We start from the raw sequence: 55,185 nt of genomic DNA on the forward strand, positions 1-55,185 counted from the left end.
CGTTGCCCGCGTCCGGCCCGAATGCCGCCGGCTTCAAAGCCGGGCCGACCCGCTTGGCACGGGCCGGGACGCGCGTGTCTCTACTCTCGTTTCCACGCGGGGTGCGCGGCGTTGGCGTCTGGCCCTGCCCCGCTGCGCCCGCGATCGCTCGGTAAGCGTGGTCGCGGACCGTCCGGGTATACGGGCACGGGACGAGCATCGTCGTCCGCATACGCGTCGGCGCCGGGACGGTCCGTATATAAACCGCTTCCCCGCTTGTCAACCAAGACCCGCAGGCCAGGAGCCTTTCGCCCCCGGTCCCGAGTCGCGGTTCCGGTCTAACCTCTAAGCCTTGCCGTCCAGGATCCGCTTGATCTGGCCGGTGACCTCGTCGATGTCAGCCATGCCGTCGACCTGCTTCAGCTTCCCCTGTTCGTGGTAGTAGGGAAGGATCGGCGCGGTCTGATCCCGATAGGCTTGCATGCGCGAGCGGACGGTCTCTTCGTTGTCGTCCTCGCGCCGCTTGAATTCCGTGCTGCCGCAGTAGTCGCAGACGCCCTCGACCTTCGGTGCCTGGTAACGGTCGTGGTAGCCGGCCCCGCACTTGGCGCAGGAGTAGCGCCCGGTGATCCGGTCGACCAGCGATTCCTCCTCGACCTTCAGCTCGATCACGTGGTCGAGCGACGCGCCACGCTTGCGCAGCATCTGGTCGAGCGCCTCCGCTTGCGCGGTCGTACGCGGGAAGCCGTCCAGGATGAAGCCGTTCTGACAATCGGGCTGACTGATCCGATCCTCGATCATCCGGACCATCAAATCGTCCGGCATCAGCTCGCCCGCGTCCATCACCTTCTTGGCCTGCTGGCCCAGTTCGCTGCCAGAGGCAACAGCCGCGCGCAGCATATCGCCGGTGGCGAGCTGCGGGATGCCGTAATCCCGCTCCAGGCGCTTAGCCTGGGTGCCCTTGCCGGCGCCTGGCGGCCCCAGAAGGATGATGTTCATGAACGCCTCCCCTTAAGCTTCGATTTCCGGATCAGCCCCTCGTACTGGTGGGCCAGCAGATAGGACTGAACCTGTTGCACCGTGTCCATGGTGACCGACACCACGATCAGCAGGCTGGTTCCGCCGAAGTAGAAGGGCACATTGTACTGCGCCACAAGGATTTCCGGCAGCACCGCCACCAGCGCGAGATAGATCGCACCGACCGCAGTCAGGCGCATCAGGACATAGTGGATATAGTTCGACGTGTTCCGCCCCGGGCGGATGCCCGGAATGAAGCCGCCGTTCTTCTTCAGGTTCTCCGCCGTGTCGTCCGGGTTGAACACGATCGAGGTATAGAAGAACGCGAAGAAGACAATCAGGGAAACGTACAGCGCCAGATACAGCGGTTGCCCACGGCCTAGCAGCGCGGTCACGGTGGTCAGCCAATCCGGTCCCCCCTGGCCGGAAAAGCCAGCGACCGTCAACGGCATCAGCAGCAGCGAGGACGCGAAGATCAGCGGGATCACGCCGGAGCTGTTCAGCTTGATCGGCAGGTGCGAACTCTCGCCGCCGAACATCTTATTGCCGACCTGACGTTTGGGGTACTGCACGATCAGTCGACGCTGCGCGCGCTCGATGAACACGATGAAGGCGATCACCGCGACCGCCATCACCAGCACACCGATGATCACCCCGCTCGACAGCGCGCCCGTTCGGCCAAGTTCCATCGTACTGGCGAAGGCGCTCGGGAGGTTCGCCACGATGCCCGAGAAGATGATCAGCGAGATGCCGTTGCCCACGCCGCGCTGAGTGATCTGCTCGCCCAGCCACATCAGGAAGATCGTACCGCCGGTCAGCGTGATCACGGTGACAAAGCGGAAAAACAGCCCGGGATCGATCACCGCGGAGCCGCCGCCAGGGGCGTTCATCCCCTCCAGGCCGACGGCGATGCCATACGCCTGGACCGCCGCCAGGCCAACCGTGCCGTAGCGGGTGTACTGATTGATCTTCTTCCGGCCGGTCTCGCCTTCCTTCTTGAGCTGCTCGAGGCTCGGCGACACGGCCGTCAGCAGCTGCATGATAATGGCAGCCGAGATGTAGGGCATGATCGACAGGGCGAAGATCGTCATGCGGCTCAGCGAGCCACCGGTGAACATGTCGAACATGCCCAGCATGCCCTGCGACTGCTGCTGGAAGATCCGGTCCAGCGCGATCGGGTCGATCCCCGGCACCGGGATATACGTTCCCAGGCGGTAGACCACCAATGCGGCCAGGGTGAACCAGATCCGCTTCTTCAGCTCGGTCGCTTTGGCGAAACTGCGGAAATTGATGTTTTGAGCCAGTTGCTCGGCGGCGGATGCCATGGGTCCGGTGTCCTTAAGATCCTCACGTCGCGCACGGACGGCAGGCTTTGGGTCTTAGCAGACCCGGCCCCCGAACGGCAAAGGCCGCCGCGACCGGTCGAGTCGCGGCGGCCTGCCGCGTCGGTCGCGGCGCCTGGCCAGCCAGGGGCGGCACGCGGGGTGCGCGCCCATTTCCTGGCGTGCGCGCCGCGCCGTTAGCCTTGCTGCTTCTTACCGCGCTTGGTCTTCGCGGCCTCGCGCTGCGCGGCCTTCTCGGCCCCGACGATCGTCACCGAGCCGCCGACCTTTTCGACGGCCGCCTGCGCGGATTTCGACGCGCCAGCAACCTGCAGGTCCAGCTTCGCCTTCAACTCGCCACGCCCGAGCACGCGCACGCCGTCGTGGGTCTGCTTGAGCAAGCCGGCGTTGCGAATGGCTTCGGCGTCGACCGGCTTCGCGCTGTCCAGCTTGCCGGCATCGACGGCCTGCTGCAGCTTGTCGAGGTTCACCTCGGAATAGGTCTTCGCGAAGATGTTGTTGAAACCGCGCTTCGGCAAGCGGCGGTGCAGCGGCATCTGGCCGCCTTCGAAGGCGTGCAGGGACACGCCCGCGCGGGCCTTCTGGCCCTTGTGGCCCTTGCCCGACGTCTTGCCGAGGCCCGAACCGATACCGCGGCCCAGCCGCTTCTCGTAGTGGCGCGAACCGGGGTTGTCCCGGACTTCGTTGAGCTTCATCGCCTCGCCATCCTTGCGTTTCGCCACCGCCCTCGCCCGCTTGATTCGGCGGGCGCCTTCAAACTGTTGGCGGTGTGCTGTTGCTTTGACTCTGCGCCGGGGTCTTTCAGACTCCGGCGCTGCGGCGGTCATCTATAGAGGTCGCAAGCGCGCCTGGGGCACGCCACAGCCGGCGGTCAGCCTAGCTGCTGGCCTCCTCGACCTTCACCAGATGCGCGACCTTGGCAATCATGCCGCGCACCGCGGGTGTATCCTCAAGCTCGCGGGTGCGCCCGCGATGGGTCAGGCCCAGGCCCAGCAGCGTCTCGCGCTGGGCACGCTTGCGGTGGTTGCCGCCGCGCACCTGCGTGACCCGAACGGTCTTCTTCTTCGACGTCGCCATGGACGGTTACTCCCCGCTGGTATGCGCTTCGTCGCGGCGGCCGACGATGTCGGACACCTTCTTGCCACGGCGCTGGGCGACCTGGCGCGGGCTGTAGCTGCTGGTCAGGCCGTCGACGGTCGCCTTGATCATGTTGTGCGGGTTCTGCGTCCCGTTTGACTTGGCGACCACGTCCTGCACGCCGAGCGCCTCGAAGATCGCGCGCATCGGGCCGCCGGCGATGATCCCGGTGCCTGGAGGCGCCGCACGCAGCGTAACCCGGCCGGCGCCGAAGTGACCCTTGACGTCGTGGTGCAGCGTCCGGCCCTCGCGCAGCGGCACGCGGACCATGTTCCGCTTGGCCTGGTCGGTGCCCTTGCGGATCGCCTCGGGAACCTCGCGCGCCTTGCCGTTGCCGTAGCCGACCCGGCCCTTGCCGTCGCCGACGACGACCAGCGCGGCGAAGCCGAAGCGACGGCCACCGGCCACAACCTTGGCGACGCGGTTGATGTGTACGAGCTTTTCGATCAGCTCGCTGTCTTCGCCTCGGCGATCTTGCTGCCTGTTGTCGCGTGCCATCGAATTCCCAATCCCTAGAACGTAAGGCCGCCTTCACGCGCGGCGTCGGCGAGCGCCTGAACGCGCCCGTGATAGGCGTAGCCGCTGCGGTCGAACACGACCTTGTCGACGCCGGCCTTGCTGGCGCGCTGCGCGACCAGCTTGCCGACCTCGATCGCCGCGTTCTTGTCGTTGCGGCTGGACAGCTTGTCGCGCAATTCCGGGTCCATCGACGAAGCGAACGCAACCGTGTTGCCGGCGGCGTCGTCGATCACCTGCGCGTAGATGTACTTGTTCGAACGGAACACCGACAGGCGCGGCCGGTTGCCGCCCTTGCGCCGGATCGCCAGACGCTGACGGAACTTCCGCCGCTGGCGCAGTTTGCGTGCGTCGAGCATGGTTACTTCTTCTTGCCTTCCTTACGCAGGATCGTCTCGTCGACGTACTTGATACCCTTGCCCTTATACGGCTCGGGTGGACGCATCGCGCGGATCTCTGCGGCAAACTGGCCGACGCTCTGCTTGTTCGCGCCGGACACCTTGATCGAGGTCGGCTTCGGACATTCCACCGTCAGATCCGACGGGATCGGGTAGTGGATGTCGTGACTGAAGCCGAGCTGCAGGAACAGATTGCTGCCCTGGACCTGGGCGCGGAACCCCACGCCGTTGATCTCCAGTTCGCGGGAGAAGCCGGTCGTCACGCCGGTCACCATGTTGGCCACGATCGCGCGCGTCGTGCCCCACATGGCGCGGGCTTTCGGATTCTCCTCATCAACCGGGCGCACGGTGAACTGTCCGTCCTTCTGCTCGGTGCGCACAAGGTCGTTCACCGGCGCGGACAGCTCGCCCTTCTGACCCTTCACGCGGATCTCCGTTTCGCGCACGTCGATCTCGACGCCGCTGGGGATCGCTACCGGGTTCTTGCCTACGCGGGACATTTCGACGCCTCTCGTTCTAGAACACGCGGCAGAGCACTTCGCCGCCGACGTTCGCCTGGCGGGCCTCGGCGTCCGAGAGCACGCCCTGCGGCGTCGACAGGATGGTGATGCCGAGACCGTTGTAGACGCGCGGCAGCTCCTTGATCTTGGAGTAGACGCGCCGCCCGGGTCGGCTGATCCGGCTGATCTCCTGGATCACCGGCTCGCCTTCGTTGTACTTCAACTCGATCTCGACCTCGCGCACACCGGGGCGCACATCGCGCACCCCGTAGCCGCGGATGAAGCCCTCGCGCTGCAGCACCTCAAGCACGTTTTGGTGCAGCCGCGAGCCGGGCGCCGAGATCGTCCGCTTGTTGGCCATCTGGCCATTGCGGATCCGTGTCAGCAGGTCCCCGAGGGGATCGCTCAGTGCCATTGCCGGCGCTCCCTTGCTTACCAGCTGGACTTGACCATGCCCGGAATCTCCCCGGACAGGGCCAGCTCACGCAGCGCGATACGCGACACCCGGAACTTGCGGTAGTACCCGCGGGCCCGGCCGGTGATCTCGCAGCGGTTGTTGACGCGCGTGCGCGAAGAGTTGCGGGGCAGCTTCGCCAGATCCAGGTGGGCCTGGAACCGCTCCTCCGGCGACAGCGACATGTCGCGCCCGCGCTGCTTCAGCTCGGCGCGCTTCGCGGCGTACTTATCCGCCATCTGCCGCCGGCGCTTGTTGGTCTCGAAGTCGCTCTTCTTAGCCATCTCGTCTTGCTCTCCTTGCCGCCGCTCAGGACTGGAACGGCATGTCGAAGGCCTTGAGGAGCGCACGGGCTTCCTCGTCGGTCGTCGCCGTGGTGCAAATCGCGATGTCCAGCCCCCGGATCATGTCGACATCGTCGTAGTTGATCTCAGGGAAGACGATCTGCTCCTTCAGGCCCATCGAGAAGTTCCCGCGGCCGTCGAAGGACTTCGGCGGCACGCCGCGGAAGTCGCGCACGCGCGGCAGCGCAATCGTGACCAGCCGGTCCAGGAACTCGTACATCCGGTCGCGACGCAGCGTGACCTTGCAGCCAAGCGGCATGTTCTCACGCACGCGGAAGCCGGCGATCGACTTCTTCGCGCGGGTCACCACCGCCTTCTGGCCGGCCAGCTTGCCCAGATCGTTGACCGCGTTCTGGACCCGCTTGGTGTCCTGGGTCGCCTCACCGACGCCCATATTGATCACGATCTTCTGCAGGCGCGGGACCTGCATCGGGTTGGTGTACGCAAACTGCTCGTGAAGCTGCTTGCGCACCTCGGTGTCGTAGTGCTCTTTCAGTCGGGCCGCCATGGCTCGTGTCTCCAGTGCTCGGGCGTTCTTAGCGGTCGATGGTCTCGCCGGAGCGCCGCGCCACGCGCACCTTGCGGCCGTCGTCGAGCGTGCGGAAGCCGACGCGGGTCGGCTTGCCGTCCTTGGGGTCGGACACCGCGATATTGGAGACGTGGATCGACGCCTCCTTCTCTTCGATGCCGCCCTGGGACTGCATGCTCTGGCGCTGGTGGCGCTTGACCACGTTCACGCCCTGCACGACTGCGCGCTGCTCGCGCGGGTCCAAACGCAGGACCTCGCCGCTCTTGCCCTTGTCTTTGCCGCTCAGGACGACAACCGTGTCGCCCTTCTTGATCTTGTTCGCCATCACAGCACCTCGGGGGCGAGCGAGATGATCTTCATGAACTTGCGCGCACGCAGCTCGCGGGTCACCGGGCCAAAGATACGCGTGCCGATCGGCTCGTTCTGCCGGTTCAGCAACACGGCGGCGTTCCGGTCGAAGCGGATGCCGGTGCCGTCCTGCCGGTGAATCTCCTTCGCGGTGCGCACGACGACGGCCTTGTGGACATCGCCCTTCTTCACGCGGCCGCGGGGGATCGCTTCCTTCACCGAGACCACGATCACGTCGCCAACACTGGCGAACTTGCGCTTCGACCCGCCCAGCACCTTGATGCACTGGACCCGGCGCGCGCCGGAGTTGTCGGCGACGTCCAGCTGGGTTTGCATCTGGATCATCGGTTTCTACCCTTCTGTTCTATCCGGCCGGCAGGCAGCTAGCCCGCGGCCTGCTCGTCGCCGACCACTTCCCAGCGCTTCGTCTTGGAATGCGGGGCGCATTCCCGGATCCGGACGAAGTCGCCGACCTTCGCGGCGTTCGCCTCATCGTGGGCGGAGTACCGCTTGGAGCGCTTGATAAACTTCTTGTACAGCGGGTGCTTGACCCGGCGCTCGACGCTGACCTGAACGGTCTTCTCGCCCTTGTCCGAGACCACGTACCCCTGCAGGATTCGCCGCGGCATAGCTTACGTCTCCTTGCCCGGGAGGTTCTTGTTCTTCTCGGTGAGCAGGGTCTTGATGCGCGCGATATCGCGGCGCACTTCCTTGACCCGCCCGGTGTTTTCGAGCTGCCCGCTTGCCTTCTGGAAGCGCAGGTTAAACTGCTCCTTACGCAGCTGGAGCAGCTGTTCCTTCAGCTGATCGGCGGTCTTGGCGCGCCCTTCTTCGGCCTTCATCGCGTCTTAGCCCTCCAAGCGCGTCACGAATTTGGTCTCCACCGGCAGCTTGGCCGACGCCAGGCGGAACGCCTCCTCGGCGACCTCCTGCGGCACGCCGTCCAGCTCGAAGATCACGCGGCCCGGGCGAACGCGGGCGCACCACCACTCAACGGTGCCCTTGCCCTTGCCCATACGGACCTCAGCCGGCTTGTCGGTGATCGGGACATCCGGGAAGATCCGGATCCACAGCTTACCGACGCGGCGCATGTGGCGGGTAATCGACCGGCGGGCCGCCTCGATCTGCCGCGCGGAGATGCGCGCGCTCGAGGTCGCCTTGAGGCCGTACCGGCCGAAGTTCAGCTGCGTGCCGCCCTTGGCGACACCGCGGAGCTTCGATTTGCCTTTCTGAACCTTGCGGTACTTGGTTCGATTCGGCTGTAGCATCTTGGCCGATCCTCAAACGTCTAGCGTGGTTTCCCCTGGACCGCCGGTCCCTCGGGCCCGGCGGTCGGTTCGGAGACCTAGCGCCGGCCGGTCGGCCGGAAGCGGCCTCACGGGCCCACTGGTTACTGGTTGCGCCCGGTGGTTTCCTGGCGCTTGTCCTGTGCGTGCGGGTCGTGGGCCAGGATCTCGCCCTTGAACACCCAGACCTTCACGCCGCATGTGCCATAGGCCGTCTTCGCCGTGGCGTCGCCGTAGTCGATGTCCGCGCGCAGCGTGTGCAGCGGCACCCGACCCTCGTGGTACCACTCGGTCCGGGCGATCTCGCTGCCGCCCAGACGGCCGGAGCAGGTGATGCGGATGCCCTGGGCCCCCAGGCGCATGGCCGACTGCACCGACCGCTTCATGGCGCGGCGGAAGGCCACCCGGCGCTCCAGCTGATTGGCGATGTTCTCCGCCACCAGCTTGGCCTCGATCTCCGGCTTGCGGACCTCGAGGATGTTCAGGTGGACCTCGCTCTCGGTCATCTTCTGCAGGTCCTGGCGCAGGCGCTCGATATCCGCGCCCTTCTTGCCGATCACCACGCCCGGACGGGCGGTGTGGATCGTGATCCGCGCCTTCTTCGCCGGCCGCTCGATGATGATCCGCGAGACACCGGCCTGGTGCAGATGCTTCTTCAGGTAGCGACGCAGCCGCAGGTCCTCGTGCAGCAGATCGCCGTACTGCTGGCGCGCGGCGAACCAACGCGAGTCCCAGGTCCGGTTGATACCGAGCCGCAGGCCGGTCGGATTGATTTTGTTACCCATCTCAGGCGCTCTCCTCGCGCTCGCGGACCACCACGGTCAGGCGGCTGAACGGCTTGTCGATCCGGCCGACGCTGCCCCGGGCCCGCGGCCGGAAGCGTTTCATCACCAACGACTTGCCCACCGACGCCTCGGAGACGTACAGCCGATCGACGTCGAGCTGGTGGTTGTTCTCCGCGTTGGCGATCGCCGACTGGAGGACCTTGCGAACGTCTTCCGCCACCTTGCGCTTGCAGAAGCTGAGCTCCGCCAACGCCGTCTCGGCGCCACGCCCCCGGATCAGACCGCACACCTCGTTGAGCTTGCGCGGGCTTGTCCGGATTGAGCGCGCCATCGCGTACGCCTCGTTCTCAGCGACGGGGCGGGCGCTTTTTGCCTTACCCATCGCGCTATCTCCTCTTCGCCTTCTTGTCGGCGGCGTGGCCGGTGAACGTGCGGGTCGGGGCGAACTCGCCGAGCTTGTGGCCAACCATATGCTCGGTGACCAGTACCGGCAGGAACTTCTTGCCGTTGTAGACACCGAAGGTCAGGCCGACGAACTGCGGCATGATGGTCGAACGCCGCGACCAGGTCTTGATGATCTCTTTACGGCCCTTCTCGCGGGCGTTCTCTGCCTTCTCCAGCAGAAACCCGTCGACGAACGGACCTTTCCAAACCGAGCGCGCCAAGATCGGTCCTCCGTTAGCTGCGCTGCTTATTCCGACGGCGGACGATCAGCCGGTCGGTCTTCTTGTTCTTCCGGGTCTTCGCACCCTTCGTGGGCTTGCCCCACGGGTTCACCGGATGGCGGCCACCGCTGGTGCGGCCCTCGCCACCGCCGTGTGGGTGGTCGATCGGGTTCATGGCCACGCCGCGGACGCTCGGGCGCTTGCCCAGCCAACGGTTGCGGCCGGCCTTGCCCTTGTTGATGTTGGCGTGGTCCTGATTGGACACCGCGCCGATCGTGGCCATGCACTCACCGCGCACCATCCGGACCTCACCGGAGCCCATGCGCAGCAGGGCGTACCCCTGATCACGCCCGACCAGCTGAACGTACGAGCCGGCGGCGCGGGCGATCTGGCCCCCCTTGCCGGCCTTCATCTCGACGTTGTGGATGATCGAGCCGATCGGCACCGATTTCAGCGGCATCGCGTTGCCGGGCTTCACGTCGGTCTTCTCATCCGCAATCACCCGGTCGCCTGCCTTCAGACGCTGCGGCGCCAGGATGTAGGCCTGATCGCCGTCCTCGTAGGTGAGCAGCGCGATGTAGGCCGTGCGGTTCGGATCGTACTCGATGCGCTCGACCGTCGCCGGCACACCGAACTTCTCGCGGCGCTTGAAGTCGACGATCCGGTACGTGCGCTTCGCCCCGCCGCCGCGACGGCGCGCGGTGATACGGCCCTGGTTGTTACGGCCGCCGGACTTGGACAAACCGTCGGTCAGCTTCTTGACGGGCTGGCCGCGATACAGGTCCTTGCGGTCGACCGTGACCAGCTGGCGCTGCGTCGGGGTGCGCGGATTATAGGTCTTCAGCGCCATCTTTTAAATCCCCGTCGTCACGTCGATGGAGTGACCCTCGGCGAGGGACACGTAGGCCTTCTTGGAATCCGACCGACGGCCCCGGATGCCACGGAAGCGCTTCACCTTGCCCTTCTGGCGCAGGGTGTTCACGTCCGTGACCTTGACCGAGAACAAGCTCTCCACCGCCGCCTTGATCTCCGGCTTGGTGGCATCCAGCGGCACCTCGAAGGTGACCTGGTTGTGTTCCTGGTTCAGGGTCGACTTCTCGGTGATCACCGGACGCTTCACCAGGGTGTACATCCGCTCCTGGCTCGGCTTCGGCCGGGTCTTGCCTTTGATCGCCTGGGCTTCGCGCCTCATGTCAGTCGCGCCTCCAGCGCCTGGACGGCTTCCTTGGTCAGCACGAGCGTATCGTGCCGCAGGATGTCGTGGACATTCGCACCGACCTGCGGCAGCACGTCGATTCCGACGATGTTGCGCGCGGCCAGCGAGAAGTTCTGATCGAGCTGCGCGCCGCCGATCACCAGGGCGTTCGCAACCCCCATCGAATCGAGCTTCTTCTGCAGCTCCTTTGTGCGCGGGCTTTCCGCCGTGGCCTGCTCCAGCACCACCAGCTTGCCCTCGGCGGCCTTCGCCGACAGCGCGGTCTTCAGTCCCAGACGACGCACCTTCTTCGGCAGGTCGTGGGCGAAGTCGCGCGGACGCGGGCCGTGTGCGACACCGCCGCCGCGGAAGATGTTGGCGTTGCGCGAGCCGTGACGGGCGCGGCCGGTGCCCTTCTGCCGGTAGATCTTGGTCTTCGAGGTCGTGACCTCGCCCCGGGTCTGGGTCGACGCGCTACCGACGCGGCGCTTGGCCAGCTGCCAGTTGACCACGCGCGCCAGGATGTCCTTGCGCACCGGCTGGGCGAACACGCTGTCGCTCAGCTCGATCTCGCCGGCCTGCTTATTGTCCAGCGTGGTGACCGGGCACTTCATGGCTATTCGTCCTTCTTCTCTTCACCACCGGCCTCGGCGCCGCTCTCGTCGCCGACCGTGGCGCCCTGATCGCCCTCGAGCTCCTCGGCCGTCTCGGCGAGCGGATCCTGCTCGGCGCTGACCTCGGACTCGGCCGTGCCGCGCAGCCCAGCCGGGAACGGCACGTTCTCGGGCAGCGTGCGCTTGATCGCATCGGCCACCCGCACCCAGGAGCCATCGGCGCCGGGGATGTTGCCGCGTACCAGGATCAGGTTGCGCTCACCATCGACGGAGACGACCTGCAGGCTCTGCGTGGTGACCTTCCGCTGGCCCATGTGGCCGTGCATCTTCTTGCCCTTGAAGACCTTACCCGGGTCCTGCATCTGACCCGTCGAGCCCTGCGAGCGGTGCACAGCCGACACGCCGTGGGTGGCGCGCAGACCGGCGAAGTTATGGCGCTTCATGACGCCGGCGAAACCACGACCGATCGTGATGCCCGAGGCATCCACGTACTGGCCGGGCACGAAGTGCGTCGCGGACAGCTCCTGACCGGGCTGGAGCAGCGCATCCTCGCTGACCCGGAATTCGCCCAGCTTCTGCTTCGGCGGCACCTTGGCCTTACCGAAGTGACCGCGCTGCGCCTTGCTTACATTCTTGGCCTTGGCCTTGCCCGCACCCAGCTGCACGGCGGTGTAGCCGTCCTTGTCCTGGGTCCGGACCGCGGTGACCTGGCAATTGTCCACCTGCAGCACCGTCACCGGCACGTGCCGGCCGGCTTCGGTGAACACGCGGGTCATGCCGACCTTCTTGGCGAGTACGCCGGTACGCATCACGGCTTACCCCTTCAGCTTGATCTCGACGTCGACGCCCGCGGCCAGGTCCAGCTTCATCAGCGCGTCCACTGTCTGCGGCGTCGGGTCGACGATGTCCAAGAGACGCTTGTGCGTCCGCACCTCGAACTGCTCGCGGCTCTTCTTATCGATGTGCGGGCCGCGCAGCACCGTGTACTTGTCGATGTGCGTCGGCAGCGGGATCGGGCCCCGCACCCGCGCGCCGGTCCGCTTGGCCGTGTTCACGATCTCCGAGGTCGACTGGTCGAGGACCCGGTGCTCGAAGGCCTTCAAGCGGATACGGATATTCTGGCTTTCCATCGTCGCCACCTTGTCTGGGCCGGCCGGCCCGCTCCTGCTGTCCGGGTGTACCGGAGTGGAGCGGACCCGGCCGATCCGCGTCTATCGTGTTATTCGATGATCTTGGACACGACGCCGGCGCCGACGGTGCGGCCGCCTTCGCGGATGGCGAAGCGCAGGCCCTCGTCCATGGCGATCGGGTGGATCAGCTCCACGTCCATCGTCACGTTGTCGCCCGGCATCACCATCTCCGTGCCTTCCGGCAGCGTCACCACGCCCGTCACGTCCGTCGTCCGGAAGTAGAACTGCGGACGGTAGTTCGTGAAGAACGGCGTGTGACGACCGCCCTCATCCTTGTTCAGAATGTAGGCTTCCGCCGTGAACTTCGTGTGCGGCGTGATCGTCCCCGGCTTCGCCAGAACCTGACCGCGCTCCACGTCGTCACGCGCAACACCGCGCAGCAGCGCACCGATGTTGTCACCCGCCTGGCCGCTGTCCAGCAGCTTGCGGAACATCTCCACGCCCGTCACAACCGTCTTGCGCGTCTTCTTGATCCCGACGATCTCAACCTCTTCGCCGGTCTTGATCACGCCCTGCTCCACGCGGCCCGTCACCACCGTGCCGCGACCCGAAATCGAGAACACGTCCTCGATCGGCATCAGGAACGGACGGTCCGCCGCGCGCTCCGGCTGCGGAATGTAGTTATCGATCGCGTCGACCAGCTCCATGATGCTGTCCGCACCCAGCTTCTGGTCGGTGCCCTCGATCGCCGCCAGCGCGGACCCCTTGATCACCGGAATGTCGTCGCCCGGGAAATCGTAGTTGTTCAGCAGCTCGCGAACTTCCAGCTCGACCAGCTCCAGCAGCTCCTCGTCGTCCACCTGATCGCACTTGTTCAGGTACACCACGATCGCCGGAACGCCGACCTGACGCGCCAGCAGAATGTGCTCGCGCGTCTGCGGCATCGGACCGTCCGCCGCCGAAACCACCAGCACCGCGCCGTCCATCTGCGCCGCGCCCGTGATCATGTTCTTCACGTAGTCCGCGTGACCCGGGCAGTCCACGTGCGCATAGTGACGGTGCGGCGTCTGGTACTCCACGTGCGCCGTCGAAATCGTGATCCCGCGCTGCTTCTCTTCCGGCGCCTTGTCGATCGCGTCGTACGCCAGGTACTGCGAACCGCCCTGCTCCGCCAATACCTTCGTGATCGCCGCCGTCAACGTCGTCTTCCCGTGGTCAACGTGCCCGATCGTACCGATGTTGCAGTGCGGCTTGTCGCGCTCGAACTTTTGCTTCGCCATCGCTGTCTGTCTCCGTTACCCGGTATCTGTCTGCCGCCCCGCGGGGTGCGCCGCCGGGCGTTCGTGTTCTTGTGCGTTTGTGACGTCCGACCACCGCGCCCGGCGCGCGCCCCGACCGAAGCCAGGGCGCGCGCCAGCGGCGTTTAGGCCATCTTCGATACGACCTCGTCAGCCACCGCTTGCGGCACGCGGTCGTAGTGGCTGAAGTGCATCGTGAACTGGGCCCGGCCCTGGCTCATCGAGCGCAGCGTCTTGACGTAGCCGAACATGTTGGCCAGCGGCACCTCGGCGTTGATCACGCGGGCGTTGCCCCGGTGATCCATCGCGCCGACGCTGCCACGCCGGGAGTTCAGGTCGCCGATGATGTCGCCCATGTACTCGTCCGGGGTCACCACCTCGACCTTCATAACCGGCTCCAGCAGAACCGGCTTGGCCTTCTTGATGCCATCGCGGAACGCCTGACGCGTCGCGACCTCGAAAGCCATGATGCTGGAGTCGACGTCGTGGCTGGCACCGTCGACCAGCGTTGCCTTGAAGTCGATCACCGGGAAGCCGGCGATAACACCGCCCTCGCGGGCGTTTTCCAGGCCGCGCTCGACGCCCGGAATATAATCCTTAGGCACCGACCCGCCAACAACCGCGTTCTCGAACTTGAAGCCCTCGCCGGCTTCCAGCGGCTCGAACACGAGCTTGACGCGGGCGAACTGGCCGGCACCGCCGGTCTGCTTCTTGTGCGTGTGGTCGATCTCGGCACGCTGCGCGATGGTCTCGCGATAGGCGACCTGCGGGGCGCCAACGTTGGCATCGACCTTGAACTCACGCCGCAGCCGATCAACCAGGATGTCGAGGTGCAGCTCGCCCATGCCCTTGATGACGGTCTGACCACTCTCGACGTCGGTCTGAACCTGGAAGGACGGGTCTTCCTGCGCCAGACGGCCCAGCGCCTGCCCCATCTTCTCCTGGTCCGCCTTGGACTTCGGCTCGACCGCGACCTCGATTACCGGATCCGGGAACTCCATGCGCTCCAGGACGATCGGCGACTTCGGGTCGCACAGCGTCTCACCGGTCGTGACATCCTTCAGACCCGCGATCGCGACGATGTCGCCAGCCAGCGCTTCCTCGATCTCCTCGCGGTGGTTGGCGTGCATCAGCAGCATGCGGCCAACGCGCTCGCGCTTGTCCTTGACGGAGTTGAGGATCTGCGCGCCCTTCGTCACCTTACCCGAATAGACGCGCACGAAGGTCAGCGTGCCGACGAACGGGTCGGTCATGATCTTGAACGCCAGCGCGCTCATCGGCTCGTCGTCACCGGCCTTGCGGAAGTCCTCTTCCTCGGTGCCCGGCTTGACGCCGCGAATCGCCTCGACGTCCATCGGCGACGGCAGATAGTCGACGACGCCGTCGAGCAGCGGCTGCACGCCCTTGTTCTTGAAAGCCGACCCGCAGAACACCGGCACGAACGAGAGGTTACAGGTGCCCTTGCGAACCAGCTTGCGCAGCGTGTCGTTATCCGGCTCGGTGCCCTCGAGGTAGGCCTCCATGACCTCCTCGTCCTGCTCGACCGCGTGCTCGATCAGCTCCTGACGGGCGTTCTCGGCCGCTTCCTTCAGGCTGTCCGGGATCTCTTCGTAATCCCACTTCGCGCCGAGCGTCTCTTCCTGCCAGACGATCGCGCGCTGCTCGATGACGTCGATGACGCCCTTGTGATCGGCCTCGGTGCCGTATGGGAGCTGCATCACCGCCGGCGTCGCGCCGAGGCGATCGCGCATCATCTGCACGCACCGATCGAAGTTGGCGCCCATCCGGTCCATCTTGTTGACGAAGCAGATGCGCGGAACCTTGTAGCGGTCGGCCTGACGCCAGACCGTCTCCGACTGCGGCTCGACGCCGCCCACCGAGTCGAACACCGCGACCGCGCCGTCCAGCACGCGCAGCGCACGCTCGACCTCGATCGTGAAGTCGACGTGACCCGGGGTGTCGATGATGTTGACGCGGTGGTCGTTCCAGAAGCAGGTCGTCGCTGCGGAGGTGATCGTAATGCCACGCTCCTGCTCCTGCTCCATCCAGTCCATCTGCGCGGCGCCCTCGTGCACCTCGCCGATCTTGTGGGATCGGCCGGTGTAATACAGGACGCGCTCGGTCGTGGTCGTCTTACCAGCATCGATGTGGGCCATGATGCCGATGTTACGATAACGCTCGAGCGGGGTCTGACGGGACGTCATGGCTGCTCTCTTTCGCGTGCGGTCGGCGCAGTCGGCCGGTTACCAGCGGTAGTGCGAGAACGCACGGTTGGCCTCGGCCATCTTGTGCGTGTCTTCGCGCTTCTTGACGGCCGCGCCGCGGTTATTCGACGCGTCCAGAAATTCGTTCGCCAGGCGCTCGGTCATGGTGTGCTCCGAGCGCGCCCGGGAGGCGCGGATCAGCCAACGGATGGCGAGCGCCTGACCCCGGTTATGCTTGACTTCCACGGGGACCTGATAGGTCGCGCCACCAACGCGCCGGGACCGGACCTCGATGTCCGGGGTCGTGTGCTCCAGGGCATCATGGAAGGTCTGCAGCGGATCGCCACCGGTCCGCGACTTGATGCGCTCGAAGGCCTGGTACACCAGCTTCTCGGCCGTGGCCTTCTTGCCGTCGTACATCAGGTTGTTCACGAACTTCGTGACGATCACGTCGTTGAACAGCGGATCCGGCAGGATTTCCCGCTTTTCCGCGCTATGCCGGCGAGACATGCGGTCGGCTCCTTACTTCGGACGCTTAACGCCGTACTTCGACCGGCGCTGTTTGCGGTTCTTGACGCCCTGGGCGTCCAGCGCGCCGCGGATGACGTGGTAGCGCACGCCCGGCAGGTCCTTCACACGACCGCCGTGGATCATCACGACGGAGTGTTCCTGCAGGTTGTGCCCCTCGCCCGGGATGTAGCTCGTCACCTCGTAGCTGTTCGTCAGGCGCACACGGGCGACCTTACGCAGCGCGGAGTTCGGCTTCTTCGGCGTGGTGGTGTAGACGCGCGTGCAGACCCCGCGGCGCTGCGGGCAAGCTTCGAGCGCCGGCACCTTATTCGGTACCGTGCGGTCCTTACGGCCCCGCCGGACTAACTGGTTAATCGTCGGCATTCGTCATTCAACCCTTGTCGTTACCAAGCAAAACGTCACCGGGAGCCAAGCCCGAGATCAGGCCGCCCCTGGTGCGGACACGCGGTCATCCGCCGGTTCGCGTTGCGTTGGCTATGGTCCAGTCTGGTCGCGCGGGACTGCGTCTAGACCGAGATTCGGCGATCACCGAAAGCGGCCTACCACCAGCCCCCGTAAAGGCTGGCGCATCCTAGTGAGGCGACCGGTGCGCGTCAAGCGGTCAAAAACCGCTCTTTTCCGCCGTTTCCGAACCCCTTTGGGTCGGCTCCGACGGGCGCTTGGCGCCGCCACCGTCGATACGCGTTGCGCGGGACCCGCCCGGTCCGTCGCCGTGCTGTACGGCGCCGAGTCCGGCCGCGTCCCGCGCGAACCTAACGATGTAACGACCCGACCGCAACCGAGTCGTCACATCTCTCCTCGAATCCGGGAAAAGTCCCGGATTTATTGAGCGACGGACTGCTCCGCGTCGCCGCCGGCCAACTCTTCGCGCTGCTCCCGCTCCTGCAAGAGCTTGCGATCGCGATGGCCAGCCACCTTGCGGTACTCGTTCATCGTCGCGCCCGTCCCCGCCGGGATCAGACGGCCCACGATGACGTTCTCCTTGAGCCCTTCCAGGTAGTCCGACTTGCCGTAGACGGCCGCCTCGGTCAGCACCCGGGTGGTCTCCTGGAAGGACGCCGCGGAGATGAACGAGCGAGTCTGGAGCGAGGCCTTGGTGATGCCCTGCAGCACCGGCCGGGCATGCGCCGGGGCCATGGACTGCTCGGCCATCTTGCGGTTGACCTCCTCGTACTCCAGCCGGTCGACGTGCTCGCCCATCAGGTAGGTCGTGTCGCCCGGGGCGTTGATCTCGACCTTCTGCAGCATCTGGCGGATCACCACCTCGATGTGCTTGTCGTTGATCTTCACGCCCTGCAGCCGGTAGACGCTCTGAATCTCCTCGACGAGGTACTCGGCAAGCGCCTCGACGCCCAGGATGTCCAGAATGTCGTGCGGCACCGGGTTGCCATCGACGATCATGTCGCCGGTGTCGACCCAGTCGCCCTCGCGCACGGTGATCTGCTTGTTCTTCGGCACCATGTACTCGCGCGAGGTCTGGCTCTCGTCGTCCGGCACGACGATCACGCGGCGTTTGGTCTTGTAGTCCTTGCCGAACTCCACGCGTCCTGGGATCTCGGAGAGAATCGCGTAGTCCTTCGGCTTGCGCGCCTCGAACAGCTCGGCGACGCGCGGCAGACCACCCGTGATGTCGCGGGTCTTGGACGACTCGCGCGGAACGCGGGCCAGCACGTCACCCGCCTTCACCTGATCGCCGTTCTCCACCGACAGGATGGCGTCGACGGTCAGGTAGTAGCGGGCCTCCGCACCATTGGCCAACTGGACCACGTCGCCGTTCTCGTCCCGCAGGACGATCCGCGGCTTCAGTTCGGAGCCCTTGGGCTGCTGCTTCCAGTCGACCACGACGCGGTTGGTGATGCCGGTCGTCTCGTCGGTCACCTCGCGCACGGACGTGCCCTCGACGAGGTCTTCGTACTGGGCCGTCCCCTCGCGCTCGGTGATGATCGGCTGGGTGTAGGGGTCCCACTCGGCCAGCCGCGTGCCCTTCTCGACCTCGACGTCCTCCTGCAGCAGGACCTTGGCGCCGTAAGGCACCTTGTAGCTGGCGCGCTCACGGCCATCCTTGTCGGAGATCACCAGCTCGCAGTTGCGGCCCATGACGACCAACTGGCCCTCGGAGTTCTCGACGACGTTCTTGTTGCGAATCTGCAGAACGCCCTCGACCGAGGCTTCCACGCTCGACTGCTCGCCACCGCCCTGGGCGGCGCCGCCGATGTGGAAGGTCCGCATGGTCAGCTGCGTACCCGGCTCGCCGATCGACTGCGCGGCGATCACGCCCACGGCCTCGCCGATGTTGACGTTGGTGCCGCGGGCCAGATCACGGCCATAGCACTGGGCGCAGATGCCCTTACGGGACTCGCAGGTCAGCACCGAGCGAATCTTCACCTGATCCAGACCGGCGGTTTCGATCTTGTCGATCAGATCCTCGGTGATGATCTGGTCCTGCTTGATGATCAGATCGCCGGAGACCGGGTCGTAGACATCCTCCAAGGCGGTCCGGCCGAGCACGCGGTCGCTCAGCGGCGCGATCACCTCGCCGCCCTCGACCACCGGCTTCACGGTCAGGCCGTTGCGCGTGCCGCAATCCTCCTCGGAGATCACGGCGTCCTGGCTGACGTCGACCAGACGGCGGGTCAGGTAGCCCGAGTTCGCCGTCTTCAGCGCCGTGTCGGCCAGGCCCTTACGCGCACCGTGCGTCGAGTTGAAGTACTCGAGCACGGTCAGGCCTTCCTTGAAGTTCGAGATGATCGGCGTCTCGATGATCTCGCCGGACGGCTTGGCCATCAGGCCGCGCATGCCGGCCAGCTGGCGGATCTGCGCGGGGGAGCCACGGGCACCGGAGTGCGCCATCATGTAGACCGAGTTGATGGAGCTGCCGGTATTCTTCGAGATCTCCGCCATCATGGCGTCGGCGACGTCGTCCGTGCAGCGCGACCAGACGTCGACCACCTTGTTGTACTTCTCACCACGGGTGATCAGGCCGTCCTGGTACTGCTGCTCGAACTCCTTCACCTCGGCCTCGGCGTTGCCGACCAGCTCGTGCTTGGCGTCCGGGATGATCATGTCGTCCTTGCCGAACGAGATCCCGGCCTTGGTCGACCAGGAGAAGCCGAGCGCCATCACCTTGTCGGCGAAGATCACCGTGTCCTTCTGACCGCAGTGGCGGTAGACGATGTCGATGACCTCGGTGATCTCCTTCTTGGTCAGAAGGCGGTTGATCAGGCTGAACGGCACGTTCGGGTGACGCGGCAAGACCTCGGCCAGCAGCATCCGGCCCGGGGTGGTCTCGATCGTCTGCGTGACCTCGTTGCCGTTCTCATCGACGGTGTCGAACCGGGCCTTCACCTTGGACTGCAGCGTGACCGAGCCCTGCTGCAGGGCGTAGTCGATCTCGCCCATGTCGCGGAAGGCCATGCCCTCGCCGGGCGCGCCCTCGTTCTCCTGGCTCAGGTAGTAAAGACCCAGGACGATATCCTGCGAGGGCTGGATGATCGGCTTGCCGTTGGCCGGCGAGAGGATGTTGTTGGTCGACATCATCAGCACGCGTGCCTCGAGCTGGGCTTCCAGCGCGAGGGGGACGTGCACGGCCATCTGGTCGCCGTCGAAGTCGGCGTTGAACGCGGTGCAGACCAGCGGGTGCAACTGGATCGCCTTGCCCTCGATCAGCACCGGCTCGAACGCCTGGATGCCCAGACGGTGCAGCGTCGGCGCCCGGTTCAGCATCACCGGGTGCTCGCGGATCACCTCTTCCAGGATGTCCCAGACCTCCGGGCGCTCCTTTTCCACCATGCGCTTGCCGGCCTTGATGGTGGAGGCGTACCCGTAGAGTTCGAGCTTGTGGTAGATGAACGGCTTGAACAGCTCGAGCGCCATCTTCTTCGGCAGCCCGCACTGGTGCAGCTTGAGTTCCGGACCGACCACGATCACCGAACGGCCGGAGTAGTCGACGCGCTTGCCCAGCAGGTTCTGACGGAAGCGCCCCTGCTTGCCCTTGAGCATGTCCGACAGGGACTTCAGCGGGCGCTTGTTGGCCCCCGTGATCACCCGGCCGCGGCGGCCGTTGTCGAACAGCGCATCGACCGCTTCCTGCAGCATGCGCTTCTCGTTGCGCACGATGATGTCGGGCGCGCGCAGCTCGATCAGCCGCTTCAGACGGTTGTTGCGGTTGATCACCCGGCGGTACAGGTCGTTCAGGTCGGACGTCGCGAAACGACCGCCGTCGAGCGGCACCAATGGACGCAGCTCCGGCGGGATCACCGGCACCACGTCCAGGATCATCCACTCCGGCTTGGTCCCGGAATCCGCGAACGCCTCGACGATCTTCAGGCGCTTGACCAGCTTCTTGCGCTTCGCCTCGGAAGTCGTCTCCCGCAGGTCGGTGCGCAGGTCCGTGCGCATCTCCTCCAGGTCCAGCGACTGCAGCATGGCCTTGATCGCCTCCGCACCGATCATCGCGGTGAAGGAGTCGTCGCCATAGTCGTCCTGGGCGTTCATGTACTCGTCTTCGGTGAGCAGCTGCCCCCACTTCAGCGTGGTCAGGCCCGGCTCCACGACGACGTAGCTCTCGAAGTACAGGACCTTCTCCAGGTCCTTCAGCGTCATGTCCAGAAGCAGGCCGACGCGGCTCGGCAGCGACTTCAGGAACCAGATGTGCGCGACCGGGCTGGCCAGCTCGATGTGGCCCATGCGCTCGCGGCGCACCTTGGCCAGCGTGACCTCGGTGCCGCACTTCTCGCAGATGATGCCGCGGTACTTCATGCGCTTGTACTTGCCGCACAAGCACTCGTAGTCCTTCACCGGACCGAAGATGCGGGCGCAGAACAGGCCGTCGCGCTCCGGCTTGAAGGTCCGGTAGTTGATGGTTTCCGGCTTCTTGATCTCGCCGTAGGACCAGGAACGGATCCGCTCGGGGCTTGCGATCGAGATTTTCAACTCGTCGAAGCTCTGCGGGCCGCTGACCTGGCCGAAGATGTTCATCAACTCGTTCATAACTGGGCTACTCCCACCATTCAGCGCGTCTCGCGCCAAGACCGTCTCCGGGTGCGCGGGCCGGAGGCGATCTCAAGGGCGGCGGATCGGGGGCGCGCCGTCGATTGGCCCGATCCGCCGCCAGACTGCATCGTCTAAAGCCTATGGCCGTTGCACGGCTTACGGCTCGCTCTGCTTCATCTCCACGTTCAGCCCCAGCGAGCGCAGCTCCTTCACCAGCACGTTGAAGGACTCGGGGATGCCGGCCTCGAAGTTGTCGTCGCCCTTGACGATCGCCTCGTAGACCTTGGTGCGGCCGGACACGTCGTCCGACTTCACCGTCAGCATCTCCTGCAGCGTATAGGCCGCGCCGTAAGCCTCCAGCGCCCAGACCTCCATCTCGCCGAAGCGCTGGCCGCCGAACTGCGCCTTGCCGCCCAGCGGCTGCTGCGTGACCAGGCTGTAGGGGCCGATCGACCGGGCGTGGATCTTGTCATCGACCAGGTGGTGGAGCTTCAGCATATAGATGTAGCCCACCGTGACCGACCGGTGGAACGGCTCGCCGCTGCGCCCGTCGATCAGCGTAACCTGGCCGGAACGGTCCAGCCCCGCGGCCTCCAGGAGGTCGACGATCTCGTCTTCCTTGGCACCGTCGAACACCGGGGTGGCCATCGGCACGCCGCCCTTCAGGCTTTCGGCGAAGTCGACCACGTTCTCGTCATCGAGCGGCGCGATCTCCTTGCTGTAGCTCTCCTCGCCGTAGATCTGCTGCAGCTTGCCACGCAGCTCGCTCACGCCGTTCTTGCGCGCGGTCGAGACCATGTCGTTCAGCTGCTTGCCCAGCCCGGCGGCGGCCCAGCCGAGGTGCGTCTCCAGGATCTGCCCGACGTTCATGCGCGAGGGCACGCCCAGCGGGTTCAGAACGATGTCGACCGGGTCGCCGTCTTCCGTGTGCGGCATGTCCTCGATCGGCACGATCCGGGAGATCACACCCTTGTTGCCGTGCCGGCCGGCCATCTTGTCGCCCGGCTGCAGCTTGCGCTTGGTCGCGACGAAGACCTTGACCATCTTCATCACGCCCGGCGGCAGCTCGTCGCCGCGCTGCAGCTTGTCGACCTTGTTCTCGAAACGCTTGGTCAGCGCCTCGATGGCCTCGTCAAACTGGCGGTTCAGATCCTCGATCTCGCCCTGGACCTTGTCGTCCTTGACGCTGATCTGGCGCCACTGCCCCGGCGTGTAGTCGGACAGCAGCTGTTCGGTGACCTCCTGATCGCCCTTCATGCCCTTCGGGCCGGAGCTGACCGTCTGGCCTAGCAGCAGGTCCTTCAGGCGCCCGTAGAAGGAGCGCTCCAGGATCGCCTTCTCGTCATCGCGGTCCTTGGCCAGACGCTCGATCTCGGCGCGCTCGATCGCCAGCGCACGCTCGTCCTTCTCCACGCCGCGGCGGGAGAACACGCGCACCTCGACGACCGTGCCCCACACGCCCGGCGGCACGCGCAGGGAGGTATCGCGCACGTCGGAGGCCTTCTCGCCGAAGATCGCGCGGAGCAGCTTTTCCTCCGGCGTCATCGGGCTTTCGCCCTTCGGCGTGACCTTGCCGATCAGGATGTCGCCCGCGTTCACCTCGGCCCCGATGTAGACGATGCCCGCCTCGTCGAGGTTGCGCAGCGCGTCCTCGCCGACGTTCGGGATGTCGCGGGTGATCTCCTCCTGGCCCAGCTTGGTGTCGCGGGCCATCACCTCGAACTCCTCGATGTGGATCGAGGTGAAGACGTCGTCGCGCACGATGCGCTCGGAGATCAGGATGGAGTCCTCGAAGTTGTAGCCCATCCACGGCATGAAGGCGCACAGCACGTTACGCCCGATCGCCAGTTCACCCCGGTTGGTCGAGGGACCGTCCGCGATGATGTCGCCGGCGGCGATTTCCTCGCCGACGCGCACCAGCGGGCGTTGGGTGATCGAGGTATTCTGGTTGGAACGCTGGAACTTCCGCAGGTTGTAGATGTCCACCGCCTGCTCACCGGACGAGGTCGCGTCGGTGACGCGGATCACCACGCGGGTGGCGTCGACCTGGTCGACCACGCCACCCCGCTTGGCGGAGATCGCCACGCCGGAGTCCTGCGCCACCTTGTCCTCGATGCCGGTGCCGACCAGCGGCGCCTCCGACTGCACCAGCGGCACCGCCTGGCGCATCATGTTGGAGCCCATCAGCGCGCGGTTGGCGTCGTCGTTCTCCAGGAACGGGATCAGCGCCGCGGCGACCGAGACGATCTGCTTGGGCGAAACGTCCTTGTATTCGATCTCCTCGGGACGGGCGAGCAGGTACTCCCCGCCGCGGCGGCAGGAGATCAGGTCGTCCGACAGCTTGCCGTCCTCGTCGACCTCGGCGTTCGCCTGGGCGACGGTGTAGCGCACCTCGTCCATCGCGGAGAGGTAAACCACCTCGTCGGTGACCACGCCGTCCTTGACCTTGCGGTACGGGCTTTCGATGAAGCCGTACTTGTTCACCCGCGCGTAGGTCGCCAGCGAGTTGATCAGGCCGATGTTCGGCCCCTCAGGCGTCTCGATCGGGCAGATCCGGCCGTAGTGGGTCGGGTGCACGTCGCGCACCTCGAAACCGGCGCGCTCGCGCGTCAGACCGCCCGGGCCAAGCGCCGACAGGCGACGCTTGTGGGTGATCTCCGACAGCGGGTTGGTCTGGTCCATGAACTGCGACAGCTGCGAACTGCCGAAGAACTCGCGCACCGCGGCCGCCGCCGGCTTGGCGTTGATCAGGTCATGCGGCATGACGCTGTCGATCTCGACCGAGCTCATCCGCTCGCGGATTGCACGCTCCATGCGCAGCAGGCCGACGCGGTACTGGTTTTCCATCAGCTCGCCGACCGAGCGCACGCGGCGGTTGCCCAGGTGGTCGATGTCGTCGATCTCGCCACGGCCGTCCTTCAGCTCGCACAGCTCCTTGACGATCGCGAGGATGTCCTCCTTGCGCAGCGTGCGCAGCTGATCGTCGGTCTCGAAGCCCATGCGCCCGTTCATCTTGACGCGGCCGACCGACGACAGATCGTAGCGGTCGCCGTCGAAGAACAGGCTGTTGAACATCTGCTCCGCGGATTCCAGTGTCGGCGGCTCACCCGGACGCATCACGCGGTAGATGTCGATCAGCGCGTCCTCGCGGCTGGTGTTCTTGTCGATCATCAGCGAATTGCGCAGGTAGGGCCCGACCGACACGTGGTCGATCGCGAGCGTCGGCACCTGCGTGATGCCGATCTGATCGAACTGCTCGAGCATATGCTCGGAGATTTCCTCACCGGCCTCGCAGATGACCTCGCCGGTCTCCTCGTTGATCACGTCGGTGGCCACATAACGGCCGACCAACTGCTCGGCCGGCACGACGTGCTCGTCCAGGCCGTGCTCCTCGACCAGCTTACGCGCCTTGCGCGGGGTGATCTTCTCGCCCGCCTCGACCAGCGTCTCGCCGGTGGCGGCGTTGACCAGGTCGTGCGACAGCTTGACGCCGCGCATCGCCTGCGGGTCGAACTTGGTCCGCCAGCCGTGCTTGTCCTTCTTGTAGTCGATCCGGTCGTAGAAGTACGCCAGGATCTCTTCCGGACTCATGCCCTCGGCCTCGTGCGGCTCCAGGGTGCCGCCCTCGGCCTCACGCTCGGCGCGCAGCTTCGCCGTCTCCGCGCTGTCGAGGGCCATCAGCAGCGTGGTCGCGGGCAGCTTGCGCCGGCGATCGACGCGCACGTGCACCAGATCCTTGGCGTCGAACTCGAAGTCCAGCCAGGAGCCGCGGTACGGGATCACCCGCGCGGCGAACAGGTACTTGCCGCTGGAGTGCGTCTTGCCGCGATCGTGGTCGAAGAACACGCCCGGGCTACGGTGCATCTGGGAGACGATGACGCGCTCGGTGCCGTTGATGATGAACGTACCGTGTTCGGTCATCAGCGGCATGTCGCCCATGTAGACGTCCTGCTCCTTGATGTCGCGCACCGACTTGGCGCCGGTGTCCTCGTCGACATCCCAGACGACCAGCCGCAGCGTGACCCGCGCCGGCGAGGCATAGGTCATGCCGCGCTGCTGGCACTCCTCGACGTCGTACTTCGGCTCTTCCAGTTCGTAGCGGACGTACTGCAGCTCCGCCCGGTCGGAAAAGTCACGGATCGGGAAGATCGACTTGTAAACCTCCTGCAGACCGACCTCACGACGCTCCTCGTGCGCCATGTCTTTCTGCAGCAACTGATCGTAGGACTGCTTCTGCGTCTCGATCAGGTTAGGCATGGTGGTGACCTCGGGGATCTTCCCGAAGGTCTTGCGAATCCGCTTGCGACCGGTGAACGTCTGCTGCGCCATATCTCGTCCTCTGTGTTCGGCTCCACCCACCTCCGCCGGCCCCTGAACCGGGGGCCTGGCATCCCCGACCAGCGAAATCGGGTGGATCGTGCTGCTGTCGCGCCCGCGTCAAGGCCCCGGCGGCGTGTGGGCGACGGGGCGGGCGCGTCTCAGTCCCGTGTGCGCATCAATAAAGTTGTTACATCTACGCCCTAAACCGTTGGTGTCGTGCCACGGGGATGCGCGTTACACGCGGAGTCGGTGGCGGCCCCGCCCCCACGCGTCGCGCCGCTTCCTACACCGGCGCGCGCCTCACGCCGGTGAAGGAAGCGGCTGCCAACGCCCACACCCCTGAACGCCCGGCGCCGGAGCGACGACAGCGCCCGCGCGCACGACCCTTCGCCGGGTCGCCCGCCGGACGCCTGTCGCTGCCGAACGCATCGAAGCGGCGCGCCGCCCAAAGGGGCCGCGCGCCGCACCGATTTGGCGTGAGCGGTTAGAACCGTCAGCTTACTTCAGCTCCACGGTGCCGCCGGCATCCTCGATCTTCTTCTTGATCTGCTCGGCTTCGTCCTTGTCGACGCCTTCCTTCAGCGCCTTCGGGACGTTCTCGACCATCTCCTTGGCCTCCTTCAGGCCAAGACCGGTGATGCCGCGCACCTCCTTAATGACGTTGATCTTCTTGTCGCCCGGGTTGGTCAGAACGACATCGAATTCGGTCTTCTCTTCCGCGGGCGCGGCAGCCTCGCCGCCACCGCCGCCGGCCGCCGCGACCGGCGCCGCAGCACTGACGCCCCAGTGCTCCTCGAGCTTCTTGGAGAGCTCGGCGGCCTCCATGACGGTGAGGTTCGAAAGCTCGTCGACGAGCTTGTCCAGATCGGCCATTTCTATCTCCAGTTAGGCTTGAGCTTCGTGATGTATCGGGTGATCGACCGCCCTTACGCGGCCTCGTCCTTTTCGGCGTAAGCGCTGAGAACCCGCGCGATCTGACTGGCGGGTGCCTGCGTGACGGTGACGACGCGCTGCGCCGGCGTCTGCAGCAGGCCCACGATCTTGGCGCGGGATTCGTCCAGGCTCGGGGTCTTCGCCAGGTTCTCGACGCCATCGGCGTCCAGCACCTTCTCGCCATAGGCCCCGCCGAGAATCTCCAACTTCTTGTTCTTGTTGGCATACTCGACGACGATCTTGGCGGCCGAGACGGGGTCTTCCGACCACGCAAGCGCGGTCTGACCTTCCATCATCGGCAACAGCCCCTCGAACTGCGTGCCGTCCAGGGCGAGCCGTGCAAGGGTGTTCTTCGCAACCTTGTACTTCGCCCCCGCGTCATACATCTGGCGCCGCAGGTCGCTGACCTCCGCCACGGTGAGGCCGTTCGGCCGGGTCACCACGACGGTGGACACGTCCTGGAACGTCTGATGCAGATCGGAGACCAGTTGCTGTTTCTCTGCACGGTCCACGGATCTTCTCTCCGTTCCCTCTTGGCCAAGCCGGTTTCCGCCGCCCAAGCCGCCGCGTCCTAGGATTGCGGCCACCTGGAGATGGCGAAACGCCGGCTCCGGCGTTTGCACGAGGTCATCCGGGATCACCCAACGTCGCTGGCGCCCCGGATGCCCGGTTCGCCTGTCCCGGAAGCTCAAGCCCGTGCGTGCCGCTGCCGACCGGTTGCCCGTCTCGGCCGCGACGTACGCGCGAACCTTCTTGCTTCCTGTCTATGCAGGCCCCGTCGAATGGACTTAAGCGGAAACCAGAGTTTTCCGCACCTGCAGTCTCGGACAGGTCGGTGGCCGCCCTACCCGCCCCGGTTGCCCGGAGGGATCGTACGACCACCCGTCAAGGTGTCGGCCGCGACGCTTAACGCCGCGCCCGCACCGCGATCAAGGGGGTGGCGATCGCACGCCACCACCTTGAATCGGTCTCACGCACTGGCGCGCGGCTAGTCCTGCAGCTGCAGGGTGGCCACGTCCAGCTTCAGGCCCGGGCTCATCGTGGAGGACATCGAGACCTTCTTGATGTACTGCCCCTTCGCGCCCGAGGGCTTGTTCTTCACGATCGCGTCATAGAACGCGCGGGCGTTCTCGGCGAGCTGCTGATCGTCGAAGCTGGCCTTGCCGATACCCGCGTGCACCAGGCCCGCGCGCTCGGCGCGGAAGGTCACCTGGCCGCCCTTGGCGGCCTTGACCGCCTCGGCGACGTCGTTGGTCACGGTGCCCAGCTTCGGGTTCGGCATCAGCCCGCGCGGGCCCAGGATCTTACCCAGCCGGCCCACGATCGGCATCATGTCCGGCGTGGCGATCGCCCGCTCGAAGTTCATCTCGCCGTTCTGGATCTGCTCGGCCAGGTCTTCCGCACCGACCAGATCGGCGCCGGCGTCCTGAGCGGCCTGCGCCTTGTCGCCGCGGGCGAACACCGCCACGCGCACCGCCTTGCCGGTGCCGTGCGGCAGCGTAACCGCGCCGCGCAGGGTCTGGTCCGCGTGCCGCGGGTTCAGGCCCAGGTTCATCGCGATCTCGAACGTCTCGTCGAAGCTGGCGATCGAGCGCTCGCGGATCGTCTTGATCGCCTCCTCAAGAGCGAACGCGCGACTGCGGTCCAGGCCCTTGTAGGCGTCGGTGATTTTCTTGCCGCGTCGTGCCATCGTGCTACTCCGTGACCTCGATGCCCATGGACCGTGCCGAGCCCTTGATGCTCTCCATCGCCGTCTCGATGTCGTAGGCGTTCAGGTCCTTGAACTTCGCCTCGGCGATCTCGCGCACTTGGTCCAGCGTGACCTTACCGACGGTCTCGCGCTTCGCGGTCTTGGCGCCCTTGTTAACCTTGGCCGCCCGCTTGAGATAGTATGCCGCCGGGGCGGTCTTGGTCTCGAAGGTAAACGAACGGTCGGAGTAGGCGGTGATGATCACCGGCGTCGGGGTACCCGGCTCGATTTCCTGCGTGGCGGCGTTGAACGCCTTGCAGAACTCCATGATGTTCAAGCCGCGCTGACCCAGCGCCGGGCCCACCGGCGGCGACGGGTTCGCCTTGCCGGCCGGAATCTCCAGCTTAATGGATCCAACTACTTTTTTTGCCATCTGCTAACCCTGTGTCTTGCGGTTTTCGGGTCGCGCGGTAGTGGCGATGGCAGCGCCTCCCGCGCCTCACGGGCCGTCCCGGGAACCCCGGCGCCCATGTTGCGATCACACTTGAATGAAATGGCAGCTCTACTGCTGCTTTTCCACCTGCGTGAATTCCAGTTCGACCGGCGTCGAGCGGCCGAAGATCGACACGGCGACCTTCACCCGGCTGCGCTCGGTATCGACGTCCTCGACCGTCCCGGAGAAGGAGGTGAACGGGCCGTCGACGACGCGCACCTGCTCGCCGATCTCGTAACTGACCGACGGCTTCGGGCGCTCCACGCCCTCCTGCACCTGGTTCAGGATCTGGCTGGCTTCCTTTTCGGAGATCGGCGACGGCTTGCCGCGCTGACCCAGAAAGCCGGTCACCTTGGGCGTATTCTTCACCAGGTGCCAGGACTGATCGGTCATCATCATCTTCACCAGCACGTAGCCGGGGAAGAACTTGCGCTCCTGGCTGACCTTCTGGCCGCGCTTGAGCTCGACCACCTCTTCGGTGGGGACCAGCACCTGCTCGAACAGGTGGTCCATGCCCTTTTGCTGCGCCTGCTCCTGGATCGCCTCGGCCACCTTCTTTTCGAAGCCGGAGTAGGCGTGAACCACGTACCAGCGCGCCCGCGGACCGGAGTCCAGAGCTTGTTCCGCCATCGCTGCGCTTACCCTCCGAACCCGAGAATGACCTGAACGATCGTCGACAATGCCTGATCGACGACGAAGAAGAAGACCGCAGCCAGGGTGACGAAGATAAACACCATCAGCGTGGTGATCGCCGTTTCCTTACGCGTCGGCCAGGTGACTTTGGCGGTCTCCTGCCGGACTTCGCGGACGAACTGTCCGGGGTTGAACTTCGTGGCCATCGATCTCGCTTCCGCCAGGGTCCTTGGGGCGCGTCCCGATCATGTCGCCGCGCGTTTGCGGTCACTCGGGGCGCCCCATGAGCCCTGTTGTTGATCCGTCTTGTGGTTCGTCCCGGTGTTTTAGACGACGCGAACGCCCGAAGGGTCGAGCCCTCCGGGCGCCGCAGCGTCCGAGCCGTTTCGAACGTCTTTCTCAGGAGGTGTTGGCAGGAGTGGAGGGACTCGAACCCCCAGCCCCCGGTTTTGGAGACCGGTGCTCTGCCAATTGAGCTACACTCCTACAGGCCCTCCGTCACGCCGCCCACAGCTATCGTGGGCCGCGGTTATTCGATGATCTTGGACACGACGCCGGCGCCGACGGTGCGGCCGCCTTCGCGGATGGCGAAGCGCAGGCCCTCGTCCATGGCGATCGGGTGGATCAGCTCCACGTCCATCGTCACGTTGTCGCCCGGCATCACCATCTCCGTGCCTTCCGGCAGCGTCACCACGCCCGTCACGTCCGTCGTCCGGAAGTAGAACTGCGGACGGTAGTTCGTGAAGAACGGCGTGTGACGACCGCCCTCATCCTTGTTCAGAATGTAGGCTTCCGCCGTGAACTTCGTGTGCGGCGTGATCGTCCCCGGCTTCGCCAGAACCTGACCGCGCTCCACGTCGTCACGCGCAACACCGCGCAGCAGCGCACCGATGTTGTCACCCGCCTGGCCGCTGTCCAGCAGCTTGCGGAACATCTCCACGCCCGTCACAACCGTCTTGCGCGTCTTCTTGATCCCGACGATCTCAACCTCTTCGCCGGTCTTGATCACGCCCTGCTCCACGCGGCCCGTCACCACCGTGCCGCGACCCGAAATCGAGAACACGTCCTCGATCGGCATCAGGAACGGACGGTCCGCCGCGCGCTCCGGCTGCGGAATGTAGTTATCGATCGCGTCGACCAGCTCCATGATGCTGTCCGCACCCAGCTTCTGGTCGGTGCCCTCGATCGCCGCCAGCGCGGACCCCTTGATCACCGGAATGTCGTCGCCCGGGAAATCGTAGTTGTTCAGCAGCTCGCGAACTTCCAGCTCGACCAGCTCCAGCAGCTCCTCGTCGTCCACCTGATCGCACTTGTTCAGGTACACCACGATCGCCGGAACGCCGACCTGACGCGCCAGCAGAATGTGCTCGCGCGTCTGCGGCATCGGACCGTCCGCCGCGGAAACCACCAGCACCGCGCCGTCCATCTGCGCCGCGCCCGTGATCATGTTCTTCACGTAGTCCGCGTGACCCGGGCAATCCACGTGCGCATAGTGACGGTGCGGCGTCTGGTACTCCACGTGCGCCGTCGAAATCGTGATCCCGCGCTGCTTCTCTTCCGGCGCCTTGTCGATCGCGTCGTACGCCAGGTACTGCGAACCGCCCTGCTCCGCCAATACCTTCGTGATCGCCGCCGTCAACGTCGTCTTCCCGTGGTCAACGTGCCCGATCGTACCGATGTTGCAGTGCGGCTTGTCGCGCTCGAACTTTTGCTTCGCCATCTCGCGTTCCCGTTTGCGCTCTTGGTGTCGGGCTCCGCCCGCGATCGACCTGAAGTGATCGGCTGCCGACGGTCCGGCTACTCCGATGTGCTATGCCCGAAGGCACAGGATGTTTGTTCTTCCCGTCCGGGATCGACCGTCCGGTTTGGGTGCGCGATCCGTCCCAAGCCAGCCGCCCTAAGCTAGCAGCAGGCCTATGCCAGTCGGCCGAGGCCACCGGTTGCCGTGCGCCGCGTTGGAGCGGGTGATGGGAATCGAACCCACATCCCCAGCTTGGAAGGCTGGTGCTCTGACCATTGAGCTACACCCGCGGTGAACGCGGCTGCACCTGCGGTTCACGGCCGGGCACCGCCACCGGGGCGCCGAACGACCGGATGCACGGCACCAGGCGACGGACCCTCGGCTCGGGCCCGTGACTATGGCGAATCACGGTGGCCTGTCAACGCCAAAAGACCGCGCACGACGCACCACGCCGCCCGACCCGTCCCACCGACGAAGCTACCCGGTTGTCAGGGTACAGGGCATGCGTGGTTGCATCGTGTTGCACGGCCCGTCAGAAGATTAGGCATGGCCCCGAAAGAACGCAAGAACGACCCACGCCCCCACCGCCCGAACAAACCCAACGCCGGCGCACAGCGCACAGCGCCGACACACGGCAAGGGCGACCGCAAACGCACGGCCGGCAAACCAGACAACCGCCCGTCTGGCCCACGCGCGCCAGCCCCCGACGCCCCGGTCTGGCTATGGGGCGGGCACGCCGTGCTGGCCGCGCTTGGCAACCCGCGGCGGCGCTGCCGGCGCGTGCTGATCGCGGGCGAGAACGTCGAAACCTGGGAAGCGGAGGTCGCCGAGCTGCTGGAAGCGCGCAGCGACGTCCGTAAACCCGAAATCATCGCCCGCCACGCTTTCGCCCAATACCTGCCGGCCAGCGCCGTGCACCAGGGAGTGGCGGTGCAGGCAGACCCGCTGGACCAACCCGAGCTGGACGTCCTGTTGGCGAGCTTACCGACGGATCAGCCAGCCGCGCTGCTGCTATTGGACCAAGTGAGCGATCCGCACAACGTCGGGGCGGTGCTGCGCTCCGCCGCCGCGTTCGGCGCGAGCGCGGTGGTCACGACCAAGCGCAACGCGCCCGGCGAGACCGGCGCGCTGGCCAAAGCCGCCTCGGGCGCGCTGGAGCACGTCCCCTACCCGCACGTCACCAATCTGGCCCGCGCGATGGAAACGGCGCAGCAGCATGGCTTCCGCCTGCTCGGCCTGGCGCAGGAAGCAACGTCCACGCTGGCTGACGAAGCGGGCACAGACCGGATTGGCCTGGTGCTGGGCGCGGAAGGGCATGGTCTGCGGCAGAAGACGCGGGCGACCTGCGACAGCATGGTCCGTCTGCCGACCCGGGGCCCCGTGGCTGAGCTCAACGTCTCCAACGCCGCGGCAGTGGGACTCTATGAGCTGATCGGCCGCAAGACCGGCTGACCCCTGCACGCCCGCGATCAGACGCGGGTTGTACGCCCGTCGGCAGGTGCTATCGTCGCCGGCAGACGGCGGCCGCGAACGCGCCAGAGCCGCGGCGTGCAGCCGCCCCCACGCCACAGACGAGGGAGGCAACGCCATGGAAGGATCGCAGGCCAGCGGTGGCGACCAGGCCGTGCAGGGCGACACCGCCGGGCAGTTCGACGTCCAGTTCGAGGCAACGCCGAACAATCTCGAGTCCTTCTGGATGCCGTTCACCTGGAACCGCGCCTTCAAGCGCAAGCCCAAGGTGATCACCGGCGCCAAGGACATGCACTACACCAGCGACGACGGCCGCCAGATCCTCGACGGCACCGCCGGTCTGTGGTGCGTCAACGCCGGCCATGGCCGGAAGAAGATCGTCGAGGCGGTGCAGCAGCAGGTCGCCCGGCTGGACTACGCACCGGCCTTCCAGCTCAGCCACCCGCTGGCCTTCCAGCTCGCCAACCGGCTGATTGGCATGGCCCCGGGCGACGGCGCATTCGACCATGTGTTCTTCGCCAATTCCGGCTCCGAGGCAGTCGACAGCGCGCTGAAGATCGCGCTTGCCTACCACCGCGCCCGCGGCGAAGGGCAGCGCACCCGTCTGATCGGCCGGGAGCGCGGCTACCACGGGGTCGGTTTCGGCGGCATCTCGGTCGGCGGCATCGTCGCCAACCGGCGCAAGTTCGGCCAGTTACTCGCCGGCGTCGACCACCTGCCGCACACCCATCTGCCGGAGCAGAACCGCTTCGCCAAGGGTCAGCCGGAGCACGGCGCGCACCTGGCGGACGAGCTGGAGCGGATCTGCACCCTGCACGGGCCCGAGACGATCGCCGCGGTGATCGTCGAACCGCTGGCGGGCTCGACCGGCGTGCTGGTACCGCCCAAGGGCTACCTGCAGCGCCTGCGCGAGATCTGCGACAAGTACGGCATCCTCCTGATCTTCGACGAGGTGATCACCGGCTTCGGGCGGCTCGGCACCGGCTTCGCCACGGACTGCTTCGGCGTGACCCCCGATCTGATCACGGTCGCCAAGGGAATCACCAACGGCACCGTACCAATGGGGGCTGTGTTCTGTCGTAAGGGTATCTACGACACCTTCATGGCCGAGGCGGAGCAAGCCGGCGGCACGATTGAGCTGTTCCACGGCTATACCTATTCGGCGCATCCGCTGGCCTGCGCCGCTGGGCTCGCCACCCTGGAGGTGTACAAGGAGGAAGGGCTGTTCGAGCACGCCGCCGAACTGGCGCCCAAATGGCAGGAGGCGGTGCACAGCCTGGCCGATCACCCGCACGTGATCGACGTGCGCAACCTGGGCCTGGTGGCCGGCATCGAGCTGGAGCCGCGCACGCGCGCGCCTGGCGCGCGCGGCTACGAGGTGTTCACCAACGCCTGGGAAGACGGCCTGCTGACCCGCATCACCGGCGATATCCTGGCGCTTTCCCCGCCGCTGATTGTGACCGAGCAACAGATCGACCAGATGGTCGAGATGACGCGCAAAGCGCTCGACGCCACACCCTGACCCGACCCAATCGGCGATTGCGCCCGATGCCCGCGTGCCGACCGGTGCGCGGGCATCGGGCATCCAGCCCCCAACGCTCCTGACGTGGAGAAGGATTAAAAGACATGCTGATCGGTGTTCCCAGCGAGGTGAAGGTTCATGAGTACCGGGTCGGCCTGGTGCCCGCGGGCGTGCGCGAACTGATCCACCACGGCCACGAGGTGATCGTCCAGAGCGACGCGGGAGCCGGGATCGGCATGTTCGACGCCGACTACCAGGAAGCTGGCGCCCGGGTCGTCGGCGACGCCAGCGAGGTGTTCGCCAAGGCCGACATGATCGTCAAGGTGAAGGAGCCGCAGGCCAGCGAATACAAGCAGCTGTCGAAGGACCAGGTGCTGTTCACCTACCTGCACCTCGCCCCGGACGCCGAGCAGACCCAGGGCCTAGTCGACAGCGGCTGCACCGCGATCGCCTACGAAACGGTCACTGACCAACTCGGCCGCCTGCCGTTGCTGGCCCCGATGAGCGAGGTCGCCGGGCGGATGAGCGCGCAGGTCGCCGCGCACGGCCTGGAAAAGAACCAGGGCGGCAAGGGCGTGCTGATGGGCGGCGTCCCGGGGGTGCTGCCGGCGAACGTCGTGGTGCTCGGCTGCGGCGTGTCCGGCATGAACGCCGCGCGCATGGCGATGGGCATGCAGGCCAAGGTGTTCGCGATCGACAAGTCGCTCGACAAGCTGAACGAGGTCGACCTCTACTTCGGCCGGGAGCTGGACACGCTGTACTCCACCGTCGATCACATCGAGAAGGCGGTCGAGGCGGCCGACGTGGTGATCGGCTGCGTGCTGGTGCCTGGCGCCGCCGCGCCCAAACTCGTCACCCATGACATGGTGCGCAAAATGAAGCCCGGCTCGGTCATGGTCGATGTTGCGATCGACCAGGGCGGCTGCTTCGAGACGTCCAAGCCGACCACCCACGACGAACCGACCTATGTGGTCGACGACGTGGTGCATTACTGCGTCACCAATATGCCAGGGGCGGTGGCGCGGACCTCCACCTTCGCGCTCACCAACGCCACCATGCGCTTTGTCCTGGCCCTCGCGGACAAGGGCGTGAAACGTGCGCTGGCGGAGGACCCGCACCTGATGAACGGCCTGAACGTTCACCAGGGCCAGGTCACCTATAAGGCGGTCGCCGACAACCTCGGCTACGACTTCGTGGCACCGCAACAGGCCCTCGGGTTCTAAGCCTGCCAGGAACTGTTGCGCATACCGCCGCTCACCAGCATGCGCCGCCCGGGGCTGTGGCCGTTTAACCGCGCGATAACCGGTCCGCTCTAAGATTACCCGGAAAGCGTGTCGAAGCCGTTACCAAGCACATTCGACACGTCATCCACGGGACCAGGACCCCCGCCACGTGATCCCTTGCGTCCCTTCCCGCGCGGCATTTCGGTTGATCGCCATCACCGTTGCAACTGCCGCAGCTCTGGGCTCGACGATACCGGCCCGGGCGGACAGCGCCACCACCTCCCCCTCCGATGCCGCGACCGCTGTGTCGACCAGCGTGCCACATCCCGGCCTCAAGCCGCCGGCTCCCGAACGGCCACGCGGCTGCAGCGGGCAGCGCTTCATCGGCCAGCGGGTCGCATGTTTCTCCGACCGCGCCGTTCAGGCTGGCGACGCATCGGTGTGTTTCCAGGCCAGCGCCCCAGATGTGCGCTGGCCCTGCATCGCCAAGTACGCGGTGGTCGCTGGCGATGCGACGACGTGCCGCCTGCTGCCGGGGCCACGTCCGGACGGCGTCGACGGCCCCCTGTCCGGCGGCGAGGACACCGTGACCGTCGATCTCTGCCTCTCCACTCTTGCGCTGGTCTACCGCCGACCGGACCTGTGCCGGCAGATCCAGACGGAAACGATGGACGATGCCTGCCTCGCCAAGCTGGTCGCCAATGGCGCCGATCCGGCCCTGTGTGCTGGAATCGATGTGCCCGAATTGCGCAGGGTCTGCCGTCCAGATCCGCTGCAAGAAGCCCGCGAATAGCCCAGAAAACAAATCGGCCGCCGGGGGTTGGTACCCCGGCGGCCGTCCAGAAGCGTTGTTTCGCGCGCAGGCCGTGGGCCCCGGAGTCCGTTCGCTAGGCGGCCTCCTCGCCCCGCTCGCCACGTGAACGGGTGATGTAGGCACGCGCGGCATGTTCCTGACAGTACGGCTTGCCCGGGACCGGTTCCGCACCGCAGAAATGGAAATCGGCATCGCCCGGATCGCCGATCGGCCACAAGCACCCACTCGAACTGCCACGCTGTTCGACACGCGCCCGCTGGCTGCCTAGCTGAGCCGTTGGCGCGGCCGTTGAGCGCTGCCGCCCCTCGCTGGCCAAGGTCCTGGAGGCCTGCCGGCTCTGCGTGCCTTCGTTGGCACGTGGCGTTTGCGGCGCTGCGCCCTTGACGCCAGGAGCGGCACGCCCTTCCCCCGAACTCTGCGCCGCGGCCGCCGGCGTGGACGGTCGGACCGGGCGCTCGGCCGCGCGCGCCTGCGGCGGTTGCGCGGCGCCAGCTTCCTCGGGCCGCGCGCTAGGCGCCGACGTGCCGAATGCGCGCGCGTTGGCCGCCGACCTGCCGCCAGAGGCTGCCGTCTGACCATCGCTGTTCGAGGCAGCAGTCTTGGCGGAATCAGCCGGCTGTGCCTTGGTCGTCTGTCCGGTCGAGGTCTGCGCAGTTGCTGTCTGCGCACCTGATTTCTGCGACCCGGCGCTCACCGATTTGGGCGCGGACGTCTTGGAACCGGCCGTTTGGGCGCTTGCGGTCTGGGCGACCGAGGCCTTGGCGCTCGCGTTCGAGGCGCGTCCGGTATCGCTGCCACCTTGCCGGTCGGTCGTTTGGGCGCGTCGCGGGGTCGGCTGGGCGGCTTGGGACGTCGCCTCCGAACTCGCGACCTCGGCGGACTGCTGCTTGATCGGCGATGGCCGCGAAGGAAGCTTGAGACGGTGCGCCTTACCGACGATCGAGTTCTTGGACACCCCAAGGCGCTTGCCGATTTCCGAGGCGCTGTGCCCTGCCTGCCACAGGCGGGTCAGTTCTTGGATACGTTCGTCGGTCCAACTCATACGTTCATCGACCCTTGATGCGGCGTGTGTTGCGCGTCGAAGCTCATAGTTAACCTATGCTAACAAAAAACCATATTTAGAGCAGGACGATATTCAGGGCACCATATGCGGTAGACACCTTGCTGTCCAGTCGGGAATTTGCCTATCCCGAAGCCGTACCCCAGATTCTTGTGGACAGTTCTGCCCACGTCTTGGACGTACGTGACGTAAAGGGAAAAGGTGGCATGATCCTGACAGTCACGGACTTTGGTGTAGCCGGCCCCTACCTCGCCCAAATGCATGCTGCCGCGCGCGTCCGCGCGCCCGACATTCCCGTTCTCGATCTAGTGGCGGACCTGCCATCGTTCCAGCCCGTGCGATCAGGATATCTGCTGAGCGCGCTTGCCCCGGAATTCCCGTCAGGCAGTGTATTCTGCTGCGTGGTCGACCCCGGTGTCGGATCGGATCGCGGCGCCCTGATCGTCCACGCCAACCGGCAATGGTTTGTCGGTCCAGATAACGGTCTGATGGCGATTGCCGCGCAGCGCGATCCGCAGGCCCGCGTGTGGACGCTGGACTGGCGCCCTGAGCGCCTGTCCGCCTCGTTCCACGGACGGGACCTGTTTGCCCCGGTCGCCGCCGACCTCGCCCGCGGCACGCAGGTGTCCAGCACCCCGATCGAGCCAGGCCGGATGATCGGCGCCGATGCGCCGCCCGACTTGGCAGAAGTGGTGTACATCGATCATTACGGCAACGCCATGACCGGATTGCGTGCTGCCACGCTGCCCGCCGATGCCGAGTTGCTCACGGGCCGCCAACGTGTGACGCGGGCCCATACCTTCGCCGACGTCCAGCCCGGAACGCCGCTGTGGTATACCAACAGTTCGGGCTTGGCCGAGATCGCCGTCAACCAGGGTCGCGCGGATCGTGTGCTCGACCTGGAGGTCGGCACACCAATCACGGTGCATGCGACTGAAGCCGGCGATGCTTGAGCGCCCGTCGGCGACCAGTCAGCCAGCGCTTCAGGCCGTTCGCCAGTAGCTGCGCGGTCGCCTATGTCGTCCCATTTAAGAACAACGGTGCATCTTCGCGCACCATCGACACAAAACACCGCGTTACCAAGGCCCGACAGCGCCACCCGTCTCGCGGGTACCCCGAGCATCTGAACTGGCACACCGCGACAACCGCAACGCCCCCTAGCAAAACTATAGACTTAGAACATTTTATTGATACTAAGAATTAGTAGAGCGAGCGGCGCCATCAAATCGCATCAATACGCTAAAAATTGAAAATATCGGCTCATTAACCCAACCAGAGGCGCTACGGCATTCCTGGATACAAAATTCCCTGGAGCCTTGCACCTAGAAATATCGTAAAACGAAACAATATTAACCATCCCAAACCCCTCTCGACACGATCAACGCGCAGAATTTGCACTAAGAATTACAGCGTCGTTATGCGAGCCGCCCCTTTTTGCTCCACTTGTCACGGGGTAGCGCATCGTATATCGTCAGTTCGTGTAGCGCTCTTTCTTTGTCGATCGACTTCTGGAACATCAAACTCCGCAGCTTCTGACGAAAAACCTTAATGACTTACTTTGAGAGCGAGTCCGACCTGTCTATAACAACCTGCGCGCGTGATCTCGAAGCGGTGGCTCGGCTCTACATGCGAGCTGGCTTTCGCGATGGACTGCGCCCGGCGCAATGGCAAGCGATGCGCTTTTTCGCCAACAACCCAGGCGAGAGTCTGACCGCATTTGCCCGGCACCGGCACTCCACGACCGGATCTGCCTCAGTGGTCGTATCGGCCCTGGTCAAGCGCGGCTACCTCGCCCGCCAGAGCGCGCATACCAGCCGCAACATCGGTATCCAGCTCACCGAGGCGGGCCAACAGGCTCTTGAACAGGACCCGATCAAGGAACTGGTGGCCGCTCTCGAAAACCTGCCGACCGAACAACTGTCCACTTTCAAGCAGACCCTTGCACAGCTGCATGACGACCTGTCGGAACGGATCGAGGACGAGGATTAGGTCAGAACAATCGGCGTCACCCATCGCCCTTCGCTCCAGGCCGTCTCGTCTGGGCACCTCCTAATCGATGCCGAAGGGCTCATAGGAGGGGGGCAGATAACCGCCTATCCATCGTTCCTGCTGTGGTCTTCTTGAAGCGGTGGCAGGCATTTGCGGCAGTCGAGGTAGACGCCCAACATCTTCTGGCGCCCCGCCTCGCTTTGGGTCCAGGGCCGCTCCTGAAATGGCGGCTTATGGCGGACGTGTCGACCGTGGCCGCACGCCAATTCAGCCACCCAATGCCCTTCTTCATCGCGGTGAAAGCCGACAATCGGCTGCTGGATTCCGTTACGCGTGTCCATCGTACCTCCCGTTGCCTGGATCGGCTGCACACCCCAGGCACACACGAGACAAGACACCCCGTCAAAGCCACACGCAATTCCCGCAGACAAGTGCCAAAATCGAACAGCCGCGCCGTACGCTCCGAACGCTCCATGCCCCTCAACCGGCCCAGTCGTCCGTTCAACCGGCAACGCCTACCTCACAAAGGCATTCGGACGACGAAAAGGCTTCAATTCGAAACCAGGCCACAAAAGGACTCTGAATCTCTCACCTGTGCGCACACAGAACAAAATCGATGTATTATATTTCAGTATAAGGCATTACGACTTCACATTAGCCATTTATTAACAATTTATAACTATAAATAGGATAAAATATTATCGAATTCAAATTCTGATTATACTTACCCCTCATTCGCCAAAACCGCCCCCGGACAATAGCCCTCCCCCTCGGTGCACATCTTTTATATTTCTTTATAGTTGACGAGGTAGCCCTGATGCGCAATTTCGCGTGTATACACATGTGGAGCCGGATGTCGTGAGTCAGGAAACGAGCAACCTGGGCCGGATGGCCCTCGCCACCCTGGCGAGTTCGCCTTATGGGGTCGCGCTCTATGACCGTGACGGGCGTCTCTTGTTCCTGAACGATCGCGCCAAGGGCTGGCGGCTCACGAACGACCCAGCTCCTGTCGACCCCTCCGAAGGCCCGCTCGACGGCTGGAAACCGGTTTGGGACGCCAACGGCCCGTTGACCCCGGAAAACACGCCTTCTGTCCGCGCACTAGCCGGTGAAACCGTGGTCGACCGGCGTATCAAATTAACGGAATCGGACGGTACGATCCGCGAGCTTGAGGTCACGGCACATCCGCTGCGGACGCAAGACGACCGGATCGAGGGCGCCGCCGTGATCGCAGAGGACGTAACCGACAAGCTGCGCATCCGTGACGACAGCGAGCGGGCGCGTCGGCTGATGGCCGGCGTGCTGGAGACGATCGGCGACATGCTGCTGGTGCTCGACAACCAACTGACTGTCCTGATGGCCAGCCATGCATACTACAAGGCCACGAAGACCGTCCCCGAGCAGGTCGTTGGCAAACATCTGACACAGATCCAGGGTGGCCTTTGGGACATTGCCGACCTGCAGACACGTCTGAGCGAGCTGGTGCCCGTACACGGTCGGGTCGATGGCTACCGCCTACAACTCGAGTTGCCAAAGAGGGGCCTGCGCACGCTCGTGCTCAGCGCGCGTAAGATCTATCGGCTGGGCAACAACACCAAGACGATCCTGCTCACGATCGACGACGTGACCGACCGGGAGCGTGCGCAGGAGCAGGCGCTGCTGAACGCCAAACTGGAAAGCATCGGCTTTCTGGCCGGTGGGCTGGCGCACGACGTCAACAACCGCCTGCAGCCGATCCTGGGCTATAGCCAACTGGGCCGGACGCGCGTCGATCCGAACACCAAGCTGGCAGAGTGGCTGGAGCGGATCGAAGCCAACGCCGAAGGTGCGCGTGCCGTCGTGCGCAACGTGCTGTCGTACGCCCGCCTGGAACCTTGCCACACCGAGCTCGTCGATCTGAGTGTCGTGACCAAGCAGGCCCTCGCCAATGCGCGCGACAATGCGCCCGAGTGGATCGAGATTTCCCAGGATCTTGCCACCGACGCCCCACCGGTGAAGGTCAATCCGAACGACATGATGCAGGTCCTCGATAACCTGCTCACCAACGCGATCCAGGCCTTGTCACAGGGCGGGCACATCACCGTGGCACTCAGCCGGCAACGGATCGATGGCCAGCCGGACGCGACCGCTCCCACCGTACCAGGCGTGTACGCCCTGCTGAGCATCGCCGACAACGGGCCCGGCATCCCAGAGGCGGAACGTGACAAGATCTTCGATCCCTTCTACACGACCAAGCCGGTCGGCGAAGGCACGGGACTTGGGCTCGCGATCGCGCACAGTATCGTGCACCAGGCGGGCGGCTACATCGAACTGGACTCGACCCCCGGAACCGGCTGTCGCTTTGACATTTGGCTACCCGATAGCGGGACCACCAACGACATCTGAGCCGGTCGCCCCGAAAGGCCCGGACATCGCGTGGGAGGAAGACATGGCTACCGTGCTCGTCATCGATGACCAGGCCGACATCCGCAACGTCTTTGCGGAAGTGCTGCAGGAGGCCGGCTATCAGGTCGTGACCGCGGTCAACGGCCGCGATGGTTTGGCAAAGGCCAGCAGCAGTGAGATCGACCTGATCATCACCGACATCCTGATGCCAGAACGCGATGGCATCGAAGTGATCCACGAAATCAAGCGCACGAGCGGCGAAACACCGGTTGTCGCGGTCTCTGGCGGCGGCACCATGCGGGGCCCTGACCTCCTGTCGATCGCCAGCAAGCTGCACGCCGACGCAACCCTGCAGAAGCCGGTGGATGCGGACGCGCTGGTCCGCACCGTGCAGGAATTGCTGGGCAACAAAGGGGACGCCTGATCCGGCTCTGCTCCCCCGGGCGGGTGCTCAGAGTTCGCTACGATTTGCCGGAACCGAACAACATCGGCGCATAGAAGAGCACGAAGCCGCCGAACGCAGCCGCCCACGCAAGCGCCGCCGCGCCCAGCAGCACCAGGAACAACTGCGGAACGAGCGGTGCGGCCAACCGAAGCAGCACGGCCAGGGTAAGCGCAACGAACAGCAGAACCGTTGGCACATCGGCGCTCAGCGCCCGGCCGGTGTGCCCGCGGGTGGCACGCGTCATGACGGCCAGTACCATGGTTCCCATCGCGCCTGCGGTCAGCGCGTGCACAGCACTGGTACCGAGTAGACCGGGTACAAGCATCTGCAGGCCAAGCAGCAGAAATCCGGCCGCGAGCCACGCGTAACCGAGATGCAGAACCAGGATCAGCGGCTCCCGCCACGCCTGCCAGGCACACCAGCGCGCCACCCGGCCTGCGTTTAAAAGACCGACGCCGAACATCACCCCGCCGGTCACACGCGTGTCCGGCAGGAGGGTCCAAGCCAGCACGGCCACGACCGTCGCGAGCGCCGTGAGGCTGTCGTAGCGTCCCCACATCGCGGGTAGACGAGGACTACCGTGCGATTGCAGCCAGTTGCGGGTAAACACCGGCACGATCCGCCCCCCGATCAGCACGATCAACAGCGCGAACATCCCCACGCCCAGGCGGATGCCATACCCCCGATCCACCCCGGCAATCGGGCCCAGATGAACCAGAAGGTTGGCGAGCGCGACGCCCGATATCCCCACGACCACAAGCAGGTTCCGCCGATTGCCGGCAGCCAACACTTCCCGCAGCACGATGACTCCCAGAGCAACGAAGAAGCCGACATCGACGACCGCTGCCGGCACCGCACCGACGATCCCGGATGTCAGGCACGCCACCCGTCCAAGCCCCCACAACCCTGCCAATGCGGCCAATGGGGCCCCACGCAGCGCCGGCCGTCCGGTCCAGTTCGGCACCGCCGTGGTCAGGAAGCCGGCCAGCGCGGCGCCCAAGAAACCAAACAGCATGGCATGGGCGTGCCACGTCACCGGCGCGAACGCCGTCGGCAGCTGCAGCCCATGGCCGAGCGTCGCACTCCACATCAAGATCGCGAGCGCAGCCCAGAGCCCAGCGCCAAAGAAGAACGGCCGGAAGCCGCGATCAAGCAGCGGTATCGTGTGCGCGGACGCAATGGTGTCGGTCTGGGCCATGGGGGCCGTCCTCTAAAAACAGCGCGGGATAAGAGCTGGACGAGATCGCGAACGGGTCAAAGCGTCATGGACACGGTGCGCCCGTCAACCTCTCTTATCCCCGATTAGCTTACCGCGCGGCGCGCGACCAACCGGGCCAACTCTCGCGACGGGCACGGAAAGCGGCAGCGAGCAGTTCCTCGTCGGCTGTTGTCAGGCGCACCCGCAACAACGGTACCAGCACAGAGGATTCGAGCGACACCATCTGGCGCAAATGAAGCGCCAGCGTACGCGCAGCGTCCAATGCCGGACGGGGCAGCGGACGCTCCGCCGTGGAGGTGTCCGCGAGCGCATATACGAGCAGTTCCGCATTGGCCTGAACCGCGTCATAGGACGTCGTCAAAGATTCCGACAGATGATCGGCATCATCCTCTGGAGCCGCCCGGCGCCCCATCACCGGCAGGACATTGGCCCGCCGGTCCTGCAGAACTGCCAACAAGCGGGTGCACAAATAGGAACACACTGCCGCCCGTCGCGCCCCATCGCCTGCTTCGCCCAGGCTCTCCAACATATCGATCAAAGCGCGGAGGCTGTTGATCTGTGCCCGGATGAACACGAGGGGGCGGTCGGCCAGAGCCATACTCGGCGCCGATAAGAGAGTCGTCGTGGCGGATTTGCTATCCGTGGCAGCAGGCATGCCGGTCTTCCTGGCGCAGCCGGCGCTTCAGCATCAGGTTGAGACAGGTACCAGGGCTACAATCGCCGTGGCGCAGGCGACCTATTAGCTGGGCCCAGTCCTCCTCGCTGGCATGGTCGAGAAAGCCGACGATGGCGCCTTGCAGATAGTCGCCCAAGCTTTCGCCGTGCCGCTGTGCAGCCGCGCTTGCCTGGGCAAGGGTAACCAGGTTCAGGTCCTGGCCCACCAGGGCAATGGGGTCGGGAGCACGGCGCAGGGTTTCCAATACGGTGCCAAGGTTCATCGTCACCTCCCCCTATTGCACGAGCGGCGAACTGGCGGCGGCCATCTGCAGCCCTTCGATCCGCGACTTGCCGGCGAGGATGGAGATGTATTGCGAGACCGCACGGTTCCAGGACTGCTGCTGCAGGTACTCAGCAATGCGCGGCTGAACCGCCTCGAACGGCAACTGCCGACCGTCCTCGCGTGCGTCCAGACGCAGGACGTGAACGCCGTAGCGGGTCTCCACCGGGACCGGGCAAACCTGTCCGGGTTCCAGGGAGTCCATGAAACTCTCCAGCTCCGGGGCGGTCTGACCGCGCGTCACCTGCCCCAGCCGGCCGCCTTCCTTGGCGGAGGAACAGGCTGACTGCTCGTAGGCCAGCGCGGCGAAGGCGTTGGGGTGCGCGGCCAGGGTATCGATCGCCGCCTGTGCCTGGGCGCGCGCTTTGACCCGCGCGTCTTCATCGTTGTGCGCAGCGGGGAAGAGGATGTGGGCGGCCTCGTAGACGCTGGGGCTCTGAAATCGCTTTTTGTTGTTCTCGTAATAGCGTCGGCAGGCCGCCTCGTCGGCCGTCGGGGTTGCCACCTGATCGTCCAGCAACTGGCGAATCAGGCTGTCTTCGTCAGTCTCGCGCTTGCCCTCGCCCAGGGTGTGCGGGCGCGGCCTGTAGCCAAGATTGCGCGCCTCCTGCAGCAGCAACTCGCGAATCACCAGGGCCTGAGCCGCCTCCTCGCGCGCCTGGAACATCGACTGCCCGGCATGGTTCTGGGTTTCCTGCGCGATCGCCTGTTCAGGGATTTCGGCGTCGTTGACTTTAATGGTGGTCATGTCATCGGCCTCCTTCTCGGGCCGTGGCCGGCGGCGCCAGATCGAGAGACGCCGCCGGCAGTGTCGCGTCAGACGGCTTTCCGGCCGTTGCCATTGCGGGTGCGCACGATCTGGTAACCGCGCCGGCCGAGGTACCAGACCGGCACCGACCAGACGTGCACCAGGCGCGTGAACGGGAACACCAGGAAGATCGTCAGCCCCAGGAAGAGGTGCAGCTTGAAGATCCAGGGCGCCTCGGCGACATAGGTGGCGGCTGGCTGGAAGGTCCAGATACTCTGCGCCCAGGTCATGAAGTTGACCATCATGTGCCCGTCGAGGTGCCCGGCCGAGATCGGGATGGTGGCGATACCGAGCAGCAGTTGGACGTACAGCAAGATCAGGATCGCGTTGTCGCTGAACGAGCTGTTCCGGCGGATCCGCGGGTCGCTCAGCCGGCGGTGCAGCAGCAGGGTCGCGCCGATCAGCGCGGACACCGCCGCCAAACCGCCAATGACGATCGCCATCAACTGCTTGAAGCCGTGGCCGATGCCAAGCGCGTCGAACACCGCGATCGGGGTCAGCAGCCCCACCAGGTGGCCGAAAAAGATCACCAGCACACCGATATGGAAGAGGTTGCTGCCCAGACGCAGCTGCTTGCGCCGCAACAGCTGGCTGGAGCCGCTGCGCCAGGTGAACTGCTCCCGGTCGAACCGCACCAGACTGCCCAGGAAGAACACCGCCAGGCAGATATACGGGTAGTAGCCGAAGAGAAGGGTGTTGAGATAGTCGGCCATGTCGTGAGGTCCTTGAGCCGGGTTAGGCGTTGGTGCCCGTGCGCCGGCCGTCGCCCGCCTGCCCGGCCTGCTGGCGGGCCTGGCCGGCGGCGATCCGCTCGGCGATCTGCTTGATCCGGCCGCAAGAATTGCCACCGGTCCCCGGTGCGTCCGGGCCAAAGGTAACCGGGCTCTCTTCCCAGTCCTTATCCAGCTGTTCGGGATCGTTCGGATCGTCGTCGCCGTACGCCAGCAGCTGCTCCAACTCGTCCCGGTCCAGCTGCTCCGGGCACAATGTCTCGAGCACCGTGAACACCCCGGCGTAGCTCTCCTCACGCCGACGCAGGCGCTCGCCCACCGCGGAGACGACGTGGATCGGTTGCGCCAGACGCGTGCGCGCCGTCTCCGGATCGAGGACCGACAGGTATTCCAGGTAGAGCGGCAGGAAGTCAGGCAACTCGGCGCTGTCGAGTTCCAGGCCGACGTCCTCGTACATGCTCTTCAACTCGACCATCGCCGACCCACGGTCGCGAGACTCGCCATGGACATGCTCGAACAGATAGAGCGAACGCGACCTGGAGCGGTCGAACAGTTCGACATAGCGCTCCTGCAGATCGAGCAGATCCCAACTGGCCAACTCTCTTAGCAAGGGATCCAGCTTGCGCTGCATGCGCCCATCGAGCAGACCTTCCTCGCGAATCGCAGCCTGCAGGTCTCCCGCCTGCACCGCCTGCTGCAGCTCGGCCGACGGATAGGTCAGGAGCGCGGCCAGGGCCTTATAGCTATACATCACTCGACCTCCATCGGGTTGGTCGCCTTGGCCTTCTTGGCCAGGCCAAACAGATTGGGCGCGCTGTCGCCGCCGGAGCAGCCGTTGCCGAACGAGAAGCCGCAGGAGCCACGCAGGTTGTAGGCGTCCTCGGCGTTCTCCCGATGCGTGGTCGGGATGACGAAGCGATCCTCGTAGTTCGCGATCGCCATGATCCGGTACATCTCTTCGATCTCGTTTCCGGTCAGGCCGACCTTCTCGGCGACGGCCTCGTCGATCACGCCGTCGACGGTCTTCGAGCGCATGTACTGGCGCATCGCCATCATCCGCTCGAGCGCGCTCACGACCGGCGCCTCTTTGCCGGCGGTCAGCAGGTTGGCGAGGTATTTGACCGGGATGCGCAGCTGCGAGACGTCCGGCATGCCGTCTTCCAGGTCGATCTTGCCGCTTTCGGCCGCCGACTGGATCGGCGAGAGCGGCGGGCAGTACCAGACCATCGGCAACGTCCGGTACTCCGGGTGCAGCGGGAAGGCGACCTGCCAGTCCATCGCCATTTTCCAGACCGGCGAGTGCTTGGCCGCCTCCAGCCAGCTCTCGGAGATGCCGTCCTTGCGCGCCTGTGCCTGCACGTCCGGATCGAAGGGGTCGCAGAAGACGTCCAGCTGCGCCTGGTAGAGATCCTGTTCGTTTGCCGCGCTGGCCGCTGCCTCGATCTTGTCGGCGTCATACAGCATCACGCCCAAGTAGCGGATCCGTCCGACGCAGGTCTCCGAGCACACGGTCGGCAGGCCCGCTTCGATCCGCGGGAAGCAGAAGGTGCATTTCTCCGACTTACCGCTGGACCAGTTGTAATAGATCTTCTTGTACGGGCAGCCGGAGACGCACATGCGCCAGCCGCGGCACTTGTCCTGGTCGATCAGGACGACGCCGTCCTCTTCGCGCTTGTAGATCGCCCCCGACGGGCACGCCGCGACACAGGTCGGGTTCAGGCAGTGCTCGCACAGCCGGGGGAGATACATCATGAAGGTGTTCTCGAACTCGCCGTAGATCTCCTTCTCGACCTCGGCGAAGTTGTAGTCCTGGCTGCGCTTGGCGAACTCGCCGCCCAGGATCTCCTCCCAGTTCGGGCCCCACTCGACCTTGCTCATCCGTTCGCCCGAGATCAGCGAGCGGGGCCGCGCGGTCGGCGGGTGCTGCAGGTCGGGAGCGGTGTGCAGGTGCTCGTAGTCGAAGGTGAAGGGTTCGTAGTAGTCGTCGATCTCCGGCAAGTCCGGGTTGGCGAAGATCTTCGAGAGCATCCGCCACTTGCCGCCCATCTTGGGTTCGATCTGGCCGCCCGCCTTGCGCCGCCAGCCGCCGTTCCAGCGCGCCTGGTTCTCCCAGTCCTTGGGGTAGCCAACGCCGGGCTTGGTCTCGACGTTATTGAACCAGGCGTATTCCATGCCTTCGCGGCTGGTCCAAACGTTCTTGCAGGTCACCGAACAGGTGTGACACCCGATGCACTTGTCGAGGTTCAGCACCATGCCGATCTGAGCGCGGATCTTCATTTGATGTCTCCTTCCGCTGGCTCGGGTGTCACTCGGCGGCCTGGGTTTCAGACTGGTCCAGGGTCGGGCTCTCGGGATCTTCGAGCCAGTCGACCTTGGCCATCTTGCGCACCACGATGAACTCATCGCGGTTGGCGCCCACGGTGCCGTAGTAGTTGAAGCCGTAGCTGTATTGGGCGTAGCCACCGATCATGTGCGTCGGCTTGGTCACCGTCCGGGTGACGGAGTTATGGATGCCGCCGCGGGTACCGGTGATCTCGGAGCCAGGGACGTTCACGATCTTCTCCTGGGCGTGGTACATCAGCGCCATGCCTTCCTTGACCCGCTGGGAGACGACGGCCCGGGCGGTCAGCGCGCCGTTGGCGTTGAACGCCTCGATCCAGTCGTTGTCCTCGATCCCGGCCTTTTGCGCATCGCGCTCGGAGATCCAGACGATCGGACCGCCGCGCGACAGGGTCAGCATCAGCAGGTTGTCGGTATAGGTGCTGTGGATGCCCCACTTCTGGTGTGGCGTGATGAAGTTGAGGGCGATGTGCGGATTGCCGTTCTGGGTCGCCACCCCTTCCAGGAAGGGGTGCAGCGTCTGGGTATCGATCGGCGGCTTGTAGACGCACAGCTGCTCGCCGAACGCCCGCATCCAGGGGTGGTCCTGGTAGAGCTGCTGCCGGCCGGTGAGCGTGCGCCAGGGGATAAGCTCATGGACGTTGGTGTAGCCGGCGTTGTAGCTGACGTGCTCGCTCTCCAGACCCGACCAGATCGGCGAGGAGACGATCTTGCGCGGCTGGCTCTGGATGTCGCGGAAACGGATCTTGTCCTCCGCGCGGCTGGTCGCGAGGTGGGTGTGCTCGCGCCCGGTCTGCTTGCCGAGCGAGTCCCAGGCCTTGACCGCGACCTCACCGTTGGTCTCGGGCGCGAGCCCCAGGATCACCTCGCAGGCATCGATGTCGCTCTCGATCCGGGGCATGCCCTTGGTCGGTCCGTCGTCCTGCACCGTGCCGTTCAGCTGGCGCAGGAAGTCGACCTCGTGCTCGGTGTTCCAGGCGATGCCCTTGCCGGCGTTGCCCGCGCTCTCCATCAACGGGCCAAGCGCGGTGAAGCGCTTATAGACGTTGGGATAATCGCGCTCGATCACCTTGATCATCGGCATGGTCTGGCCGGGCACGGCCTCGATCTCGCCCTTCTTCCACTCCGACACACCGAACGGCTGCGCCAGCTCGCCCGGGCTGTCGTGCTGCATCGGGGTCAGGACGACATCCTTCTCCTTGCCCAACACCTCGGGCGCGATCTCGGAGAACTTCTTGGCGATCGACTTGTAGATGCCCCAGTCGGTGCGCGACTCCCACACCGGGTCGACGGCCGTCGACAGCGGGTGGATGAAGGGGTGCATGTCGGAGGTGTTGAGGTCGTTCTTCTCGTACCAGGTCGCCGTCGGCAGCACGACGTCGGAGTAGAGCGCCGTGGTCGACATCCGGAAGTCGAGCGTGACCAAGAGGTCCAGCTTGCCTTCCGGCGCCTGATCGTGCCAAGCGACCTCGGCCGGCTTCTGGCCGCCCTCCTCGCCCAGGTCCTTGCCCTGAACGCCGTGCTTGGTGCCCAGCAGGTGCTTCAGGAAATATTCGTGGCCCTTGCCGGAGGAGCCGAGCAGGTTGGAGCGCCAGACGAACAGGTTGCGCGGCCAGTTCTCGGGCGCGTCGGGGTCCTCGCAGGCGAACGCGAGCTCGCCGGACTTCAACTGCGCGACGGTGTAGTCCACCGGGTCCTGACCGGCGGCTTCGGCGTCCTTGGCGACCTGCAGCGGGTTGCGGTTCAGCTGCGGGGCCGAGGGCAGCCAGCCCATCCGCTCGGCGCGGACATTGTAGTCGATCAGGCTCTGGGAGACCCAGTCGCCCTCCGGGGCCGTCGGGGAGAGAATGTCGGAGACCGATAGCCGCTCGTAGCGCCACTGGTCGGTATGCGCGTACCAGTAGCTAGTCGAGTTCATGTGCCGCGGCGGCCGCGCCCAATCGAGCGCGAACGCGAGGTTGGTCCACCCCGTCTGCGGGCGCAGTTTCTCCTGGCCGACGTAGTGGGACCAGCCGCCACCCGACTGACCCACGCAACCGCACATCACCAGCATGTTGATGATCGCGCGGTAGATCATGTCCATGTGGTACCAGTGGTTGAGGCCAGCCCCGAGGATCACCATCGACTTGCCGTGGGTCTTCTCGGCGTTGGCGGCGAAACCGCGCGCGACCGAGACGACGTGGTCGCGCGACACCCCGGTGATCCGCTCCTGCCAGGCCGGGGTGTAGGGCACGTCGCTGTCGTAATCGCTGGCGATGTGCTCGCCGCCCAGCCCCTGATCGACGCCGTAGTTAGCGACGAACAGGTCGTACACCGTGGCGACCAGGGCCTCACTGCCGTCGGCCAGCGTGACCCGCTTGGCCGGGACGTTGCGGAGCAGCTTGTCCGGATGATCGGTACCGGTGAAGTAGTCGTGGTGCTGATTGCCGAAGTACGGGAAGGCGACCGGGACGACTTCGTCGTGGGCATCGGTCTGGCTGAGCTTGAGACGGACGTCGTTGCCGTCCGCGTCCTTCTCTTCCAGGTTCCACTTGCCCTTATCGCCCCAGCGGAAACCGATCGACCCACGCGGGGCCACCATCTCCCCGCTGGTCTCGTCGATCGCGACGGTCTTCCAATCGGCCTGCGCACCCTGGCCGAACGCGCCCTTGATGTCGCTGGCCCGCAGCAGCCGGCCGGAAACATGGCCGCCCTCGGCCTCGTCGAGACGCACCAGCATCGGGAAGTCGCTGTACTTGCGGACGTAGTCCTGGAAGTACTCCGCCTGCCGGTCGACGTGGAACTCCTTCAGGATGACGTGACCGATCGCCATGCCGAGCGCGGCGTCCGTGCCCTGCTTGGGCGAGAGCCACAGGTCGGCGAACTTCGACGCCTCGGAATAGTCCGGGGTCACGACGACGCTTTTGGCGCCCTTGTAGCGGACCTCGGTATAGAAGTGCGCGTCCGGGGTACGCGTCTGGGGCACGTTGGAGCCCCAGATCATCAGAAAGCTGGAGTTGTACCAGTCCGCGCTCTCCGGCACGTCGGTCTGCTCGCCCCAGGTTTGCGGCGAGGACGGCGGCAGGTCGCAGTACCAGTCGTAAAACGACATGCAGGTCCCGCCGAGCAGCGACAGGTAGCGCGTGCCGGCGGCGTAGGAGACCATCGACATCGCCGGGATCGGCGAGAAGCCGGCGATCCGGTCCGGACCGTATTGCTTGGCGGTGTAGGCGTTGGAGGCGGCGACGATCTCCGTCACCTCGTCCCAGTCGGCGCGCACGAAGCCGCCCAGGCCGCGGCGCTCGACGTAGCTCTGCCGCTTGGCGGAATCATCCTGGATCGACCGCCAGGCAGCCACCGGAGACAACGTCTTGCGCGCCTCCCGCCATTGCCGCAGCAGGGCCTTGCGCACCATCGGGTACTTCAGCCGGTTGCCCGAATAGATGTACCAGGAATAGCTGGCGCCCCGGGAGCAGCCGCGCGGCTCGTGGTTCGGCATGTCGGGGCGGGTGCGGGGATAGTCGGTCTGCTGCGTCTCCCAGGTGACGATCCCGCCCTTAACGTGGATCTTCCAGCTGCAGGAACCGGTGCAGTTCACCCCGTGGGTGGAGCGCACGACCTTGTCGTGCTGCCAGCGCGACCGGTAGCCCTCCTCCCAGCCGCGGTTCTCGGCCGTGGTGATGCCGTGGCCGTTCGCGAATTCGCCCACGTTCTTCTTGAAGAAGGTCAGGCGGTCGAGGAAGTGGCTCATCTCAGGTCTCCTCTGGCCCGCGAAAGGGCCGTGTGTCGCTGTGTTCGACCTGGAAGATGCCGACCCCACTGGAGGAACCACCTGATCCAAATCAATCGAAGCCCGTTCGAGACCAATCGTCTTGTAGTTTTGATCTGACCTGAATCAGAGGGTTACTTATTTCTGTCTTGATATTGATTTACTTCTTATGGATACGTGAGAAACATCACAAACAAAGCGGCGGCCGTCCCCGAGGGAACGGCCGCCGGCCAAGACTCCAGCGTGCTGGGGAGCAGGTGTCAGCAGCGGATCTCGGCGTTGCGCCGGGTGTAGTAGAACCAGGTGAGGCCGACACAGATCAGGTAGAAGGCGATGAAGGCGTAGAGCGCTGTCTCCGCCCCCCCGGTGAGTGCGATCGAGGAGCCATACGACTTCGGGATGATGAACGCGCCGTAGGCCGCGATCGCGCTGGTGAAGCCGATTGTGGCTGCGGATTCCTTCTCCGCCTGCCGGGTCTGCTCGCTCTCGTTCAGATGCGGCAGAAGCCGGGGCACCTCCTTACGGAAGATCACCGGGATCATCTGGAAGGTACTGGCGTTGCCCACGCCAGTGGCGAAGAAGAGCACCATGAACATCGCAAAGAAGCCCCAGAAGGCGCCCGGCTGCTCGCGGATGCCGAGGAAGAACAGAATACCGATCACCGCCAGGATCATCGTCACGAAGGTCACCAGCGTGACCCGACCGCCGCCGAACTTATCGGAAACCCAACCCGTTGCCGCCCGGCTGAGCGCGCCCACGAGCGGACCGAGAAAGACGTATTGCAGGGCGTTCGCGTCCGGGAACTGGTTGGTGGCGAGCAGCGGGAAACCGGCGGAGTAGCCGATGAACGAGCCGAACGTACCGGTGTACAGCACACACATGATCCAGTTGTGCTTGCGCTTGAAGATCACCGACTGCTCGCGGAAGGACGCGCGGGCGCTGGCGATGTCGTGCATGCCGAACCAAGCCGCCAGCGTGCTGACGATCAGAAACGGCACCCAGACAAAGCCTGCGTTCTGCAGCCAGATCTTGCCGCCTTCGGATAGGGTCTGCGGCTCGCCGCCCAGGCTGCCGAACACCCCCAGGGTGATCACGATCGGCACCAGGAACTGCATCACCGAGACGCCGGCATTGCCCAGGCCGGCGTTCAAGGCCAGCGCATTGCCCTTGGACTTGCGCGGGAAGAAGAAGGAAATGTTCGCCATCGAGGAGGCGAAATTGCCGCCGCCGAAACCACACAGCAGCGCCAGCAGCAGGAATATCCCATAGGGCGTCTCCGGCGATTGCACCGCGAACCCGATGCCAATGGCGGGCAGCAACAGCGAAGCCGTGGACACCGCCGTCCAGCGCCGGCCGCCGAAGATCGGCACCATGAAGGAATAGAAGATACGCAGCGTGGCGCCGGACAGGCCCGGCAGCGCGGCCAGCCAGAACAGTTGGTTGGTGGTGTAGTTGAAGCCGATCTGCGGCAGCTTGGCGACGACGACCGACCAGACCAGCCAGACGCAGAAGGCAAGCAACAGGCAGGGGATCGAGATCCAAAGGTTGCGTTGGGCGATTCGGTGGCCTTCGGCCTGCCAAAAGGCCTCGTCGTCGGGCCGCCAGTCTTGCAGCACCTTGCCCGAATTCGGGCCATTGGCGGTTGGGGCGTGGCTGGACATACGTCCACTCCTTGAAATGCGGGAAAGCTTGGTCGCGGGGCAGCCCCGGCGGCACCGTCACGGGCCGCCGGGACCGAAACCCGGGATTAGTTGAAGCGCTGCTGGGTCGCCCGGGCCGCCTGGAAGCTGCTCCCGGCCGCACGCGCACCCTGACTGACGCGGCTGGTTTGGACCGGCGTGTCCGGCAGGTCCGAGAGCTGCGTTTCCTCGGCGAGTTGCGGGTACTTGCGCCGCTCCATCAGCCGGATCGCGACGTGCATCCAGATCAGGCTGACCAGCACGATCACGAACATCAGCATGAAGCTGGTCTGCCAGACGCCCGTCAGATCGAGCAGGCCGCCGAAGGCGATCGGCAGGACGAAGCCCCCCAGGCCGCCGATCATGCCGACCAGACCGCCGACCGAGCCGACGTGCTCCGGGTAGTACACCGGGATGTGCTTGTAGACCGCGGCCTTACCGAGCGACATCACGAAGCCGAGCACGACCGCCAGCGTGACGAACATCCACAACGGGATCGCCATGGAGAAGCTGACCGGGCCTTCCTTGCCCTGCACCACGTACTCGGTCGCCGGGTAGCTCATGATGAACAGGCAGACCAGCGACACGACGAACGTGAGGTACATCACGAAACGCGCGCCCAGACGGTCGGACAACCAACCGCCCAGCGCCCGGAAGACCGAGGCCGGCAGGGAGTACAGCGCCGCCAGCGTGCCGGCGGTCGCCAACGTGACGCCGTAGGCGCCGGTGTAGAAGTTGGGCAGATAAGAGGCGAGCGCAACGAACGCGCCGAAGACGAAGAAGTAGTAGGTCGCGAAGCGCCACACCTGAACCTTCTTCAGCGGCTCCAGCTGCATCAAGGCTGAGGCCGGCTTCTCGCCGCTCTTGCGGCGGGCGTTCGTGCCCGGATCTTCCTTGGACAGCAGGAAGAACGCGACCGCCATCACCGCCAGAACGACGGCGTAGACCTGCGCCGTCTGCTCCCAACCGAGCGCGAGCACCAGGAAGGGGGCGCCGAAGTTGGTCACGGCTGCACCGACGTTGCCCGCGCCGAAGATTCCGAGCGCAGTTCCCTGCTTTTCCTTCTCGAACCATTGCGAGGTGTAGGCGATGCCAACGATGAACGAGCCACCGGCCAGTCCAACGCCAAGCGCAGCCAGCAGGAAGATCTCGTAGGTGGTCACCATCGAGAGCAGCCAGCAGGCCACGGCGGTGGTCAGCATTTGCACGGTGAACACCAGCCGCCCGCCGAACTGCTCGGTCCACACGCCTAGAAAAATCCGGCTGATCGAACCGGTCAGAACAGGCGTGGCGACCAACAAGCCGAACTGGGTCTCACTCAGGCCCAGATCCTGTTTGATCTTCACGCCGATAATCGAAAAGATGGTCCATACCGCAAAGCATACGGTGAAGGACAGCGTGCTGAGGCCGAGCGCGCGAACCTGTTGGCCGCGTGTGACCCCGCTCAGGTCTTTCATGTCTGTCTCCCGTCTGACCCTAAGGGGATCGCGAAGTTTGGCATTTCGCGGAGTCGCCCGCCTGAATTGCGTCTGGCGGGCCGTCGGGTTCGGACCCTGCGCCGCCCCACATGACAGACACTTGATTCACATCAACGGCACCTGATAACTGATTCTACTTGGATGTACTTTTGATCCTCACCGCTAACCAAAATAACGCGCAGCACGGAAGCAATTGATGGAC

Annotated in this window: 56 protein-coding genes and 2 tRNA genes; 8 read left to right on the forward strand and 50 right to left on the reverse strand. The window is 65.2% G+C overall.

What is annotated here, in order from left to right:
• Positions 1 to 324: 324 nt before the first annotated feature.
• From RHOSA_RS0115445 to RHOSA_RS0115630, 38 genes are all read right to left on the reverse strand, one after another.
• On the reverse strand, positions 325 to 978 hold the full coding sequence (locus RHOSA_RS0115445) for an adenylate kinase (RefSeq protein WP_027289382.1): 654 nt from the start codon (positions 976 to 978) through the stop codon (positions 325 to 327).
• Entirely contained in the window at positions 975 to 2,321 is a 1,347-nt protein-coding gene (gene secY / locus RHOSA_RS0115450; protein WP_027289383.1) for a preprotein translocase subunit SecY, read from the reverse strand. Before secY ends, RHOSA_RS0115445 begins: the two co-directional genes overlap by 4 nt.
• Positions 2,322 to 2,515: 194 nt before the next feature.
• Positions 2,516 to 3,034, reverse strand: coding sequence for a 50S ribosomal protein L15 (gene rplO / locus RHOSA_RS0115455; protein ID WP_027289384.1), 519 nt, complete (start codon positions 3,032 to 3,034; stop codon positions 2,516 to 2,518).
• 181 nt (positions 3,035 to 3,215) lie between these two features.
• Positions 3,216 to 3,416, reverse strand: coding sequence for a 50S ribosomal protein L30 (rpmD, locus tag RHOSA_RS0115460; protein WP_027289385.1), 201 nt, complete (start codon positions 3,414 to 3,416; stop codon positions 3,216 to 3,218).
• A 6-nt stretch (positions 3,417 to 3,422) separates the two neighbouring features.
• The gene (gene rpsE / locus RHOSA_RS0115465; protein ID WP_027289386.1) at positions 3,423 to 3,974 is read right to left on the reverse strand and encodes a 30S ribosomal protein S5; all 552 of its coding nucleotides are present in this window, start codon (positions 3,972 to 3,974) and stop codon (positions 3,423 to 3,425) included.
• A 14-nt stretch (positions 3,975 to 3,988) separates the two neighbouring features.
• Positions 3,989 to 4,351, reverse strand: coding sequence for a 50S ribosomal protein L18 (rplR, locus tag RHOSA_RS0115470; protein WP_027289387.1), 363 nt, complete (start codon positions 4,349 to 4,351; stop codon positions 3,989 to 3,991).
• A 2-nt stretch (positions 4,352 to 4,353) separates the two neighbouring features.
• Positions 4,354 to 4,890 carry a 50S ribosomal protein L6 gene (gene rplF / locus RHOSA_RS0115475; protein WP_027289388.1) on the reverse strand — a complete coding sequence of 179 codons (537 nt, stop codon included), beginning with the start codon at positions 4,888 to 4,890 and terminating at the stop codon, positions 4,354 to 4,356.
• Positions 4,891 to 4,906: 16 nt separating this feature from the next.
• A complete protein-coding gene (gene rpsH, locus RHOSA_RS0115480) occupies positions 4,907 to 5,305 on the reverse strand; it encodes a 30S ribosomal protein S8 (protein WP_027289389.1) in 399 nt (132 codons plus the stop codon).
• A 17-nt stretch (positions 5,306 to 5,322) separates the two neighbouring features.
• Positions 5,323 to 5,628 (reverse strand): 30S ribosomal protein S14, encoded by a 306-nt coding sequence (rpsN, locus tag RHOSA_RS0115485; RefSeq protein ID WP_027289390.1) that lies wholly within the window; start codon positions 5,626 to 5,628, stop codon positions 5,323 to 5,325.
• Positions 5,629 to 5,653: 25 nt separating this feature from the next.
• Positions 5,654 to 6,196, reverse strand: a complete 543-nt coding sequence (rplE, locus tag RHOSA_RS0115490) for a 50S ribosomal protein L5 (RefSeq protein ID WP_027289391.1) — start codon at positions 6,194 to 6,196, stop codon at positions 5,654 to 5,656.
• A 28-nt stretch (positions 6,197 to 6,224) separates the two neighbouring features.
• Positions 6,225 to 6,545 carry a 50S ribosomal protein L24 gene (gene rplX / locus RHOSA_RS0115495; protein WP_211234261.1) on the reverse strand — a complete coding sequence of 107 codons (321 nt, stop codon included), beginning with the start codon at positions 6,543 to 6,545 and terminating at the stop codon, positions 6,225 to 6,227.
• On the reverse strand, positions 6,542 to 6,910 hold the full coding sequence (rplN, locus tag RHOSA_RS0115500) for a 50S ribosomal protein L14 (protein ID WP_027289393.1): 369 nt from the start codon (positions 6,908 to 6,910) through the stop codon (positions 6,542 to 6,544). The genes rplX and rplN overlap by 4 nt, the downstream gene beginning before the upstream one ends.
• A gap of 38 nt (positions 6,911 to 6,948) precedes the next feature.
• Positions 6,949 to 7,194, reverse strand: a complete 246-nt coding sequence (rpsQ, locus tag RHOSA_RS0115505; protein WP_027289394.1) for a 30S ribosomal protein S17 — start codon at positions 7,192 to 7,194, stop codon at positions 6,949 to 6,951.
• Between the two features lie 3 nt (positions 7,195 to 7,197).
• Positions 7,198 to 7,407 carry a 50S ribosomal protein L29 gene (gene rpmC / locus RHOSA_RS0115510; RefSeq protein ID WP_027289395.1) on the reverse strand — a complete coding sequence of 70 codons (210 nt, stop codon included), beginning with the start codon at positions 7,405 to 7,407 and terminating at the stop codon, positions 7,198 to 7,200.
• A gap of 6 nt (positions 7,408 to 7,413) precedes the next feature.
• Entirely contained in the window at positions 7,414 to 7,833 is a 420-nt protein-coding gene (rplP, locus tag RHOSA_RS0115515) for a 50S ribosomal protein L16 (RefSeq protein WP_027289396.1), read from the reverse strand.
• 122 nt (positions 7,834 to 7,955) lie between these two features.
• Positions 7,956 to 8,636, reverse strand: a complete 681-nt coding sequence (gene rpsC / locus RHOSA_RS0115520) for a 30S ribosomal protein S3 (RefSeq protein ID WP_027289397.1) — start codon at positions 8,634 to 8,636, stop codon at positions 7,956 to 7,958.
• 1 nt (position 8,637) lies between these two features.
• A complete protein-coding gene (gene rplV / locus RHOSA_RS0115525; protein WP_027289398.1) occupies positions 8,638 to 9,018 on the reverse strand; it encodes a 50S ribosomal protein L22 in 381 nt (126 codons plus the stop codon).
• Positions 9,019 to 9,022: 4 nt separating this feature from the next.
• Positions 9,023 to 9,301, reverse strand: a complete 279-nt coding sequence (rpsS, locus tag RHOSA_RS0115530) for a 30S ribosomal protein S19 (RefSeq protein ID WP_027289399.1) — start codon at positions 9,299 to 9,301, stop codon at positions 9,023 to 9,025.
• Positions 9,302 to 9,314: 13 nt separating this feature from the next.
• Positions 9,315 to 10,151 (reverse strand): 50S ribosomal protein L2, encoded by an 837-nt coding sequence (gene rplB / locus RHOSA_RS0115535; RefSeq protein WP_027289400.1) that lies wholly within the window; start codon positions 10,149 to 10,151, stop codon positions 9,315 to 9,317.
• 3 nt (positions 10,152 to 10,154) lie between these two features.
• Complete coding sequence (locus RHOSA_RS0115540; protein ID WP_037256478.1) at positions 10,155 to 10,493, reverse strand: 50S ribosomal protein L23; 339 nt, start codon at positions 10,491 to 10,493, stop codon at positions 10,155 to 10,157.
• Positions 10,490 to 11,110, reverse strand: a complete 621-nt coding sequence (gene rplD / locus RHOSA_RS0115545) for a 50S ribosomal protein L4 (RefSeq protein ID WP_027289402.1) — start codon at positions 11,108 to 11,110, stop codon at positions 10,490 to 10,492. The genes RHOSA_RS0115540 and rplD overlap by 4 nt, the downstream gene beginning before the upstream one ends.
• Positions 11,111 to 11,112: 2 nt before the next feature.
• Positions 11,113 to 11,919: a 50S ribosomal protein L3 gene (gene rplC / locus RHOSA_RS0115550; protein ID WP_027289403.1), complete on the reverse strand. Its 807-nt coding sequence runs from the start codon at positions 11,917 to 11,919 to the stop codon at positions 11,113 to 11,115.
• Between the two features lie 6 nt (positions 11,920 to 11,925).
• Entirely contained in the window at positions 11,926 to 12,240 is a 315-nt protein-coding gene (rpsJ, locus tag RHOSA_RS0115555; protein ID WP_027289404.1) for a 30S ribosomal protein S10, read from the reverse strand.
• An 89-nt stretch (positions 12,241 to 12,329) separates the two neighbouring features.
• Positions 12,330 to 13,520, reverse strand: coding sequence for an elongation factor Tu (gene tuf / locus RHOSA_RS0115560; protein WP_027289405.1), 1,191 nt, complete (start codon positions 13,518 to 13,520; stop codon positions 12,330 to 12,332).
• Between the two features lie 143 nt (positions 13,521 to 13,663).
• Positions 13,664 to 15,742: an elongation factor G gene (gene fusA, locus RHOSA_RS0115565; protein WP_027289406.1), complete on the reverse strand. Its 2,079-nt coding sequence runs from the start codon at positions 15,740 to 15,742 to the stop codon at positions 13,664 to 13,666.
• 39 nt (positions 15,743 to 15,781) lie between these two features.
• Complete coding sequence (rpsG, locus tag RHOSA_RS0115570) at positions 15,782 to 16,252, reverse strand: 30S ribosomal protein S7 (RefSeq protein WP_027289407.1); 471 nt, start codon at positions 16,250 to 16,252, stop codon at positions 15,782 to 15,784.
• Positions 16,253 to 16,264: 12 nt separating this feature from the next.
• Positions 16,265 to 16,636: a 30S ribosomal protein S12 gene (rpsL, locus tag RHOSA_RS0115575; protein ID WP_027289408.1), complete on the reverse strand. Its 372-nt coding sequence runs from the start codon at positions 16,634 to 16,636 to the stop codon at positions 16,265 to 16,267.
• 459 nt (positions 16,637 to 17,095) lie between these two features.
• Positions 17,096 to 21,262: a DNA-directed RNA polymerase subunit beta' gene (gene rpoC / locus RHOSA_RS0115580; RefSeq protein WP_027289409.1), complete on the reverse strand. Its 4,167-nt coding sequence runs from the start codon at positions 21,260 to 21,262 to the stop codon at positions 17,096 to 17,098.
• Between the two features lie 159 nt (positions 21,263 to 21,421).
• Positions 21,422 to 25,594: a DNA-directed RNA polymerase subunit beta gene (rpoB, locus tag RHOSA_RS0115585; protein ID WP_027289410.1), complete on the reverse strand. Its 4,173-nt coding sequence runs from the start codon at positions 25,592 to 25,594 to the stop codon at positions 21,422 to 21,424.
• A 489-nt stretch (positions 25,595 to 26,083) separates the two neighbouring features.
• Complete coding sequence (gene rplL / locus RHOSA_RS0115590; protein ID WP_027289411.1) at positions 26,084 to 26,458, reverse strand: 50S ribosomal protein L7/L12; 375 nt, start codon at positions 26,456 to 26,458, stop codon at positions 26,084 to 26,086.
• Positions 26,459 to 26,511: 53 nt separating this feature from the next.
• Positions 26,512 to 27,030: a 50S ribosomal protein L10 gene (gene rplJ, locus RHOSA_RS0115595; protein WP_027289412.1), complete on the reverse strand. Its 519-nt coding sequence runs from the start codon at positions 27,028 to 27,030 to the stop codon at positions 26,512 to 26,514.
• Between the two features lie 476 nt (positions 27,031 to 27,506).
• Complete coding sequence (rplA, locus tag RHOSA_RS0115600) at positions 27,507 to 28,208, reverse strand: 50S ribosomal protein L1 (protein ID WP_027289413.1); 702 nt, start codon at positions 28,206 to 28,208, stop codon at positions 27,507 to 27,509.
• 4 nt (positions 28,209 to 28,212) lie between these two features.
• Entirely contained in the window at positions 28,213 to 28,641 is a 429-nt protein-coding gene (gene rplK, locus RHOSA_RS0115605; protein WP_027289414.1) for a 50S ribosomal protein L11, read from the reverse strand.
• A 129-nt stretch (positions 28,642 to 28,770) separates the two neighbouring features.
• Complete coding sequence (gene nusG / locus RHOSA_RS0115610; RefSeq protein ID WP_051432206.1) at positions 28,771 to 29,331, reverse strand: transcription termination/antitermination protein NusG; 561 nt, start codon at positions 29,329 to 29,331, stop codon at positions 28,771 to 28,773.
• A gap of 8 nt (positions 29,332 to 29,339) precedes the next feature.
• Entirely contained in the window at positions 29,340 to 29,540 is a 201-nt protein-coding gene (gene secE / locus RHOSA_RS0115615) for a preprotein translocase subunit SecE (protein WP_027289416.1), read from the reverse strand.
• A gap of 204 nt (positions 29,541 to 29,744) precedes the next feature.
• A tRNA-Trp gene (locus tag RHOSA_RS0115620) sits at positions 29,745 to 29,820 on the reverse strand.
• 43 nt (positions 29,821 to 29,863) lie between these two features.
• Positions 29,864 to 31,054 (reverse strand): elongation factor Tu, encoded by a 1,191-nt coding sequence (gene tuf, locus RHOSA_RS0115625; protein ID WP_027289405.1) that lies wholly within the window; start codon positions 31,052 to 31,054, stop codon positions 29,864 to 29,866.
• A 236-nt stretch (positions 31,055 to 31,290) separates the two neighbouring features.
• Positions 31,291 to 31,365, reverse strand: a tRNA-Gly gene (locus tag RHOSA_RS0115630).
• Between the two features lie 256 nt (positions 31,366 to 31,621).
• Between RHOSA_RS0115630 and rlmB the strand changes: the two genes are divergently transcribed.
• The 4 genes from rlmB to RHOSA_RS24420 all read left to right on the forward strand — a co-directional run bounded on the left by rlmB (position 31,622) and on the right by RHOSA_RS24420 (position 36,083).
• Positions 31,622 to 32,527 (forward strand): 23S rRNA (guanosine(2251)-2'-O)-methyltransferase RlmB, encoded by a 906-nt coding sequence (gene rlmB / locus RHOSA_RS22935; protein WP_051432207.1) that lies wholly within the window; start codon positions 31,622 to 31,624, stop codon positions 32,525 to 32,527.
• Positions 32,528 to 32,663: 136 nt separating this feature from the next.
• Positions 32,664 to 34,067: an omega-aminotransferase AptA gene (gene aptA, locus RHOSA_RS0115640; protein ID WP_081728765.1), complete on the forward strand. Its 1,404-nt coding sequence runs from the start codon at positions 32,664 to 32,666 to the stop codon at positions 34,065 to 34,067.
• A gap of 104 nt (positions 34,068 to 34,171) precedes the next feature.
• Positions 34,172 to 35,290 (forward strand): alanine dehydrogenase, encoded by a 1,119-nt coding sequence (gene ald, locus RHOSA_RS0115645; RefSeq protein ID WP_027289418.1) that lies wholly within the window; start codon positions 34,172 to 34,174, stop codon positions 35,288 to 35,290.
• Positions 35,291 to 35,495: 205 nt separating this feature from the next.
• Positions 35,496 to 36,083 carry a hypothetical protein gene (locus RHOSA_RS24420; RefSeq protein ID WP_027289419.1) on the forward strand — a complete coding sequence of 196 codons (588 nt, stop codon included), beginning with the start codon at positions 35,496 to 35,498 and terminating at the stop codon, positions 36,081 to 36,083.
• A gap of 94 nt (positions 36,084 to 36,177) precedes the next feature.
• Here the strand turns inward: RHOSA_RS24420 and RHOSA_RS0115655 are convergent, their stop codons facing one another.
• A complete protein-coding gene (locus tag RHOSA_RS0115655; RefSeq protein ID WP_027289420.1) occupies positions 36,178 to 37,146 on the reverse strand; it encodes a GcrA family cell cycle regulator in 969 nt (322 codons plus the stop codon).
• Positions 37,147 to 37,370: 224 nt separating this feature from the next.
• Between RHOSA_RS0115655 and RHOSA_RS0115660 the strand changes: the two genes are divergently transcribed.
• Together RHOSA_RS0115660 and RHOSA_RS0115665 are read left to right on the forward strand one after the other, a co-directional pair.
• Positions 37,371 to 38,117, forward strand: a complete 747-nt coding sequence (locus tag RHOSA_RS0115660) for an SAM hydrolase/SAM-dependent halogenase family protein (protein WP_027289421.1) — start codon at positions 37,371 to 37,373, stop codon at positions 38,115 to 38,117.
• Between the two features lie 595 nt (positions 38,118 to 38,712).
• On the forward strand, positions 38,713 to 39,153 hold the full coding sequence (locus RHOSA_RS0115665; protein WP_156092762.1) for a MarR family winged helix-turn-helix transcriptional regulator: 441 nt from the start codon (positions 38,713 to 38,715) through the stop codon (positions 39,151 to 39,153).
• A gap of 104 nt (positions 39,154 to 39,257) precedes the next feature.
• Here the strand turns inward: RHOSA_RS0115665 and RHOSA_RS24850 are convergent, their stop codons facing one another.
• Positions 39,258 to 39,494, reverse strand: coding sequence for a DUF3565 domain-containing protein (locus RHOSA_RS24850; RefSeq protein ID WP_200371971.1), 237 nt, complete (start codon positions 39,492 to 39,494; stop codon positions 39,258 to 39,260).
• Between the two features lie 517 nt (positions 39,495 to 40,011).
• On the opposite strand from RHOSA_RS24850, the gene RHOSA_RS0115670 reads away from it, so the two are divergent.
• Both RHOSA_RS0115670 and RHOSA_RS0115675 read left to right on the forward strand, forming a co-directional pair.
• Positions 40,012 to 41,538, forward strand: coding sequence for a PAS domain-containing sensor histidine kinase (locus RHOSA_RS0115670; protein ID WP_156092764.1), 1,527 nt, complete (start codon positions 40,012 to 40,014; stop codon positions 41,536 to 41,538).
• 43 nt (positions 41,539 to 41,581) lie between these two features.
• On the forward strand, positions 41,582 to 41,962 hold the full coding sequence (locus RHOSA_RS0115675; protein WP_027289424.1) for a response regulator: 381 nt from the start codon (positions 41,582 to 41,584) through the stop codon (positions 41,960 to 41,962).
• A gap of 37 nt (positions 41,963 to 41,999) precedes the next feature.
• On the opposite strand, the gene RHOSA_RS0115680 is transcribed toward RHOSA_RS0115675, so the two are convergent.
• The 10 genes from RHOSA_RS0115680 to RHOSA_RS0115725 all read right to left on the reverse strand — a co-directional run bounded on the left by RHOSA_RS0115680 (position 42,000) and on the right by RHOSA_RS0115725 (position 54,962).
• Positions 42,000 to 43,181, reverse strand: coding sequence for an NnrS family protein (locus RHOSA_RS0115680; protein WP_051432208.1), 1,182 nt, complete (start codon positions 43,179 to 43,181; stop codon positions 42,000 to 42,002).
• Between the two features lie 109 nt (positions 43,182 to 43,290).
• Entirely contained in the window at positions 43,291 to 43,800 is a 510-nt protein-coding gene (locus RHOSA_RS0115685; RefSeq protein WP_027289426.1) for a hypothetical protein, read from the reverse strand.
• Positions 43,801 to 43,837: 37 nt separating this feature from the next.
• Positions 43,838 to 44,140 (reverse strand): hypothetical protein, encoded by a 303-nt coding sequence (locus RHOSA_RS22945; RefSeq protein WP_037256484.1) that lies wholly within the window; start codon positions 44,138 to 44,140, stop codon positions 43,838 to 43,840.
• A 12-nt stretch (positions 44,141 to 44,152) separates the two neighbouring features.
• Positions 44,153 to 44,947 (reverse strand): peptidylprolyl isomerase, encoded by a 795-nt coding sequence (locus tag RHOSA_RS0115695; protein WP_027289427.1) that lies wholly within the window; start codon positions 44,945 to 44,947, stop codon positions 44,153 to 44,155.
• Positions 44,948 to 45,015: 68 nt separating this feature from the next.
• Positions 45,016 to 45,720 carry a respiratory nitrate reductase subunit gamma gene (gene narI / locus RHOSA_RS0115700; RefSeq protein WP_027289428.1) on the reverse strand — a complete coding sequence of 235 codons (705 nt, stop codon included), beginning with the start codon at positions 45,718 to 45,720 and terminating at the stop codon, positions 45,016 to 45,018.
• A 22-nt stretch (positions 45,721 to 45,742) separates the two neighbouring features.
• Positions 45,743 to 46,489, reverse strand: coding sequence for a nitrate reductase molybdenum cofactor assembly chaperone (narJ, locus tag RHOSA_RS22950; protein WP_051432209.1), 747 nt, complete (start codon positions 46,487 to 46,489; stop codon positions 45,743 to 45,745).
• Positions 46,489 to 48,015, reverse strand: coding sequence for a nitrate reductase subunit beta (gene narH, locus RHOSA_RS0115710; protein WP_027289429.1), 1,527 nt, complete (start codon positions 48,013 to 48,015; stop codon positions 46,489 to 46,491). Before narH ends, narJ begins: the two co-directional genes overlap by 1 nt.
• 28 nt (positions 48,016 to 48,043) lie before the next feature.
• Complete coding sequence (locus RHOSA_RS0115715; protein WP_027289430.1) at positions 48,044 to 51,808, reverse strand: nitrate reductase subunit alpha; 3,765 nt, start codon at positions 51,806 to 51,808, stop codon at positions 48,044 to 48,046.
• 278 nt (positions 51,809 to 52,086) lie between these two features.
• Complete coding sequence (locus RHOSA_RS0115720; RefSeq protein WP_051432210.1) at positions 52,087 to 53,487, reverse strand: NarK family nitrate/nitrite MFS transporter; 1,401 nt, start codon at positions 53,485 to 53,487, stop codon at positions 52,087 to 52,089.
• Positions 53,488 to 53,573: 86 nt separating this feature from the next.
• A complete protein-coding gene (locus tag RHOSA_RS0115725; protein ID WP_051432211.1) occupies positions 53,574 to 54,962 on the reverse strand; it encodes an MFS transporter in 1,389 nt (462 codons plus the stop codon).
• Positions 54,963 to 55,185: the final 223 nt, after the last annotated feature.

This window comes from Rhodovibrio salinarum DSM 9154, from assembly GCF_000515255.1.
In the GTDB taxonomy this organism is placed as follows: domain Bacteria; phylum Pseudomonadota; class Alphaproteobacteria; order Kiloniellales; family Rhodovibrionaceae; genus Rhodovibrio; species Rhodovibrio salinarum.

What these genes read in the sequence shown, in the direction of transcription:
- rpoB (WP_027289410.1), bottom strand. Translation starts at nt 25,594, where the DNA reads ATGGCGCAGCAGACGTTCACCGGTCGCAAGCGGATTCGCAAGACCTTC.
- narJ (WP_051432209.1), bottom strand. Translation starts at nt 46,489, where the DNA reads ATGTATAGCTATAAGGCCCTGGCCGCGCTCCTGACCTATCCGTCGGCC.
- fusA (WP_027289406.1), bottom strand. Translation starts at nt 15,742, where the DNA reads ATGACGTCCCGTCAGACCCCGCTCGAGCGTTATCGTAACATCGGCATC.
- rpsQ (WP_027289394.1), bottom strand. Translation starts at nt 7,194, where the DNA reads ATGCCGCGGCGAATCCTGCAGGGGTACGTGGTCTCGGACAAGGGCGAG.
- RHOSA_RS0115695 (WP_027289427.1), bottom strand. Translation starts at nt 44,947, where the DNA reads ATGACCACCATTAAAGTCAACGACGCCGAAATCCCTGAACAGGCGATC.
- aptA (WP_081728765.1), top strand. Translation starts at nt 32,664, where the DNA reads ATGGAAGGATCGCAGGCCAGCGGTGGCGACCAGGCCGTGCAGGGCGAC.
- rplC (WP_027289403.1), bottom strand. Translation starts at nt 11,919, where the DNA reads ATGCGTACCGGCGTACTCGCCAAGAAGGTCGGCATGACCCGCGTGTTC.
- RHOSA_RS0115715 (WP_027289430.1), bottom strand. Translation starts at nt 51,808, where the DNA reads ATGAGCCACTTCCTCGACCGCCTGACCTTCTTCAAGAAGAACGTGGGC.
- secE (WP_027289416.1), bottom strand. Translation starts at nt 29,540, where the DNA reads ATGGCCACGAAGTTCAACCCCGGACAGTTCGTCCGCGAAGTCCGGCAG.
- RHOSA_RS0115675 (WP_027289424.1), top strand. Translation starts at nt 41,582, where the DNA reads ATGGCTACCGTGCTCGTCATCGATGACCAGGCCGACATCCGCAACGTC.
- rpsL (WP_027289408.1), bottom strand. Translation starts at nt 16,636, where the DNA reads ATGCCGACGATTAACCAGTTAGTCCGGCGGGGCCGTAAGGACCGCACG.
- rplA (WP_027289413.1), bottom strand. Translation starts at nt 28,208, where the DNA reads ATGGCACGACGCGGCAAGAAAATCACCGACGCCTACAAGGGCCTGGAC.
- RHOSA_RS0115655 (WP_027289420.1), bottom strand. Translation starts at nt 37,146, where the DNA reads ATGAGTTGGACCGACGAACGTATCCAAGAACTGACCCGCCTGTGGCAG.
- rplR (WP_027289387.1), bottom strand. Translation starts at nt 4,351, where the DNA reads ATGCTCGACGCACGCAAACTGCGCCAGCGGCGGAAGTTCCGTCAGCGT.
- rplE (WP_027289391.1), bottom strand. Translation starts at nt 6,196, where the DNA reads ATGGCGGCCCGACTGAAAGAGCACTACGACACCGAGGTGCGCAAGCAG.
- RHOSA_RS0115445 (WP_027289382.1), bottom strand. Translation starts at nt 978, where the DNA reads ATGAACATCATCCTTCTGGGGCCGCCAGGCGCCGGCAAGGGCACCCAG.
- rpoC (WP_027289409.1), bottom strand. Translation starts at nt 21,262, where the DNA reads ATGAACGAGTTGATGAACATCTTCGGCCAGGTCAGCGGCCCGCAGAGC.
- rplL (WP_027289411.1), bottom strand. Translation starts at nt 26,458, where the DNA reads ATGGCCGATCTGGACAAGCTCGTCGACGAGCTTTCGAACCTCACCGTC.
- narI (WP_027289428.1), bottom strand. Translation starts at nt 45,720, where the DNA reads ATGGCCGACTATCTCAACACCCTTCTCTTCGGCTACTACCCGTATATC.
- rplO (WP_027289384.1), bottom strand. Translation starts at nt 3,034, where the DNA reads ATGAAGCTCAACGAAGTCCGGGACAACCCCGGTTCGCGCCACTACGAG.
- RHOSA_RS0115685 (WP_027289426.1), bottom strand. Translation starts at nt 43,800, where the DNA reads ATGGCTCTGGCCGACCGCCCCCTCGTGTTCATCCGGGCACAGATCAAC.
- rplN (WP_027289393.1), bottom strand. Translation starts at nt 6,910, where the DNA reads ATGATCCAGATGCAAACCCAGCTGGACGTCGCCGACAACTCCGGCGCG.
- rpsH (WP_027289389.1), bottom strand. Translation starts at nt 5,305, where the DNA reads ATGGCACTGAGCGATCCCCTCGGGGACCTGCTGACACGGATCCGCAAT.
- secY (WP_027289383.1), bottom strand. Translation starts at nt 2,321, where the DNA reads ATGGCATCCGCCGCCGAGCAACTGGCTCAAAACATCAATTTCCGCAGT.
- rpsJ (WP_027289404.1), bottom strand. Translation starts at nt 12,240, where the DNA reads ATGGAAAGCCAGAATATCCGTATCCGCTTGAAGGCCTTCGAGCACCGG.
- nusG (WP_051432206.1), bottom strand. Translation starts at nt 29,331, where the DNA reads ATGGCGGAACAAGCTCTGGACTCCGGTCCGCGGGCGCGCTGGTACGTG.
- ald (WP_027289418.1), top strand. Translation starts at nt 34,172, where the DNA reads ATGCTGATCGGTGTTCCCAGCGAGGTGAAGGTTCATGAGTACCGGGTC.
- rpsG (WP_027289407.1), bottom strand. Translation starts at nt 16,252, where the DNA reads ATGTCTCGCCGGCATAGCGCGGAAAAGCGGGAAATCCTGCCGGATCCG.
- RHOSA_RS22945 (WP_037256484.1), bottom strand. Translation starts at nt 44,140, where the DNA reads ATGAACCTTGGCACCGTATTGGAAACCCTGCGCCGTGCTCCCGACCCC.
- RHOSA_RS0115720 (WP_051432210.1), bottom strand. Translation starts at nt 53,487, where the DNA reads ATGTCCAGCCACGCCCCAACCGCCAATGGCCCGAATTCGGGCAAGGTG.
- rplB (WP_027289400.1), bottom strand. Translation starts at nt 10,151, where the DNA reads ATGGCGCTGAAGACCTATAATCCGCGCACCCCGACGCAGCGCCAGCTG.
- RHOSA_RS0115725 (WP_051432211.1), bottom strand. Translation starts at nt 54,962, where the DNA reads ATGAAAGACCTGAGCGGGGTCACACGCGGCCAACAGGTTCGCGCGCTC.
- rpsC (WP_027289397.1), bottom strand. Translation starts at nt 8,636, where the DNA reads ATGGGTAACAAAATCAATCCGACCGGCCTGCGGCTCGGTATCAACCGG.
- tuf (WP_027289405.1), bottom strand. Translation starts at nt 13,520, where the DNA reads ATGGCGAAGCAAAAGTTCGAGCGCGACAAGCCGCACTGCAACATCGGT.
- rlmB (WP_051432207.1), top strand. Translation starts at nt 31,622, where the DNA reads ATGGCCCCGAAAGAACGCAAGAACGACCCACGCCCCCACCGCCCGAAC.
- rplV (WP_027289398.1), bottom strand. Translation starts at nt 9,018, where the DNA reads ATGGGTAAGGCAAAAAGCGCCCGCCCCGTCGCTGAGAACGAGGCGTAC.
- rpmD (WP_027289385.1), bottom strand. Translation starts at nt 3,416, where the DNA reads ATGGCGACGTCGAAGAAGAAGACCGTTCGGGTCACGCAGGTGCGCGGC.
- rplD (WP_027289402.1), bottom strand. Translation starts at nt 11,110, where the DNA reads ATGAAGTGCCCGGTCACCACGCTGGACAATAAGCAGGCCGGCGAGATC.
- rplK (WP_027289414.1), bottom strand. Translation starts at nt 28,641, where the DNA reads ATGGCAAAAAAAGTAGTTGGATCCATTAAGCTGGAGATTCCGGCCGGC.
- rpsN (WP_027289390.1), bottom strand. Translation starts at nt 5,628, where the DNA reads ATGGCTAAGAAGAGCGACTTCGAGACCAACAAGCGCCGGCGGCAGATG.
- rplF (WP_027289388.1), bottom strand. Translation starts at nt 4,890, where the DNA reads ATGTCCCGCGTAGGCAAGAACCCGGTAGCGATCCCCAGCGGCGTCGAG.
- rpsE (WP_027289386.1), bottom strand. Translation starts at nt 3,974, where the DNA reads ATGGCACGCGACAACAGGCAGCAAGATCGCCGAGGCGAAGACAGCGAG.
- RHOSA_RS0115540 (WP_037256478.1), bottom strand. Translation starts at nt 10,493, where the DNA reads ATGAGGCGCGAAGCCCAGGCGATCAAAGGCAAGACCCGGCCGAAGCCG.
- tuf (WP_027289405.1), bottom strand. Translation starts at nt 31,054, where the DNA reads ATGGCGAAGCAAAAGTTCGAGCGCGACAAGCCGCACTGCAACATCGGT.
- rpmC (WP_027289395.1), bottom strand. Translation starts at nt 7,407, where the DNA reads ATGAAGGCCGAAGAAGGGCGCGCCAAGACCGCCGATCAGCTGAAGGAA.
- rplP (WP_027289396.1), bottom strand. Translation starts at nt 7,833, where the DNA reads ATGCTACAGCCGAATCGAACCAAGTACCGCAAGGTTCAGAAAGGCAAA.
- RHOSA_RS24850 (WP_200371971.1), bottom strand. Translation starts at nt 39,494, where the DNA reads ATGGACACGCGTAACGGAATCCAGCAGCCGATTGTCGGCTTTCACCGC.
- RHOSA_RS0115660 (WP_027289421.1), top strand. Translation starts at nt 37,371, where the DNA reads ATGATCCTGACAGTCACGGACTTTGGTGTAGCCGGCCCCTACCTCGCC.
- RHOSA_RS0115665 (WP_156092762.1), top strand. Translation starts at nt 38,713, where the DNA reads ATGACTTACTTTGAGAGCGAGTCCGACCTGTCTATAACAACCTGCGCG.
- narH (WP_027289429.1), bottom strand. Translation starts at nt 48,015, where the DNA reads ATGAAGATCCGCGCTCAGATCGGCATGGTGCTGAACCTCGACAAGTGC.
- RHOSA_RS0115680 (WP_051432208.1), bottom strand. Translation starts at nt 43,181, where the DNA reads ATGGCCCAGACCGACACCATTGCGTCCGCGCACACGATACCGCTGCTT.